The organism is Actinospica durhamensis (assembly GCF_018139695.1).
GTDB lineage: Bacteria > Actinomycetota > Actinomycetes > Streptomycetales > Catenulisporaceae > Actinospica > Actinospica durhamensis.
Map to the genome: position 1 here is coordinate 1 of NZ_JAGSOG010000019.1, position 57,069 is coordinate 57,069.

The following is a 57,069-nucleotide window of genomic DNA, read 5'->3' on the forward strand; positions in this document are numbered from 1 at the left end:
GGCCACGGGGGCGGCGGTGGCGGCGTCGGTGGCATCGGCGGTGTCGTGCACGGGGTCACCGGCGGTCACGGCGGCAGCGGCGGCGGCCTCATCGGCGCGCTGGTGGCCGTGGTGATCATCGCGTTCTTCCTGTACATCGCCTACAAGGTGCGCAAGGCCACGAAGTCGCGGGGCCTGAACACGACGTCGGACCGCACGGCCCACTTCTCGGACGCGCAGGCGCGCGCACGGGCCGCCCAGGTCGAAGCGCAGATCGCCCGGCTCGCCGAGACGGATCCGACCTTCGATCCGGATGCGCTCAAGCAGCGGGCGACCTGGCTGTACGTGACCGCCCAACAGGCCTGGACCAACCGCGATCTCGCCACCTTGCAGCAGATCATGTCCCCGGTGCTCTTGCGCAAATGGGCCGACGAACTGGACGACTACGCGTCGCGCGGTGAGGTCAACGTCGTGGAGATCCTCTCCGGCCCGACCGTCGAGTTCGTCGACGTCGCGAACCGCGAGGGCGAGGTCAACGACACCGTCACGTTCCGCATCACCGCGACGCTGAACGACTACGTACGTCGCGCGATCGGCGCGCGGGCCGTGCGCAAGGACGACTCCACGCGACCGGTCGAGTACTGGACATTGCGTAAGAACGAGGCCGGAGAGTGGATCACGGTCTCGATCGAGCAGGCGGCCGAGGGCGCGCATCACCTCACCTCCGCCATCGAGACCGACGGCTGGGACCAGAAGGCGGTCGGTCGTGACGCCGTGCTCGAGGTGGCCGAGCAGAGCTCGGTCCCGGGCGTGAGCGACATCCTCTCGCTCACCGGCATCTCCTGGAGCACCGACGCCGACGCCGCCGCCGTCGACATCAGCCTCGTCGACGGCCGCTTCGACAAGTCGGTGCTCGAGGTCGCCGTGGAGCAGTTCCTCGAGGAATGGGCCATGAACGACGGCAGCCTCGACTTCACGTCCGTGCGCACGGTCAACCGCACCGTCATGCGCGAGGCCGTCGTCCAGTCGATCGAGGTGAGCTCGCTGATCTCGCGCGAACCGATCGTCTTCCGGGTCGCGGTCGGCGCCGAGGGCGTCTACTACGAGGTCGACCGCCGGACCGAAGAGGTCCTGCGCGGCGACGCGCACAAGCGCCGGCCGGTCCGCTTCGCCTTCGACCTGCGGCTGGAGGAGTCGACGGCGAAGGGGTGGACGGTGATCGCCGGAGGCGCTCAGTACCCTGATTCCGGGGTGAACTTCCATTGATCCGGGCTTGCCGGCCCGGGAACGACGTGGGCATGCTCCAGCCGTGACCGATGCCGCGGACTTCGCGTGGGACCCGTTCGGCACGCTGCACGCCGCGCTGTGGATCGGCGGCGCGCAGTGGGCCGGCAAATCCACCGTCGCGCGGATCCTCGCCGCGCGACACGGCCTGACGGCATATCACTACGACTACCACGACGCCCGAGGCCACCTGGAGCGCCGCGTCGCGCGTAGAGCCCGCAGCGGACTGCCCTATGCCGAGGTTCCGGGCCCTGACTGGATCGGCTCGACGCCGGACGCGCTGGCCGAGGACTGCCTCGTCGGCTTCGCCGAGCGGCTGGAATTCGTCTTCGACGATCTGCGTGCGCTGATGAGCCCGCACCCGGTGCTGGCCGAGGGCTACGGTCTGCGGCCGGAGGCGCTCGCGCCGCTGCTCGACGCACCGGACCGCATGATCGTCATGGTGCCCACCGAGGAGTTCCGGCAGCACCAGATCCGTACCCTGCCACGTGCCGGGGCGGTGAGTGCCGACGTGAGCGACCCCGCGCTGGCCCAGGCCAACCGCATCGCACGCGATCGCCTGCTCGCCGACCACGCGGTACGTACGGCTCTGGCACACGGCGTGCGCGTGCTGGAGGTCGACGGCTCCCGCGACGCCGAAGCCGTGGCCGACGAGGTCGCAAGCCGATTCGCCGCGTATCTCCCACAACCGCTGCCCTGACGGAGCCCGGGGCGGCTTTCGCTCACCGGTCGCCGTAGACGCTTGCCCAGTCGTCCTTCATGCTGACCACGGTCCACCCGTGGGTCTGCGCCCGCGCGAGGGCGTCTTCGGCGCCGGCGGTGTAGGCGAACTCGCGCTCGCCGTCGTCGTGCAGGATCAGCAGGCGAAGGCCGGTGCGTTCGCCGGTGCGCGCGAATCGCAGCATGGGGATGTCGCCGTTGGCGTTGCCGCACGCCACTAGGGGTCTGCGACCGGTGCGGCTCCAGATGCGGACGGGTTTCTGCGGACCGTCGTCGAAGAACTCGGTGTGGGACTTGTAGATGAGGCGGGTGTCCTCGGCTTGATCGTCGAAGTCGAGGCCGAGCGCACTGCCGATGACACGTTCGGGCGGCACGCCGTATATGCGCTCGGCGAACGGGCGCATGAAGTCGCGGTCGCCGCCCGAGGCGATGTAGGTGGTGAAGCCCTTGGCTTCCAGGTAGCGCAGCAAATCGGTCATCGGCGCGTAGCCGCAGGAGAGATAAGGGCGCTTGAGCACCGGGTGGACGGCGTCGCGCAGCCACCCGGAGACCTCGGCGGCGAACTCCTCCACCCCCTGGTTCTTGAAGGCCGTTTCGACCGCGCGCATCAGGACCTTCAGGTCCGACTCGTCGCCGTGGTAGTGCTTGACGAGCGCTTGGCCGAGCCACCGGTAGTCGCGTTCGATCGCCGCGCGGTAGGGCTCGCGCGCGGCCAGCGCCGGATCGTGCTCGGCGAGTCGGGCCAGCCGGGAGAGGGTGAAGTCCAACTGGACCGGGATGGGCTTCTCGCTCCACAGGGTGCCGTCGTTGTCGAACACCGCGACGCGTTCGGCAGGCGGCACGAACGCGGGCCCGTGCTCGTCGGTGGCGGCATGGACGAACCCGATGATCGCCTGCCGGGTCGGCGTGTCGTTCCACGAGGGCAGATCGGGGTGCACGCTCATGTCTGGACGCTACCTGCGGGTGCGCACCGCCGCGCGGCGTGCGGGCCGATCGGATCGCCAGCTGAGGTCAGACGCCTGCGTCGGGATCGGTGCGGACGACGCAGCGGAATCCGAGGTGGCAGGTGGAGGTGTCCTCGCTCTCGCCCTGGCGGGCGGCGGGACGGTAGCGCAGGCAGTACTCCGGGGCGCACAGGTGCGAACCGCCCTTGATCACCCGCTGGGCGAGGGCGTCGGCCGGCGACTCCGCCGTACCGCAGCAGCCTGACACCGGCGCCGGCGGGGCGTCTTGGCCGGTCGGATACGGATCGGCGGTCCACTCCCACACGTTGCCGATCATGTCCAGCAGGCCGTAGCCGTTGGGCGGGTAGCTCCCGGCCGGGGTGGTGCCGGGCCGCCCGGACCTCGTGTCGGCCTGCCAGGGGAATCGGCCCTGGAAGGTGTTGGCCATCCGTCGGCCGCCGACGGTCGGTTCGTCGCCCCACGCGTAGGTCGCCCCGCGCAGCCCGCCGCGCGCGGCGTACTCCCACTCGGCTTCGGTCGGCAGCTGCTTGCCCGCCCAGGCCGCGTACGCGCGGGCATCCGAATAGGCGATGTGGGTGACGGGGTGGCGCTCACGTCCGTGCAGCGTGCTGCCCGGCCCCTCGGTGTGACGCCAGTTCGCGCCGGGCTGGTAGCGCCACCACTGCCGGAAGTCGTCCAGTGCGACCGGGCCCGGGGTCGGCGTGAACACCAGCGACCCGGGCACCAGCAGCGCCGGGTCTGCGTCGGGGTAGGCGGCCGGGTCCGGGGCCCGCTCGGCCATGGTGGTGTGGCCGGTGGCTTTGACGAACCGGCGGAACGCGGCGACGGTGACCGGGGTCGTGTCGATGAAGAACCCCTCGACCCGCGCCTCACGCTCCGGACGCTCCTCCGGGTAGAACGCGTCGCTGCCCATCAGGAAGCGTCCGGCCGGGATCCACACCATGTCCTTCGTATCCCGGGCGCCCTCAGTGCCCTTGGTCCGTTCGCCGCGGCCCGCGGCGGCGGGCGCGGGCGGCGCACAGGGGTCGAGCATCTCCTCATGATCGCCGCAGCGGGCGGCGACAAGCACGGCGCCACGCCGGACGCGAGGGCACTCGGATAGCGCACACCCGTCCATTCGGCCGGTGCCGCTCGCCGGGCGGGCCGACGGACGGCGTGTCAGGATCCGAGAAGATCCCCCGGGAGCCCGTGGCTTGTCGAGAGAGCGAGAGATCCATGGCCGTGCCGTTCAAGGGCGTCATCGACATCGACATCCGCGACTCGAAGCCGGACTGGGCGCCGTTCGAGCCGCCCCGGGCCGCGCCCGGCGCCCCGAACGTGCTCTACATCGTGCTCGACGACGTCGGATTCGCCGCGCTCTCCTGCTACGGCGGCCCCGTCGAGACCCCGAACATCGAGCGCATCGCGGCGGCGGGCGTGCGCTACACCCAGTGGCACACCACCTCGCTGTGCTCCCCCACCCGCTCCTGCCTGCTGACCGGGCGCAACCACACCCGCAACAGCATGGCGTGCATCACCGAGGCCGCGATCGGGTTCCCCAACGCCAGCGGCACCATCCCGCCGGAGAACGGGATGCTCTCCGAGATCCTGGCCGAGCGCGGCTGGAACACGTACATGGTCGGCAAGTGGCACCTGTGCCCGACCGACGAGATGAACCTGGCCGCCACCCGCCGCAACTGGCCCAGCGGCCGCGGCTTCGAGCGCTCCTACGGGTTCCTCGGCGCGGAGACCAACCAGTGGTATCCCGACCTGATCCACGACAACCACCCGGTCGACCAGCCGCGTACGCCGGCGCAGGGCTACCACCTCACCGACGACATCACCGACAAGGCGCTGGAGTTCATCAAGGACGGCAAGGCCATCGCGCCGGACAAGCCCTTCTTCCTCTACTACGCCCCCGGCGCCTGCCACGCCCCGCACCACGCGCCCAAGGAGTGGATCGAGAAGTTCAAGGGCCGCTTCGACCTGGGCTACGAGGCCATCCGGGAGAAGATCCTGGCCCGGCAGAAGCAGATGGGCATCGTGCCGCCGGACACCAAGCTGCCCCCGGTCAACCCGATCGGCACCCCGGCGGACCGCACCGGGCCGGACGGCCTGCCCTTCCCCGAGCTGGACTACACCCGTCCGTGGGCCGAGCTGAGCGCCGAGGAGCGGCGCCTGTTCGCCCGGATGGCCGAGGTCTACGCCGGGTTCCTGGCCCACGCCGACCACCACATCGGGCGGCTGCTGGACTATCTCGAGGAGACCGACCAACTGGAGAACACCGTCGTCGTGCTCGTCTCCGACAACGGCGCCAGCGGCGAGGGCGGGCCCAACGGCTCGGTCAACGAGATGAAGTTCGCCAACGGCGTCGCCGACGACATGAGCGAGAACCTCGCCAGGCTCGACGACCTCGGCGGTCCGAAGACGTACAACCACTACCCCAACGGCTGGGCGATGGCGTTCAACACGCCGTTCAAGATGTGGAAGCGCTACGAGTTCAACGGCGGGACCAGCGACCCGTGCATCATCTCCTGGCCCAAGGGCGCCCCGGCCCGCGGCGAGGTCCGCGAGCACTACCACCACGCGGTCGACCTCGTGCCCACGCTGCTCGACCTGCTCGGCGTGGACGCCCCGGCGACGATCAAGGGGCACGTGCAGAGCCCGTTCGACGGCGTGAGCATGGCCCCCGGCCTCGGCGATCCGGCGGCCGACTCCCCGCGCACGACGCAGTTCTACAGCATGCTGGGTTCGCGCTCGGTCTGGCACAAGGGCTGGAAGGCGGTCACCACCCACCCCGCGGTCTCCGGCTGGGGCCACTTCAACGACGACGAGTGGCAGCTCTACCACACCGACGTTGACCGCAGCGAGGTGAGCGACCTGGCCGCGCGGCACCCCGACAAGCTGCGCGAGCTGGTCAACCTGTGGTTCAGGGAGGCCGGCGCCAACCAGGCGTTCCCGCTCGACGACCGCTCGCCGGTGGAGATCCTCGGCACCCCGCGGCCCCAGCTGTCCGAGGTCCGGAACAAGTACGTGTACTTCCCCGGCGCCGCGCCGGTGTCCGAATGGCAGGCGGTCAACACCCGCAACCGCTCCTTCAGCCTCGGCGCCCTCGTCGACGTCGACGGCCCCGAAGCCGAAGGCGTGCTGTTCGCCATGGGCTCGCGCTTCGGGGGCCACGCCCTCTACGTCAAGGACCGGCGCCTGCACTACGTCAACAACTTCGTCGGGATCGTCGAGCAGAAGATCGTCGGCGACCGGGACATCCCGACGGGCCCGAACACGATCCTGTCCGCGTCCTTCGACAAGCAGGGGATGCAGCCGGACGCCGCCACCGGAACGCTGACGATCTACCACGGCGACCAGGCCGTCGGCACGGCTCAGATCAAGACCCAGCTCGGCGCCTTCGCCATCGCCGGAGCAAGCCTCTACATCGGCCGCCACGGCGGCGAGCCGGTCACCGACGACTTCCCCGGCCCGGCCCCGTACCGGTTCACCGGCGGCACCCTGCACCAGGTCAACGTGAACGTCAGCGGCAAGCCGTACCTCGACCTCGAGCGCGAGGCCGCCCTCATGCTGATGCGCGAGTAGAGCTCGGGCGCCGCCCACAGCCGCGACGTACCGGCGGGTAGGGTGATTGCGCGTACCGCCGCCGTCCGAGGAGAGTGCCGCGTGGAGCCGAACGAGATCGCCGACCTGATCGCCCGGATCGAGGAGCAGGAGCGCCGCCTGGTACTGCCCCGCTTCGACAACGACGACGCGTGGCGGCTCGGCCTCGCCCTGGTCGAGCTGGCCCGGGAGCGGTCCGCCGCGGTGACCGTGGACATCCGCCGCAACGGCCAGCAGCTTTTCCACTACGCCCTGCCCGGCACCAGCGCCGACAACGACGCCTGGATCGCCCGCAAGACCCGCACCGTCGACCGCTTCGGCAACTCCTCCTTCCTGGTCGGCCTGCGCGCCGCAGCCAAGGGCCGCACCTTCGAGGACTCCTCCCGCCTTGACCCGGACACCTACGCCGCACACGGCGGCGCGTTCCCCATCACCGTCCTGGACGTCGGCGTCGTCGGCACCGTCGCCGTCTCCGGCCTGCCCCAGGCCGAAGACCACGCCCTCGTCATCGCAGCACTCGAACGCCACCTGGCCGTCTGAGGCCGGGCGACGCCGGTCAGAGGCGCGGGGCCTTAGAACCGGGGGCCGTCCGGGGGCGGCTCCACGTGCACGTGGGGTTCTTGGGCAGCGAGTTGGTCGGGGCCGATCGCGGTGAAACCGAGTACGGCGGTCAGGGCGAAGGCGAGGACGCCGACTACGTGGCCTGCGTCGTCGTCGGCGAAGACCAGGAGGACGCAGCCGGCGACGAAGCAGGCCAGGGCGCCGCGGGCCGCCCAGGCGGGGCGTAGGGCGTCGCCGCGCTCGGGGCGTTCGAGTACCGGCCCGCGACGGTCGGCGTCGAGGCGGCCGGCGAGGCTGAGGCGGAAGAGCAGGGCTAGGCTGGGGAAGAGGATCACGGCCCCGATGGCGATCGCGACGATGAGGGCGACCAGGGTGGTGTTGTCGGCCGCCGCGGTGCGCACGGACAGGCCCGGCAGCAGGTCCGGGCGTTGCGCCGCGGCCCAGCCGCCGAGGAGGGCGGCCACGGCGATCGCGGCGGCGAGGCGGGCGACGGAGTAGCGGCGGGAGCGGACCAGGGCCATGCTGAGCAGGCCCGCCGCCGCGGAGACGATCACCGCGGCCAGGCCGAGCCCCCTGGTCAGGCCCTGGTAGAGGTGCGGCGCGTCGTGGTGGGAGACGGCGAGCGCCGCCAGGGCGAGGACGCCGGTGGCCGCGCCGGCCCCGAGCGCGCGGCTGCGGAAGGCGTCGCCGAGTCCTGCGGCGGGGAACCTGCGGGCGTCGGCGGCCAGGTAGACGGCGGCCAGGAACGCCCCGGTGCTGACCGCGATCGCCCCGCTCAGCAGCGAGAGGGCGTTGGTCCAGCTGCTGTACGGGGCGCCGAGGGCGTTGCCGACCGGGACCCGGCCGGAGGCGATGGCGCCGATGCAGGTGCCGAGCATGAACGGGGTCAGCACCGAGGAGACGGCGAAGGCGGTGTCGATCACCCGCCGCTCGCGCGGGAGGTCGGTGGCGTTGTGCAGGGCGTAGCACAGGCCGCGCAGGATGATGCCGAGCAGGGCGAGGAACAGCGGCACGGCGAGGCTGGAGAAGACCGAGCCGAAGAAGACCGGATATCCGGTCCACAGCACCGTGATCACCAGGATGAGCCAGACGTGGTTGGCCTCCCACACCGGGGCGATGGCGCGGTGGGCGTGGTCGCGCAGTTCGCGGCCGTACGCGCCGAAGCCGGCCAGCAGCTGCCAGAACCCGGCGCCGAAGTCGGCCCCGCCCAGCACGGTGTAGAGCACCAGGCCGACGAGCGCGATCGCCAGCGGGGTCAGATCGAGGATCATCGGGGCTCCGCCTCAGCTCGTCACGGGCAGCGGGCCCTGCTCGCCGCCGTCCACCGGGTACACCGTCGGGCGCGGGGGTCCGTCGGCCGGCATGGGGATCTTGGCGAGCCGGTGCAAGGCCCACAGGGTGCTGACGATCAGGACCGCGTAGGCGGCGGCGAGCAGGCCGTAGCCGATCGGGATGGAGCCGGCGCCGGTGACCGCGGCGTCGGTGCGCATCACCATGTACACGACCCAGGGCTGGCGGCCCACCTCGGTGGTGACCCAGCCGCCGATCAGCGCCAGGTAGGACAGCGGCCCGGCGACGGCGAGGGCGCGGTAGAACCAGCGGGTGAGCGGCAGCCGGCGGTGGCGCCAGAGGGTGAGGAAGTAGACGACGGCGAGCAGCGCGAGCAGCGTGCCGACGCCGACCATGATCTGGAAGGAGAAGCGCACCAGGTTGACCGGCGGCTGGTCCGCGGCGGGCACGATGTCCAGGCCCTGCACCGTCGCGTTCCAGCTGTGGAACGCGAGCAGCGAGAGCAGGTGCGGAATGGCGATTCCGTACTCGACGTGCCCGTCGGTGTAATAGCCGAGCAGGTGCTCGGAGGCGCCGTTCGTGCTCTGGCCGAGCCCTTCGATCGCGGCGAGTTTGACGGGCTGTTGGGTGGCGACCTGGCGCGCGGCCCAGTCCCCGACGACGACCTGCATCGGGGCGGCCAGCGCGGCCGCGCTCAGCGGCACGGTCAGGGCGGTGCGCTCGTAGCGGCCCCAGCGTCCGCGCAGCCGGCCGACCGCGTAGGCGCCGGCGACCAGGAAGCCGGTGACCATGTTGCCGGCCAGGTACATGTGCACCAGCTCGTGCCAGAAGTACGTGTTGCCGTACAGGGCCAGCAGCGGGCGCACGTCGGTGACGTGGCCCTGGGCGTCGACGGTGAAGCCCTGCGGATGGTTCATCCAGCCGTTGATCGACATGACCATGAAGGAGCCGATGATGCCGGCGACCACGATGGGCAGCGCGCACAGGAAGTGCACCCGCGGGGAGAGCCGGTCCCAGCCGTACACGTAGATGCCGAGGAAGATCGCCTCAAGGAAGAAGGAGAATCCCTCGATGGCGAATCCGAGCCCGAACACGCTGCCGAAGGTCCCGGTGAACGCGGGCCACAGCAGCCCCATCTCGAAGCTGAGCACCGTGCCGGTGACCACGCCCGCGGCGAACAGGGTGACCATGACGCGGGTCCAGCGGCGGGCGAGGGTGCGGTAGAGCACGTCTCCGGTGCGCAGGTAGCGCCACTCGACGAAGGCCACCAGCGCCGGGAAGGCGATGCCGAAGCAGACCAGCGGGATGTGCACCATGAAGGACATGGCCTGCATCTGCCGGGCCTGGAGCAGGTAGGCCTGCATGACCGGCGGCAGCGGCGGGGACGTGGCGAGGCTGAAGGTCAAGGCGTGCGCTCCGGTGCGGCCTGGGACGTGGTGACCGTGACCAGCTGATGCTTCATCAGCGGCTGGTCGCTCTGCCTGCTGTAGTCGTCGAGGCCGCACAGGATGTTGAGTTCGGGCATGTAGCCGGCCACGCTGCCGGGCGGGATGTCGTACTCGATCACCCGGTAGCCGTGGACCGAGCGGGTGCTGCCGTCGCGGGCGTGGCTGGTGATGTCGATCAGGGCGAACTCGGCCAGGCCCCGCGCGTCCATGTCCATGCGGTTCATCAGCAGCAGGGTGCGCAGGTTCTTGACCCCGCGGTAGCGGTCGTTGTCCGAGTAGACGGTGGTGTTCCACTGGTCGTGCGAACGCATCGTGGACAGCACGAGCATGCCCTCGGGCGGGGTCACGTCCGGAAGCTCGCTCGAGCAGAACTCGGCGCGGCCGCTCTCGGTGTGGAACTCGCGCACCCGGGCGGGCTGGGTGATGCGGAAGCCGAGCGGCTCGCGCACCCGGCGGTTGAAGTCCTCGAACCCCGGCAGCACCCGGGCCATCGTGTCGCGGATCCGGTCGTAGTCCTCGACGTACCACTCCCACGGCGTCTTGGACTCCGGCAGCGTCGCCCGCGCCATCCCGGCCACGATCGCGCACTCGGACTTGAGGTCCGGGGACTTCGCGTTGCGCATGCCGACGGAGATGTGCACCTCGCTCATCGCGTCCTCGACGCTCACGCCCTGCTCCCCCGAGGCCTGCACGTCCCGCTCGGTGCGGCCGAGGCACGGCAGGATGAGCGCGGCGCGGCCGTGCACGAGGTGGCTGCGGTTGAGCTTCGTGCTCGTCTGCACGGTCAGTTCGGTGCCGCGCAACGCGGCGGTGGTCACGTCGGTGTCGGGGGCCGCGAGCACGAAGTTGCCGCCCATCGCGACGAACACCTTCACCCGCCCCTCGCGCATCGCCTTGATCACGGCGACGGTGTCGAGCCCGTGCTCACGCGGCGAGCGGATGCCGCAGACCTCGTCGAGCGCGTCGAGGAACCCGGGCGCCGGGCGGTGGTCGATGCCGCAGGTGCGGTTGCCCTGGACGTTGCTGTGGCCGCGCACCGGCGAGGGCCCGGCGCCCTCCCGGCCGAGGTTCCCCCGCAGCATCAGAAGGTTGACGATCTCGCGGACGGTGTCGACCCCGTGGTCCTGCTGGGTGACGCCGAGGCACCAGGACACGACGGTGCGCCCGGCCGCCAGGTAGCGCTCGGCCAGCTCGCGGATCCGCTCCTCGGCGACCCCGGACTGGCGCACCAGTTCGGCCCAGTCGGTCGCCCGGACCAGGTCGCGGTAGGACTCGAACCCCGAGGTGTGCCGCTCGATGAACTCGGCGTCGAGCACGGCCGGATCCCGCTCGGCCCGCTCCAGCACCGCCTTCGCGACCCCGCGCAGCAGGGCCAGGTCGCCGCCGACGCCGACCTGCACGGACATGGTCCCGGTGGAGGTGGCGTGGAACGTGGCCATCGCGGCGAACTCGTGCGGCACGATGGTGCGCCGGGCGGCGGCCTCGATCAGGGGGTTGACGTGGACGATCTGGGCGCCGCGCCGCTGCGCCTTGGCCAGCGTGGTGAGCATGCGCGGGGCGTTGGAGGCCGCGTTCACGCCCATGATGATCAGCAGGTCCGCCGCGTCCCAGTCGCGGATGTCGCAGGTGCCCTTGCCGGTGCCGAGCGAGGCCTGCAGGGCGCGGCCGGTAGCCTCGTGGCACATGTTCGAGCAGTCCGGCAGGTTGTTGGTGCCGAACTCGCGCGCCCACAGCTGGTAGAGGAACGTCGCCTCGTTGTTGAGCCGGCCCGAGGTGTAGAACGCGGCCTGGTCGGGGTGCTCGAGTCCCCGCAGCGTCCGGCCGACCAGCGCGAACGCGTCCGGCCAGGAGATCGGGACGTACTTGTCCGACGTCTCGTCATAGACCATCGGCTCGCTCAGCCGACCTTGCTTCTCGAGCGCGTAGTCGGGCCAGCCCGAGAGCTCGGTGACGGTGTGCGCGGCGAAGAACTCCCGATTCGTCTTCTTCGGGGTCATCTCCCAGGTGACGTGCTTGATGCCGTTCTCGCAGATGTCCAGATGCAGGCCCTTGATGTCGTCCGGCCAGGCGCAGCCGGGACAGTCGAAGCCGCCGTTCTCGTGGTTCATCTTGAGGATCGAGAGCGGGCCGCGCACCGGTTCGTGCGTTTTGGCCACCACCCGCGTCACGCTGCGGGCCGCGCCCCAGCCGGCCGAGGGCGCCTCGTCGTCCTCCTGGGAGATGTCGCCAGGGCGGTTCGGCCCGCGGCCGCGCGCGGCGACCCCCGGCGCCCCGCGGCCCAGGTCGTCGCCGGGACGTCCCTCGGTTTCCGTCGGGTCCATGACTTCGCCCTCCGCCGTGCCAGATCGGGTCCGTTCGGAACGGCCCGTCGCGGCGGCATGGCTCTGTCATCACCGCCGCGACGTGCAGCTGCGTACCTCCCAATGTGGCATTTCGCGGTGACCGGTGCACGCGACGCCGCCGGGCGTACCCGGCGGCGGGGCCGTTCGGATGACCGAGACGGGGCGGGTCCGCCTCAGTCGAAGGTGACCACGACCTTGTCGGCCGCACCGGGCGTGGCCGCGGTCTCGAGCGCCTCGAGCGCGTCGTCGAAGGGGAAGCGGTGGCTGATGATATGGGCGTACTCGTCCCGGTCGGCGATGATCGACTCGGTGACCTGGAAGATCTCGTCCGGGTAGCCCATGGCGGTGACGATGGTGACCTCGGCCGCGAGCACGGCGCCGAAGTCGACCGGGACCGGCTTCTTGTGCACGGCCACGACGCCGATCGTGGCGAGGTGCTTCGCGCAGGCCAGGGCGGTCTCCAGGACGGCCGGGACCCCGGCGGCGTCGAAATAGACGTCGGTGCCGACCCGGGGCTTGCCGACCGCGTCGGCGCCGGGGCCGTGCAGTTCCAGCAGCCGGGCGGCGACGTCCTCCTTCGAGCTGTCGATCACCGCGTCGGCGCCGACGAGCAGGGCCTTGTCCAGGCGGGACGCGATGATGTCGACGACGACCACGTGGCCGACGCCCTTGCTCTTGTAGCCGATCACCGCGCCAAGGCCGATGGGTCCGGCGCCGAACACGACGACCTTGTCGCCGGGCTTGGGCTCGGTGCGGTTGACGCCGTGGTAGGCCACGGCCATCGGCTCGTTGAGCGCGGCCACCTCGAACGGCAGGTCCGCCGGGATGACCGCGACCGAGACGCCGAGCTTTGCGTCGCTGATCCGCAGCAGGTCGGTCAGCGCGCCGGTCGGGCCGCCGTTGCCGATGCGTCCCTGCGGGTCGCCGAGCGGATTGACCACGACGTGGTCGCCGACGCGCAGGCCGGCCACGTCCGCGCCCACCTCGGTGACGATCCCGGCGGCCTCGTGGCCGAGCGGGGTGTGGCCCTGGCGCGGGGGGATGCCGCCCACGTGGGCGTAGAAGGAGTCTGACCCGCAGATGCCGCAGGCCTTGACCTTGACCAGGATGTCGCGGGGCCCGCAGACGGGCTCGGCCTCCTCCACGAAGGAAACCTGGTCGACTCCGGTGACCATCACCATACGCATGATTCTCCTGTCCTGACCGCTGCGGCGGCGCCGCAGCGGGCTGATCGGGTGACGAGTGTGAAAGACCTCTGCCGTATGAGGCCGCCGGCTGGATGAGGCCGCCGGCTGTGTGAGACCGCTGACTGTGTGAGACCGCCGGGTCAGCCGCGGCCGAGCTGGAGGTGCCCGCTGCGCACGGCCGCGATGACGCCGCCGTCCACCAGCAGGTCGGTGCCGGTGACGAAGGAGGCGTCCGGGCCGAGCAGGAAGGCGGCGGCCGCCGCGATGTCCTCGGGCGTGCCCAGCCGGCCGGTGCCGGAGGCGGCGACCATCGCGCGCATCGACGCCCCGCTCTCGCCCTCCAGCTCCTGACGGCCCATCGCGGTGGAGATCACTCCGGGGCTGACGGAGTTGACCCGGGCGCCGCGCCGGCCCCAGGCGACGCTGGCCTCACGCACCCGGATCTGGTTGGCCTGCTTGGCGAAACTGTAGGCGAGCCGACCCAGTGTCGCGGCGTCGACATACGGGAGCTCGAGCAGCTGCTCGGCCGGGGTGTGGGCGAGTTCCCGCGTCTGCTCCGGGGTCAGGGCGCCCGGGTGCAGGTAGGCGGACATACTCGAGATCATCACACCGGAGCCGCCCGGGGCTATCACGCGGGCGAACTCGTCCAGCACCAGCGCGGTGCCCACCAGGTCCACCTTCAGCACGGCTTCGGCGGGCGCCTGGACCGGAGAGAGGCCGGCGGTGTGCACCACGTGGGTGACCCGGCCCAGCTCGGCGGCGTGGTCCGCGAGCTCGGCGACCGAGGCGCGGGAGGAGACGTCCACCTGCCGGGTGGCGACGTCGTGGCCGTTCTCGCGCAGCTCCTCGGCGAACGACTTCAGGATGGTCTCGTTGAAGTCGGCGATCAGCACCTTGCGACCCGACCCCAGCCTTCGGGCGACGGCCTGCCCCATGCCTCCGACGCCGATGACCACCAGGACCTGGGAGTCCATCAGTACCTCCAACTAATTACGTTACGGAACGTTTCTAAATCTACTCCGACGAGGACCGCCGAGGGAAGGCACCGGCCCACCGCCCGGGCGCGTCCGTAGGATGGCGCCATGACCGAGGAGCGACGGCGTGGCCGGCCCCGAACCCGGGAGACGGACCTGGCGATCCTCACCGCGGCCCGGGAGGTGCTGCTGGAGGACGGCTACGGACGTCTGACCATGGAGCACGTCGCGGCGCGTGCGGGGGTGGGCAAGCCGACCGTGTACCGGCGCTGGCCGTCCAAGGCTCAGCTGGTCGGGGAGACGATGCTGCACGCGTACACGCAGGCGGTGGCCGGAGCGCCGGACGGGCCCGTGGACAGCGGCGACATCGGGCGCGATCTGGCCGCCTGGCTCCACACCTGCGCCCAGGTCGCCGCCGACCCGCGCACCGGCCCGTTGGTGCTCGCGCTCGCCGCCGCGTCGGCGGCCAGCCCGGAGGACGCCGACACGCTGCAGGAGGCGTTCACCCGCACCCAGCACCTCGCCGTCGTGCACCGCCTTGAGGTGGCGGTCAAGTCGGGGCAGTTGCGCGAAGACGTGGCCTTGGACGCGATCGCCGACGCGCTGATCGGCACGGTCCTGTACCGGCTGCTCACCGGCAGGTCCGGGGATCCCGGGCAGTGGGTGGAACCTACGGTCGAGCTCGTTCTGCGCGGAAGCGCCCCGCCTGGCCGGTAATGCCCCGCGCGCCCCGGGCGAGCGCCGAAACCAGCGGTCCGCGGGAGAGCAGCGTGCGCGCTCCACCGCCGGAGGCCATCACGTCGGTCGAGGTCGCCAGGACGCTGCTCAGACCGTGGTGCGAGAAGCCGTTGACCGTGGCCATGGCGAGGTCGGCCGGGAGCATGAGGCACAGCACCGGGGTCTTCGTGATCAGCACGGCGATTCGCGGCAGCTTGGAGATCTGCGCGCCCGCCGTCACCGACAATGCCGTCCCGACGCAGGCGACGGCGTCGCCGAGCAGGCCGGTATAGAGGTGGCCGCCGGCCCAGCCCGCCACGATCCCCACGACCAGGGCGAGCCAGAGCACCGCCTTGCCCGACCGTTCCGACCTGAGCCGCTCGGCTCGTTCGGCCTGTTCCGCTCTCATCCTCAGCACTGTTGTCGTCCTCCTCGGCACCACGACGGGCTGGATGGCTGGATGTATCCAGCCTGCCCCGGCACCCGGCACGACCGCAGTGACCCTGGCTCCCCGATCCGGGGTGGAGCGCGCTACACCTTCGAGGCGTCGGGGCCGTCGGTCCGCGGCCACGGCTGGCTGCCGAGCCGCTCGATGCCGGAGTTGAACCGGCGCAGCAGCAGGGCGAACTGGGCGATGTCGGCTTCGGGCCAGTCGGCCATGACGGCGTCGAGGGCGCGGACGTTGAAGTCGCGGTCCTGGTCCAGGTGCTGCTGGCCGAGCTCGGTGATGCGGAACTTGCGGGCCATCCCGCCCGCCGGGTCGGCGATGCGCTCGACCAGGCCGGCCTTCATGGCGGCGCCGGTCTGCCGGTTGACGGTGGAGGTGTCGAGGTCGAAGGCCTCGCTGATCTCCCCGATCGACATCGGCCCCTGCAGGCTGATCCGGCTGAGCAGGATGTAGGCGCTCTTCTCCAGCAGCCGGCCCTGCACGCGCCCGTGCGAGGCCAGGCCGAACCGGCTCAGCACCATCTGCTCGAACTCGACCTCGCCCGTGGCCCTGGCCATGATCCGCCGCCTTCCTTCGCTCGGGACCCATTCCACCATCCCGGCGCGGTGGACGTCCGCCGCGGAGCTTATGCACACGCCATGTTTTATGCATAGTGCAGCAGATGTGTATAGTACATAAGTAGTCGCCACCGCGAGAAGAAGTCAGCGCGCACAGAAGCCATCGCCGAGGAGCCCGCCCATGTCCCTCACCGCCGCCTCACCCCCGGCCCGGTCCACCGCCGTCATCGCCACGCTCGCCTTCGCGGGCACGGTGGCGGCCGTCATGCAGACCCTGGTCACCCCGCTCATCGGCGATCTGCCGAAGATGCTGCACACCACCTCCGCCAACGCCACCTGGGTCATCACCGCGACCCTGCTGGCCTCCGCCGTGTGCACCCCGATCTCCGGGCGCCTCGGCGACATGTTCGGCAAGCGCCGGATGCTGCTCATCTGCGTGGTCCCGCTGCTGGCCGGCTCGGTCGTGTGCGCCCTGTCCTCGTCCGTGCTGCCGATGATCGTCGGCCGCGGCCTGCAGGGCATGGGGATGGGCATGGTCCCGCTCGGCGTCTCGCTGCTGCGCGACGTCGTGCCCGCCGAAAAGCTCTCCAGCTCCATCGCCCTGGTCAGCGCCTCGATGGGAATCGGCGGCGCGCTCGGCCTGCCCATCTCGGCCGCCGTGGCCCAGTACGCCGACTGGCGCGTGCTGTTCTGGGGCTCGGCCGTACTGGCCCTGATCATCGGCGCCCTGGTCGGCATCCTGATCCCGCACGCCCCCGGCGACACCGGCATACGCCAGCGGTTCGACCTGCTCGGCGGCCTGGGCCTGGGCGCGGGCCTGGTCTGCTTCCTGCTGCCGGTGAGCAAGGGCGCCGAGTGGGGCTGGACCTCCGGCACCACGCTCGGCCTGTTCGTCGCCGCCGTGGTGCTGCTGCTCGGCTGGGGCCTGTGGGAGCTGCGCAACTCCGCGCCGCTGGTGGACCTGCGCACCACCGCCCGCCCGCGGGTGCTCACCACCAACGTCGCGTCGATCTTCGTCGGCATCGGCATGTACTCCAGCTCGCTGATCATGCCTCAGCTGCTGCAGTTCCCGGTGGCCAGCGGCTACGGACTGGGTCAGTCCCTGCTGGCCACCGGCCTGTGGATGGCCCCCGGCGGCGTCATGATGATGCTGATCTCGCCGCTCGGCGGCAAGCTCACCAACGCCCGCGGCCCGAAGTTCACCCTGATCTGCGGTGTCCTGGTGCAGGCCTGCGGCTACGCGCTCTCGCTCGGCCTGATGAGCCACGCCTGGGGCATCATGGCCTCGATCATGGTCATCAACGCCGGCACCGGACTCGCCTACGGCGCCATGCCGGCCCTGATCATGGGCTCGGTCCCGCTGTCCGAGACCGCCGCGGCCAACTCCTTCAACACCCTGATGCGCGCCCTGGGCACCTCGATCGGCTCCGCCATCGTCGGCGTGGTGCTCGCCCAGATGACCACCGATCTCGGCGGAGCCGCCGTCACCTCCGAGGGCGGTTTCCGGACCGGCCTGCTCATCGGGGGCGGCGTCGCCGTGCTCGCCGCGGCCCTGGCCGGCCTCATCCCGAACCTGCGCGAGGACCGCTCGGAGCTCTCGATCCCGGAGGGCGAACGGGAAGCCGTCGACGCCTGACGGTCACCGGCCCGGACTCACGCCGAAGCCAGGACACGCACATCCCACGCGCCGAGCCGGATCGGGGCGTCCGCGGCGATCGCGGCGCCGGTGAGCACGTCGGTCAGCGCCTCCGGGGCGAGGACCCGGGCCGGGTCGAAGCTCCAGTTGTGCAGGATGTGCACACGCCGGCCGTCCTGGGCGGTGCCGGTGGTGGCCGTGGCCGAGGCGGGCAGGTCGCGCCAGCCCGCCACCGGCGTGGGCGTGAGCCACTGGACCAGCGTGCGCGCCAGGCCGCGGCCGGGAACCGTCCCGACGTACGTGACCTGGCCTTGCCCGTGCCGCCGGGTGGTCACCGCGGGCCAGAGCCCGAAGTGCCTGTGCTGATACGAGACCAGGATCTCGGCGTCGGTCGCGGTCAGCGCCTCGGCCCACCGGGTGGCGACCGCGTCGCGCGGCAGCTCGAACGGACAGCCCGCCGCCGCACGCAGGGGTAAGGGGGCTGCGAGGTTGCTGAACTCCTCGTAGCTCACGCCCGCGGCCGCGGACAGGCGCGCGGGCGCCGGCTCGTTGCGGGCCCGGCCCTCGTGGTCGGCGTACGCGGTGCGCGGGCCGAGCACGAGGTGTCCGCCGGCCTGCGCGTAGGCCGCGAGCCAGTCGAGAGTGGAGTCCTCGGCGAGGTAGAGGCCGGGGACGACCATGACGCGGTGGCGCTCGGCCGCCTCCTCGGGCGTGAGTCCGGGGCGCCGGCCGCTGGGGTCGTGCAGCTGCCGGACGTGGATGATCCGGGCCTGGCGGCCGGCCTCGAACGCGCCGCGGTAGAAGGAGTCGAAGATCGCGTGGTAGGCGTCCGGGTCCGGGCTGCCGTCCGGCAGGGCGAGCGGCGGGTACTTCTGCATCAGCCATTTGCTGGGGGTCGAGTAGACGAACGCGAGGTCCGCGTCCGGTTCGAGCCCTGCGACGAGCGGGCCGGCGGTCTCGAACTCGGAGCCGAGCCGGGCGAGTTCGGCGTACGCGCGGCCGGGCCTGCCACTGTGCGGCAGGACTCCGCCCCAGTAGGTCTCCGCGCCGAAGTGCAGCGTCTGCCACTGCCAGTACTCGATCATCCGGGCGCCGCGGCCGACCAGCGCCCAGGCCGCCTGGCGCCACTGGCCGTCGTAGGCCGGACGGTTGTCCCAGGGCGTGCCGATGGACTGCGCGTTGGTCTCGGTGATCAGGAACGGGGCCTGGAGCGAGGAGAACATCCAGTCCGCAGTCTCGTACAGCGCCCACACGCCGTTGGTCTTCCAGAACTGGCGTTCCTCGCGCTCGTCGGGCAGCGCCAGCGCGTCCTGCATGTCGTAGTACGGGTTGCCGGAGGCGATGTCCAGGCTGTCGGTCAGTTCGTCGTCCTCGACCGCGGGGCGGGTGTAGGAGATGCAGGTGGTGACGAACTGCTCCGGGCGGGCGTACTCGCGCACGATCTCGGCCTGCCAGGCGATGAACTCGGTGGTCTGCCTGGCCTGGAAGGCGCGCCAGGCCACGTCGTACTGCGGCTGCGCGTTGCCGTCGGGCGTCCACAGGTCGGCCCAGGTCGAGAGCCGGTGCGACCAGTAGACCAGGCCCCACTCCCGGTTGAGCGTCTCCACGTCCCCGTACTCGGCGCGCAGATGGTCGACGAAGCGCTGGAAGACGCCGTGGTTGTGCAGCAGTTCGAGGCCGGGCTCGTTGTCGACCTGGAAGCCGATGACGGCCGGGTGCGCGGCGTAGCGGGTGAGGATCCGACGGATCACCCGCTCGGCGTGGAAGCGGAAGCCCGGATGGGTGAAGTCCACCTCCTGCCGCGCGCCCCAGCCGATGCGCTGCCCGGTGGCGCGCTCGCCGGTGATCTCGGGATACTGGCGGGCGAGCCACGGCGGGACCGCGTAGGTCGGGGTGCCGAGGACGACGGATATGCCGCGCTCGTGCGCGCCGTCGAGTACCGGCTGGAGCCACTCCAGGTCGAACCGGCCGTTCTCCGGCTCCCAGGTGGACCAGACCGACTCGCCGACCCGGATGACCGAGAAGCGGGCGTCGGCCATCAGGTCCAGGTCCGTCTTGAGCCGGTCGGCCGGCTGGTACTCGTGGTAGTAGGCGGCACCGAAAAGGACGCGGGCGGGCAGTACCGCCATGGGGGCCTCCGAAGCGTGATCGTGGTGGTGCGGGTGCGAGTGCCGATCCGGCGCGGCCGGCCGGGTCACTGTTTGACGGCGCCGGTGGCCAGGCCGGCCTGCCAGTAGCGCTGGAGGAACAGGAAGGCCAGCACCAGCGGGATGATCGAGAGCAGGGATCCGGTGACGACGAGCGAGAACATCCCGCTGCTCGCTCCCCCGCCGCCGTCCTGCGCCTGCGCGGCCCAGGAGGACAGGCCCACGGTGACCGGGTAGAGGCGCGGGTTGTTGAGCATGATCAGCGGCAGGAAGTAGTTGTTCCAGGTGGTCACGAGGGTGAACAGCAGCACCGTGACGAGCCCCGGGGTGAGCAGGCGCAGCGCGATCGTGGCGAAGATGCGCAGCTCGCCGGCGCCGTCGATCCTGGCCGCCTCCAACAGGCTGTCGGGCACCGCGTCCTCGGCGTAGATGCGCATCAGGTAGAGGCCGAAGGGGTTGATCAGCGAGGGCAGGATCACCGCCCACGGCGTGTCGACCAGGCCGACCTGCGCGAACAGCAGGTAGGTGGGGATCGCGAGGGCCGTGGTGGGCACCATGATCGTGCCGACCACGAGGTTGAACCAGGCCTTGTGCCCGCGGAAGCGGTACTTCGCGAAGCCGTAGCCCGCGCAGGCCGCGAGGAACGCGGCGCCGACCGAGCTGACCACCGCGTAGAGCACGGTGTTGAGCATCCAGCGCACGAACACGCCGTTGTCGGCGGCGAAGGTGGCGCGGACGTTGCCGAGCAGCTGCGGGGCGTGCGAGAACCAGAGCCCGAAGGTGTTGAACAGGTCCTCGTTGCTCTTGGTGGAGGCCACCACCAGCCACAGCAGCGGGATCAGGAAGTAGGCCAGCGCGGCCAGCATCGCGATGGTCAGCGGCGTGCTGCGGCGCTGCCCCGGCGGCTTGCGGCGGCGGACGCCGGCGATCGCGGGCGGTCGGGACGCGGCCCGGGAGCGGGTGGCGTGCGGGGTGGTCACGGTCATCGGGCGACCCTCCTTCGGCTGGCGAGGAACAGGAAGACGTAGGAGATGACCACGATGAGCAGTCCCAGCAGGAAGGAGACCGCGGCCGCGTAGTTCACCTGCTGGCCGGTGAACGAGAGCGTGTAGGCGTACAGGTTCGCGGTGTACGCGCTGTCGATGACGTTCGGGGCGAGCTGTTGGAGCAGGTAGGGCTCGTTGAACAGCTGGAAGCTGCCGATCACGGAGAACAGCAGAGTGAGCGTCAGGGCCGGCTTGAGGGCCGGGAGTTTGATCGCCCGGGCGATCCGCCAGGCGCCGGCCCCGTCCACGGCCGCCGCCTCGTACAGATCGCGCGGGATCGTCTGCAGCGCCGCGTACAGGATGATCATGTTGTAGCCGGTGAACTCCCAGGTGACGATGTTCGACAGGCTCGCGAGCATCCAGTCGGAGTCCAGGAAGTTCGGCGCGGCGGCGTGGAAGTGCTTGGCGATCTGGGCGATCGGGCCGAAGGAAGGCCCGTAGAGGTAGCCCCACATCAGGGTGGCCACGACGCTCGGCACCGCGTAGGGCAGGAACACCCCGAGCCGCACCACCCGGGCCAGGCGCATCAGGCCGCTGTCGAGCGCGAGCGCGAACAGCAGCGCGAGGATCAGCATGACCGGGACCTGGATGCAGAAGAACAGCGCGACGCGCAGCACACCGTGGCGCAGTTGCGGGTCGCTCAGCGCGGTGAGGTAGTTGTGCAGGCCCACGAAGCTGGTCCCGCCGATCAGCCGGTGTTGGAACAGGCTGAGATAGGCGGCGTATCCGAGCGGAGTGAGGAAGAGCAGCAGGAACAGGATCAGGAACGGGGCGACGAAGACCGGTCCCGCCGCGCCGGGCCGCGAGCCGCCCGGTCGGGGACGGCGTCGTGCTCGGGCGGGGGCCTCGGGCCCGGCCGCGGTGGTGGCGCTCATCGGAGCCTTTCTCGAGGTGCGTGGTGTCAGGACGCGCGTCAGGACGTGTGGACGGTGAAGCCCTGGTTCTGGGCGTAGCTGGTGATCTGCGACTGCCACTGGCCGAGCGCGGCGACCGCGTCGGTCTTGTCCGCCAGGGCCTTGCCGACGGTGTTGGTCCAGTCGGTGGCGACCTGGTCGAGGAACGGAGGCCACTGGAAGGTCGGGTTGACCGTGTCGCTGATCTTCGCGAAGACCTCGTTGACCTGCTGGCCGCCGTAGAACGCGGGGGCCTGCCCGGTGAAGCCCGCGTCGGCGAGCAGCGCCTTGGTGGAGGGGAAGAGGAACTGCTTGGAGGCGAACAGGCTCGCGCAGTCCGGGTCGCTGTTGAGGAACTGGGCGAACTGGGCCGCGGCGATCGCGTTCGGCGTGGACTTGATCACCGCGGTGGTCGAGCCGCCCCAGTTCCCGGAGACCTGCGAGGAGGAGTCCCACTGCGGCAGCGGCGCGGCGCGCCACTTGCCCGAGGTCGCCTGGGCCGAGCCGGACAGGAACAGCGGGCCCCACGCGGCGGTGAGCCAGGTCGCGTACTTGCCCTGGTTGAAGCCGGTGTACCAGGAGTCGGTGAAGTCGGGGTCGGTGCTGATCACCCCGGCCTGCGCGAGTTCGCCCCAGTACGAGGCGACCTTCTGCGAGGCCGCGTCGTCCACGTTCACGGTGATGGTGGAGCTGTCGGTCATGACGTACGGCTTCGCGTTGGCCTGCCACAGCAGTCCGTGCCAGCCGGCCGGCTCGTTGGCCGAGATATTGGTCAGATAGACGCTCGGGTCGGCCGCGTGCAGCTTGTGTGCGGCGGTGGCGAACTCGTCCCAGGTGGTGGGCACCGAGATGCCGTGCGCCTCGAAGATGTCGGCGCGGTAGAGCATGCCCATCGGACCGGTGTCCTGCGGTATCGCGAACACCTCGCCGTTCGGGCCGCTGACCTGGCCCCAGGTCCAGTCCACGAACTTGCCGCGCAGTGCGGACGCGCCGTACGGGCGCAGGTCGAGCAGGCTGTCGGTGATGGTGAACGTCGGTATGTACTGATATTCGATCTGGCACACGTCCGGCGCGCCGCTGCCGGCCTGCAGCGCGGTGCGCAGCTTCGTGTACTGCGCGGAGCCCTGGCCGGCGTTGACCACGTTGACCTTGATCGCCGGGTACTTCTTCTCGAACAGCGCCACCTCCTCGGAGATGTCCGACACCCAGGTCCAGAACGTGAGCGTGGTCGGCTTGCTCATCGCGCCGTCGATGTCGGACTGGCTGAGCGCGGACGCGGAGGACGCGGCCGCCGGCGTGCCGGAGCTGCCGCACGCGGCCAGCGCCGCCGTGCCCAGCACCGCCCCGCCTGCGACGCCGAGGAAGCGACGACGGCTCAAGGGTGAGGATACAAATATTGATCTTGACATGATGAAACTCCCGCCATTGGAAGTGGTGAAGACGTGTCTGAAGGTGACGGCCGAGCGCGGTGCGCGGGGAACGCGCGGGTCGGACGAGCGCTCAGGCCCGGGCCGGGACGATGCCCCGGCCGGTGGCCCGGCGGCGGATCACCGCCGGGCGGTCAGGTGCGTGGTGCTTGGGCCGGCCCGCTCGGGGCCGGAGCTGTGGAGGCGCGGATGACGAGTTCGACCGGGGGGTCGCTCGCCCGGACCGCGTCCGAGTCGGGATTCTCGATGGTGTGCACGAGCAGCCTCAACCCCTCGCCGGCCACGGCGTCGAAAGGCTGGCGCACCGTGGTCAGCGGCGGCGTGACGTAGGCGGCCACCGGGATGTCGTCGTACCCGACGACGCTCACGTCGTCCGGCACCCGGCGCCCGGCTTCGACCACCGCCCGGATCAGGCCGATCGCCATGTCGTCGTTCGCGGCGAAGACCGCGGTGACCGCGGGGTCCTCGGCCAGCGCGCGCCCGACCAGGTAGCCGGAGGCGGCCGACCAGTCGCCCGTGACCACGGGCGGCTCGATCCGTCCGCGCGCCGCGAGCGCCGTACGCCAGCCCTCGCGCCGGTCGCGCGCCGCGTACCAGCGCGGCGGCCCGGCCAGATGGTGCACGGTGCGGTGGCCGAGGTCGAGCAGGTGCTCGGTCGCGGCGCGGGCGAGGATGTCGGCGCCCACGCCCGCGGTGACCACGCGCGGTGCGGCGTAGGGCGCGGGCGCGCCGATCACCAGTACCGGCACGTCGACGTTGAGCGCGAGTTCGCCCTCGTCGATGGGCTCGGAGATGACGATGCCGTCCACGCCCTGGTCGAGCAGCGACTCGACCGCGCCGGCCACTCCGGCCGCGTCGCCCTCGAGCGTGGTGACGACGCGGACCGCGTACCCGGTGTCGCGCGCGGCCCGCTCGATGCCCATCAGCAGCGAGGCCGGACCGTAGAGCGCGGTGCCGAGCGAGACCACTCCGATCGAGCGGGTACGCCCGGAGGCCAGGGCTCGCGCGGCGTTGTTGAGCCGGTAGCCCAGCGCCCCGGCCGCCTCGAGCACCCGCCGGCGCGCGTCCTCGGAGACGTAGGGTTCGTTGTTCATCACCCGCGAGACGGTCTTCTGCGACACCCCGGCGAGCCGGGCGACGTCCACGCTGCGCGCCGCGGAAGTACTCCCGCCGCTGACCGTCGCGCCTGCCATCCACCCCTCCTTGCGTCTCGTCCGGGCGATCCTATCGAGCGTCGCCGCACCGTCCCTGTCTGACTGCGCAGTCAGACTACGCAGTCATGCGAAGACACGTCAAGGGCCCCGTCGCGGTCCGGTCGAGCGGTGCCCGCGGCGGCCTCGGCGGCGCTCCCGGGCAGGGCCGACCCGGCGCGGCGGCGAGGAGGATGATGGACCGGTGCCCTCGAGTCAGCTGCCCGACCGCACGCGACCTGCCGGAACCGACGTCGCGCGGCTCGCCGGCGTGTCGCAGAAGACCGTCTCGCGCGTGATGAACAACGAGCCCTATGTGCGCGAGGAACTGCGCGAACGGGTACTGCGGGCCGCGCAGCAGCTCGGGTACCGCCCGAACGGGGCCGCACGCACGCTGACCTCGGGGCGTACCGGGCGCCTGGGCGTCGCCTGCCTCGGCGCGGGGCTGTACGGCCCGACGAGCATGCTGGTCGCGGTCGAGCGCTCGGCCCGCCTGCTCGGCTACGCCACCTGCGTCGCCCACACCAGCCCCGAGGACGGGCACGGCCTGGTCGGCGCCGTCGAGTCCTTACTCGAACAGGGCGTCGACGGGATCGTCCTCATCGAGGCCACCGACGAGGGCCCGCTGAAGCTCTCGACGAACGTCCCGGTGCTGACCCTCGGCCGGTTTCCCGGGCTCGTCGCCGCACGGCGGATCCGCGCCGACGAGCATTCCAACCGGAGTGGCCACACCGCCACGAGGCATCTGATCGCCTTGGGCCACCGGCAGATCCGGCACGTCGCGGGCCCGCAGCGGTGGTGGGCCGCGCGCGACCGGAGCGAAGGCTGGCGCACCGCCCTCGTCGAGGCCGCACTGCCCGTCACCGAGCCGATCGAGGGCGACTGGTCGTGCGCGAGCGGCTTCGCGGCCGGCTCGCTTCTGGCCCGGGACGAGGCGATGACGGCCGTGTTCGCCGCCAACGACGACATGGCGATCGGCCTGATCCGCGCCCTGACCGACGCCGGCCGGCGGGTGCCGCAGGAGGTGAGCGTGGTGGCGATGGACGACCTGCCGGCCTCGCGCTATCTGCGGCCCGCGCTGACCACCGTCGCCCGGGACTTCGACGCGATCGCCGTGGACGGGGTCGCCGCGCTCATCCGGGAGATCGCCGAACCGGGCACCGCCGCACGGACGGTCGCCGAGCGCGAGCCGCGGCTCATCGTGCGCGAATCGACGGCGCCGGCACCCGGCCGAGACCGCAGGCCACAGGCTGACTAGGCAGTCAGACTAAACCCACAAGCCGGTTAAAACCGCATGGAGATCCGCTCACACCGCTATTGACTGCGCAGTCATACGGGTCCAGACTCCGTCGCGGCGAGACTCCGCCCAATGGTGAGCGAAGGAGCAGGCATGCGGTTACCCAGATACTTCAGAACGATCGGCATGGCGCTCGCGGCCGCGTGTGCGGCCGCGGTGGCGTTGACGGTGGCGGGCCCGGCGCAGGCGTACAGCCCGACGCCCGGGACCATCTATCAGCTGCCGAGCACGCAGGCCTGCCTGAAGGGGCGCGGGAACTGCGCGATCTACCCGAAGGCGGCTCAGCTGCCCGACGGCAAGCTGGTCGCGTCCTTCGAGCTCTCCACCGTGCCCGCCTCCGGCTCCGCCGTCGGCCAGACGCTGCCGGTCTACCAGAGCTCCGACGACGGCACGACCTGGTCGCTGCTCTCGCAGGTCCAGGCGCCCGCGTACCTCTCGTCCAACTCGGCCTACGCGCAGTACACCAGCGCCTGGACGAACCCGTATCTCTACGTCCTGCCACAGGCCGTGGGCAACCTCAAGGCCGGCACGCTGCTGATGGCGGCGGTCGTCTCCGGGGACGACTACTACTACCTCGAGCAGAAGGCCGCCAACTCCAGCTGGACGCCCACCAGCGACGGCGACCGCGCGAACATGGCGATCGCGCTGTACTCCAGCACCAACGACGGATCGAGCTGGAGCTTCCAGAACATCATCACCACCGGCGGCTGGGAGGGCGGCAGCGCCGGGGCGATCGGCGTGGACGTCTCCACCGCGAACACCTCCAAGGAGGTCGACCCGGTCTGGGAGCCGTACCTGATGGTCTACAACGGCCAGCTCGTCGCCTACTACTCCGACGAGGACGACTACACCGGCTACAACGCCTCCACCGGCGCGCTCACGATCGACCCGAACAACGCCACCGCCACCGACTCCGACGGCCAGATCATCGCCCACCGCACCTGGGACGGGTCGAGCGCGGCGTGGAGCAGCGCGGTGGCCGACGTCACCGGCACGACCGTGAGCATGGGCGGCGGCAAGACCGAGATCGGCGGCGGACGCCCCGGTATGGCGAATGTGGTGCAGACCTCCGACGGCCAGTGGATGCTCACGTTCGAGTACTGGGGCGGCGGTGACAACGTCCGCTACAAGCTCGCGAGCAACCCGCTGGACTTCTACGCGGTCGGCGGCACGGCCGGCACCGGAATCAGCAGCCTGCCGGTGGCCTCCGGCTCGGCCGCGCTCGCCCAGGGCGGCAGTCCGGTGCTGGTGCGGCTGCCCGGCGGCAGGCTGCTCTACAACGCGGCCGGCAGCGGCGCGGTCTGGATGGACACGAGCGGCAGCAGCACGGGCACCTGGACCGAATATCAGACCACGGTGCCGGCCGCGTACAGCCGCAGCCTGACCTACGACGCGACCACCGGCCGCATGGTGATCGTCGCCAATCAGGGCACCTCGACGATCATCAACGCCGACATCGACTTCGGCCACTCCCCCGGCACCTACTACGAGATCGTCAACAAGCTCACCGGCCAGGTCATCGGCACGCACGGCAACACCACGGACGCGAACCTCGGCTACGGCAACGCGGCCGACGTGGACCTCGAGAACGCCGGATCGGCGTCGAACCCGGACACGCAGTACTGGCACGTCGTCACCAAGTCCGGCGGGGTGACGCTGCTCAACGAGTCCGGCGGCCGGGCCGCGGAGATCTGGGGCGGAACGGCGAGCGCGGGCGCCGGGATCGGCCAGTGGGTCGACAACGCGAGCACGGGCCTGTGGACCATGGTCGCGCTCTCCGACGGGGACTACGAGTTCCAGTCCACCGGCAACACCAGCCTGTACCTGACCGGCGCATCGACCGGCGCGGCGCTCACCCTGCAGACCGCCACCAGCAGCGGCGCGCAGGAATGGCAGCTCGTGGCCGCCAACAGCGCGGGCATCGCCGGAAGCGGACGCGCCCTGACCAACGTCAACACGGCCACCTGCCTGGACGACTACAACGGGGCCACGGCCAACGGCTCGAGCGCGGACCTGTGGCCGTGCACCGGGACGGCGCTGCAGCAGTTCACCGTCACCAGCGTCGGCGCCGGGCAGTACACGCTGAAGAACGCCAACTCAGGCACCTGCCTGGACGACTACGACTTCGGCACGGCGAACGGATCCAAGGCGGACCTGTGGGCCTGCGACGGCGGCACCAACCAGAACTGGTCCTTCGTCCCGATCAACGCGACGAACTACGAGGTGGTGAACCAGGCCTCGGGCCTGTGCCTGGACGACCCGAGCTTCAGCAAGACCAGCGGCGTGCTGACCGACCTGTGGACCTGCGACGGCGGGACCAACCAGCAGTGGCACTTCTGATCTGACGCCGTACCCGGTACGCACCCCCTCGCGCCGCCCGGCTGAGCCGAGCCGGGCGGCGCGGCCGCGACGGGCTAACTCAGACAGACGCCTCGGCGCGGTCGCCCGGGCCCGCCCGGGGTCGAATGGACCAGGGAGAGACCTGGACGAGCCAGCCCCGGGACGGAAGAGGGTCGACGGTGGTGCTCAGGCTCGTGCTGGTGTCGCTGGGCGTCATCCTGGCCGCCGCGTGGATCGTGCGCAGGCTCCTCGGGATCAGCCGCGGCCGCTGGGCCGCGACGCTCACGGCCGTGGTGTTGGGCGAGGCCGCCTCGGTCGGCGTGCTCAACTTCGTGACCGACGATCAGATCGACCACATCTCCTGGCGCTGGTTCCCGGTCGGCCTGGTCATGGTCGCCGCGTTCTCCATGGTCGCCTTCGCGCTGCTGGAGATGCTCGCGGGCATGCGCACGCGCCGGCGTGGCCAGGCGCTGCTGCATCCGGTCGCGACGGTGCGCCGGCTGGTCGCCAGGGCGCGGCGGTACGCCCAGGTCAGCATCATCGCCGTGCGCAACGGACTGTGGCGGCCGGGCAACGACGATCCGCAGATCGCCGGGTCGCGCCTCGGCCGCTCGCTCGCCGCCACCTTCGAGGACGCGGGGGGCCTGTTCGTCAAGCTCGGGCAGGCCATGGCCTCCCAGCCGCAGCTGGTCACCCCGGCCATCGCCGCGGCGATGAGCAGGCTGGCCGACAACGTGGCCCCCGCGGACGCGGCCGAGGTACGCGCCGTCATCGAGGACGAACTCGGGCCGCTCGAGGACGTGTTCGCCGACTTCAGCACGCAGCCGGCCGGCGCCGCGTCGATCGCGCAGACCCACTTCGCCACCCTGCGCGACGGACGGCGCGTGGTGGTGAAGGTGCAGCGCCCCGGCATCCGCGAGTCGGTCGAGCGGGACCTGGACATTCTCAGCCGTCTGGTGGACCGGCTGGACCGGTCCACCGGCTGGGCCAGGTCGCTCGGCCTCAAGGAACTCTCCGCGGGCTTCGCCGAGTCGACCCGTGAGGAGCTCGACTTCCGCTTCGAGGCGGCGAACGTGCTGGCCGCGCGGCAGGCCGTGGAGCCCGCCGCACCGATCCACATCCCGGACGTGATGGAGGAGTTCAGCACCTCGCGCGTGCTGGTCGAGGAGCGGGTCACCGGCGCGAGCATCGCCGCACCCGGGCTGCTTGACGGGCTCGGGGCCGAGCGCCGGCGCGAGCTCGCCGACGCCCTGCTGGCCCTGATGGTCCGCCAGATGGCCGCGGGCGAGCGCTTCCACGCCGACCCGCACCCGGGCAACATCTTCCTGGACGAGGACGGACGGCTGGCGCTGATCGACTTCGGCGCCGTCGGCCGGCTCGGCCGGTTCGAGCGCTCCGGCCTGATCGACCTGCTGCGCGGCCTGCAGAGCGACGATCCGACGCTGCTACGGCAGGCCGCGCTGGCGATCGGCCTGCCGACCACCCGCGTCGACGCCGACGCCCTCGACCGCGACCTGGCCCGCCTGCTCTCGCGCGCGAGCAGGCCCGACGGGACCCTCAACCCCGACGTCTTCATGGACTTCGTCACCGTCTTCCGGGACTACGGCATCGTGCTGCCGCGCACGACGATGACGCTCTTTCGCACCCTCGTCACGCTGGTCCAGACGATCGAGCTGATCGCGCCCGGATACGAGCTCGTCGCCGGTGTGCGCAGGCTCGGCGGCGAGGTCGTCGCCCAGCACGTGATGCCGGGGAACCTGCGCGAGTTCGTCCAGCAGGAGGCCCTGACCTTCGGCCCCCTGCTCAAACGGCTCCCCCGGGACATCGACGACGTCGCCCGCTCGCTCGTGCGCGGCGAACTGCGCACCCGGGTGAGCCTGTTCTCCGAGCCCGAAGACGTCCGGGCCGCCTCGCGTATGGTCAACCGGATGGTCATGGGCCTGATCGGGACCGGCCTCGCCGTGGCCTCAGCCATCCTGCTGACCGTCACTTCGCGCCCCGGCCAACGCGTCGGCCTCGAGACGGTGGTCGGCGCGATCGGCCTGTCGTTCGCCACGCTGCTGCTGCTCCGGCTGATCGTGCAGATCCTGCGCGAGCCGGACTGAGCCGTCCGACCGCCCTGCGGCGAGCTTCTCCCCCTCGATGTCCACCCGGGGCAGGGCCCGGTCGAGCCAGCGCGGCAGGCGCCAGGCCCGCTCCCCGAGCAGGGAGAGCACGGCCGGCACGATCGTCATCCGGACCACGAACGCGTCGAAGAGCACGGCGATCGCCAGGCCGAAGCCGATCATCTTGATCATGGCGTTGTCCCCGCCGATGAATCCGGCGAACACCGAGGCCATGATGAGCGCGGCCGCGGTCACGACCCGGGCGCTGGCCCGGAACCCGGTGACGATCGAGGAGTGCGCGTCCTGGCCGTGCGCGTGCGCCTCGCGCATCCGCGAGACGAGGAAGACCTCGTAGTCCATGGCCAGGCCGAACACGATGCCCACCATGAAGATCGGCATCAGGGTCATGATCGGACCGGTCTGGTGCACGCCGAGCAGGTTCGCCAGCCAGCCCCACTGGAAGACCGCGACCACGGCGCCGATGGCGGCGAGCACGGACAGCAGGAAGCCGAAGGCCGCCTTGACCGGGATGAGCGCCGAGCGGAAGACGACGAGCAGCAGCAGGATCGCGAGGCCCATGACGACCGCGAGGTACGGGATGAGCGCGTGCTTGACCTTCGCGGCGCTGTCGATGTCGCTGGCGGTGCTGCCGGTCACCATGTACGTGGCACCGGTCTGCGACTCCAGGCCCCCGCGTTCCGCGCGGATCGAGTTGACCAGGTCGGAGGTGGCCTGGGAGCTCGGGGAGGTGGTCGGCACGGCGGTGAACACGGCGATGTCGCCGGCCTGGTCGTAGCGGGCCGCGGAGAGGGACGCGACGCCCGGGGTCGCGGCGATCTGGTGTTCGACCTCGGCGACGGCGTCGTGCGCGGACGAGGCCTTCTGTGCGTCCACGACGATGGTCAGCGGGCCGTTGACTCCGGCGCCGAACCCCTTGGCGAGGTCGTCGTACGCGCGGCGTTCGGTGGTGGAGGTGGAGAGGTAGCCGTTGTCCTGGGTGCCCAGATGCAGGGAGGCGATCGGGGTGGCGACCACGCCGAGCCCGACGACGCCGAGCAGCAGGACCGCGACCCGGCGGCGGCAGACGAACCTGGCCCAGCCGGCGCCCCACCTGCCGGCGCGCGACGGCTTGTACTTCTTGCGTCCGGGCCGCGCGGACCGGGCGAGCACGGCGTTCGGGAAGAGACCGACCAGGGCGGGCACGAGGGTGATGGCGACGAGGACGCCGATCAGGACGGCGCCGGCCGCGGCCAGGCCCATCTTGGTCAGCATCGGCACGCCCACCACCCACAGGCCGGCGAGTCCGATCACCACGGTCAGTCCGGCGAACACCACCGCGCTGCCCGCGGTGCCCACGGCCAGACCGGCCGCCTCCTGGGCGGCGCGTCCGCGCCCGCGTTCCTCGCGGTAGCGGGAGATGATGAACACGGCGTAGTCGATGCCCACGGCCAGGCCGAGCATCGTGGCGAGCGTGCCGGTCGTCTCGGACAGGCCGAGCGCGTGGCCGAGCGCGGTGATGGCGCTCATGCTGATCCCGACCCCCAGCACGGCGGTCAGCAGCGGGACGCCCGCGGCGGCCAGCGAGCCGAAGGTGAGCAGCAGCACGATCGCGGCGGCCAGGATCCCGATGCCCTCGGTCGCGCCGCCCGCGGAGGGCTGCGTGACCAGCGCGCTGCCGCCGATCTCGACGGTCAGCCCGGCGGACCGGCCGTCCTGCGCGGCGTGCTCGACGGACGACTTCGCCGCGTCGGTGAGGTTGTTCGCCGGAACGGTGAAGGTGACGTCGGCGTACGCGGTGGAGCCGTCCTTGCTCACCGCGCCGGCGCCCAAGGGATCGGACACACTCGCGATCTGCGGACCGGCGGCCGTCTCGGCGACCACCTTCTCGATGGCGGCCTTGTCCTGGGCGGCGGTGACCTTCTGGCCGTCGGGCGCGACGAACACGAGCTGGGCGCTCGCCCCGTCGGCCGTCCCGGCGGAGAAGTGCTGCGAGATCAGGGTGGACGCCGCCTGGGACTCGGTGCCCGGCATCGTGTAGGAGTCGCTCGGCGCGGCCGGCGCCTTGGCCGCGGCGAACAGGACCGCGAACAGAACGCCGATCCACAGGGCCACGACGTACCACCGGCGCCGGAACGCCGTACGTCCTATTCGGGCAAGGAGGGCAGCCATAGGTGTCTGTCTCTGCTTTCTGTCTCGGGAGCGTGCGGGCAACGGAGTGGCAACGCCGCCGCTTCTTCCACGATCCCGGCCGGGTGCGGCCGCGACGAGAGAGCGCACTCCCCGATCGATGGTGGAGCGCGGTACACCACAGGAGTGCAGCCTGCTCCCTCCCACCCAGGTCAGAGCCTGCGTAGCGTGGACGGCGGGGCCGAGGCGCGGTGCGCGCGGCCCGGTGTCGGAAAGCGGTTCACGCAAGGACGGAGAGTTACGCTGGTGCTCATGAAGGCTGCGATCAGGCAGGCGGCGCACGCCACCGTCCAGCTCGCCCGTACCGTGGGGCTGGCCTTCTTCTCCCTGATCTTCGTCACCGTGCTGATCATCGCGGCCGTCGGCACGATCGCCCTGGTCGGCGCCGCGCTGCTGCCCGAGACCGTGCTGCTGATCAGGCGCCTGGCCGGGGCCAAGCGGCGGATGGTCTCCGGGTGGACCGGGCGCGAGATCCCCGAGGCGTACCTCCCGATCACCGGTCCGCTGCGCGAGCGCCTGCGTACCTCGGTCCGGGACACCTGCACCTATGCCGACCTGCGGTGGATGGGCCTGCACTACGGCTACGGACTGTTCGGCCTGGCCGCGGTACCGCTGTGGCTGCTCGGGCTGCCCCTCGACGGCCTGTGGTGCGGGCTGCTTCGTCAGCGGGCGTTGGTGCTGCCGCTGATCACGCGGCTGGCCGACCTCGACGCCCGCTGGTCCACGGCGCTGCTCGACCCGCCGCCGAAGGCACGGCTCGCCGAACGTGTCACGGTACTGACCGAGACGCGGGCCAACGCGGTCGCCGCCCACGGGGTCGAGCTGCGGCGCATCGAGCGCGACCTGCACGACGGCGCCCAGGCCCAACTCGTCTCCCTGTCCATGCGGATCGGCCTGGCCAGGCGCGCCTACGAGCGCGACCCGGAGGCCGGCCGCAAGCTGCTCGACGAGGCGCAGGACCAGGCACAGCAGGCGCTCGCGCAGCTGCGGCACGTGGTGCGCGGCATCCATCCCCCGATCCTGACGGACCGTGGACTGCTCGGCGCGGTCCGCGCGCTCGCGGCGAGCAGCGGTCTCGACGTCGCGTTCGAGGTCGAGGGCTTCTCGCCGGATTCGCCCCGGGCGCCCGCCGCGGTCGAGGCCGCCGCGTACTTCGTCGTCGCCGAGTCGCTCACGAACGCCGCGAAGTACAGCGGATCCGACCACGCGGAGCTGACCCTGGCCCGAACGGCGAAGGGCCTGCGCGTGGTGGTCCGCGACGAGGGCAGGGGCGGCGCGGTCGATCCGGCCGGGCGGATCGCCGAGGCGGCGGCTTCGGGCGCGCCTGCCGCGGGCGCCGCGCAACAGGCCGGTGCCGAGCGGATCGGCGGCTCGGGGCTGGTCGGGATGCGGCGGCGGGTCGCGGCCCTGGACGGGTCGTTCAAGGTGTCCAGCCCCCTCGGGGGTCCGACGGTGATCGAAGTGGAGCTGCCGTGCGTGTGGTGATCGCCGAGGACAACGCGTTGCTGCGCGAGGGACTCGTGCTGCTGCTGACCTCCGCGGGACACGAAGTCGTGGCGACCGCGAGCGCGGAGCCGGAGATCCTCCCGGCCCTGCTCGAGCACCGGCCCGACGTGGCGGTCCTGGACGTGCGGATGCCGCCCGGCTTCCGCGACGAGGGCCTGCGCGCCGCGTTGGCCGCGCGCGAGCAGATGCCCGAGTTGCCGGTGCTGGTGCTGTCCCAGTACGTCGAGCAGTCCTACGCCGCCGAGCTGCTCGGCGGCGGCGCGACCGGCGTCGGCTACCTGCTCAAGGACCGGATCGGGCGCGTCGACGAGTTCCTGGACGCGCTCGAGCGCGTCGCCTCCGGCGGCACCGCGCTCGACCCCGAGGTCGTCACCGAACTGATGACCCGCCGCCGCGGAACACCCGTCGACACCCTCACCGCGCGCGAGCGCGAAGTCCTGCAGCTGATGGCCGAGGGGCACGACAACACCACCATCGCCAAGACGCTGGTCATCACCGAGCGCTCCGTCAGCAAGCACATCGGGAACGTCTTCCTCAAGCTCTCGCTGCCGCCCACCGACACCGGTCATCGCAGGGTCCTCGCGGTGCTCGCGTACTTGAACCGCACCTGAGCGCGACCGGCGTATTGACGTGCCGGGTCGAAGCCTGACACAGTGGCTCCCATGTCCGCCCGGGAGCCCCTGACCAGGTGCCTGCACGTCGATCTGCGACGTCAGGCGAGTGCCCTGTGTGCGCGGACGGACGTCGTCCGGGTCGCAGCCCGCTGACGTCCACCCCTTCCCGGCGGAGTGTCCGAGTGGCTTAGGTCAAGGCCTGCAAAGCCTTGTACACGGGTTCGATCCCCGTCTCCGCCTCGCAGTCGATTCCCGCACCACCGACCGTACGGCTACGGCCGCGCCCGCACGACCTCCGGATCCCCCTCGGCCCAGGTGCTCAGCAGCACCCGCGACGAGAAGAGCCACCCGGCCTCGGTGCGGCGCAGTTCGTCCGCGTACCGGCCGGCCGCGAGGAACCGGCCGTTCCCGCGCACGTGCTGCGCCACGAAGGAGCAGGTGTGCGTCGCGGCGTCCCCGGCGACGGCGACCACGTGGTTGGTGAGGAGATGCTGGGTGACTTCGAGCCTTTCGATGCTCGGCCGCACGCGCGCGAGGATCTCGTCCGGGCCGACCCGGCGCTCGTGCCCGGCGTGATACTCCCAGACCGCGTCCGGGGTGAACAGCCGCGCGAACAGCTCCCAGTCACGGGTGTCGACGGCGGTCGCGTAGGCGACCACGGTGTCGACGATGTCCACGCGGTCGGCATACCCGCCGTCGATGCGTACGTCCATACCCGCTCCTCGCCTTCTCCGGTCTCGGGCCGGCCGGATCCGATCCGGCCCGTGAGCCATGGTGAGGTCCCACCCGGTGCGAAGGAAGAGGGCACTTTCATGTCCCAGCGTCACATCGATGTGTCCGTGCTGGCCGTGCGCGCCTGCCCGGTCGCCGAGGTGATCGACCACGTCTCCGGCCGCTGGACGGTCGGGATCCTGACCACCGCCGCGCAGGGCCCGGTGCGCTTCGTCGAGCTCGAGCGCACGGTGCGCGGTATCAGCAGGCGCATGCTGACCCTGAAGCTGCGCCAGCTCGAACGCGACGGCCTGCTCACCCGCACCGTCTTCCCGACCGTGCCGCCGCGCGTCGAGTACACCCTCACCGAGATCGCCGAGGAGCTCCTCGAGACCCTCCAGGGCCTCACCGCCTGGGCGACCCGCCACCGCGGCACGGTCGCCGCCGCCCGCGCCGCCTACGACCGCGCGCGCAACGCGGGCGGCAACGGGGACGACGCACTCGTTCCGCAGGCCACGTAGTTCGTCACGCCGCGGCAGCGCGGCGGCGGTGGGCTCGCTGGCGGCAGGTCGGGCCGCAGTAGCGCGGCGGCCGGCCGGTGACCCCGACGCTCAGCTTCGTGCCGCACTCCAGGCAGTACGCCGCGACGGCGGTTTCGTGACGCGTGGAGCCGGACGGGTCACGGAAGGGCTCCGGTTTCGTGACGGCCGCGGGACTCAGCCCATTGAGGAGGAGTCGCACCAGCATGGCGCTGCGGGCCGGGTCGCTGTGCGCCGAACGCAGTGCGATGCCGCCGACGGCCAGCGCGGACAGGTCCTCGACGCGCACGTCGCCGCGTATCGCGCCCACCCGTTTCGCATCGTCGAGCAGGCGTTCCATCGCGGCGCGGAACCGCTGAGACGCGCCGGCCAGGAGGGCGCGCGGCCAACTCCGGTCGCCGCTGAGGGCGTCGCAGACGAGTTGGCGCCCGGCCGATTTCTCGATCACCTCGAGGAGGAACTCGCGCAGCGCGTCGCCGGGTGCGGCGTGCGCGGCCCACCAGTCGGCGCGGACCACGAAGCCCTCGACCTGCTCGGCGAGCACCGCCTCGAGCAGGTTCTCCTTGCTCGGGAAGTGCCGGTAGACGGTCCCGGCGCCCACCCCGGCGCGTTGCGCGATCCGGCCGAGCGAGACCTCGAGACCCTCTTCGGCGAACATGCCCATCGCCGTGTGCAACACGAGTTCGCGGTTGCGGCGGGCGTCGGCGCGCCCGGCCGGAGCGTCGCCCTGCGCTGCTTGCATGTCACGAAATCCTTGCCTGCCGCGAGGGACCGGGTGGAGCATTCCGGATCGTGTCAGCATTCTTCACCACCTCCGGAAAGGGCGCCATGACCGCCGCGAGACCGATCCGTTCCGACTCCCCGATCCTCGTCACCGGCGCCACCGGCCGGCAGGGCGGCGCCACCGCGCGGCGGCTGCTGGCCGACGGGTGGCCGGTGCGGGCCCTGGTCCGCGACACGAGCGCTCCCGCCGCGGTCGCACTGGCCGACGCCGGCGCCCGGCTCGTGCGCGGCGACCTCGACGATCGGGCGTGCCTGCCGCCCGCGCTCGACGGCGTCACCGCCGTGTTCGGCGTGCCGCCCGTGGTCTTCGGATCAACGGGCCCTGATACCGACCTCGAGGCGGCGCGCGGGCGCACGCTGATCGACGCGGCGGCCGACGCGGGGATCGAGCAGGTCGTGTTCAGCACCGTGGCATCGATGTCGGGCGCGTCGTTCGGCGCGCAGGGCAAGCGGCTGATCGAGCAGCACCTGCGCGAGCGCATCGCCCGGCCCACCGTCCTGCGCCCGGTCCGGTTCATGACCAACTATCTCGGCGCCGGAATGCTCGGCATCGACGGCATCGTGCACGGCCTGCACCGGCACCTGTTCCCCCCGCACGACCCGGTGCAGATCATCGCGGTGCAGGACATCGCCGAGTTCGCCGCGCTCGCCTTCGCCGATCCGGACCGCTTCGCCGGCCGGACCCTGGAACTCGCCGGCGACGCCCCGACCCCGCTCCAGGCCGCCGCCGCGATCAGCGAGGCCGCCGGAGTTCCGATCCGCTACGAGCAGCTCACCGACGACGAGGCCGCGGCGCTCAGCCCCGCCATCGCCGAGACGAAGAAGCACTGGCAGTCCGGAAACCGCTGGCACGCCGACATCGAGGCGCTGCGCGTCATCCACCCCGGACTGCGCACTCTGGCCGACTGGCTCGCCGAGTCGGGCGCCGCCGCGATCCGCGCCGCGTACGAGCGCGGCCGCGGCGCCGGCGCGTGACGCGAGAATCCCCCGCCACGCGCCGGTAGCCGCCATCGCGCCGCGTCCGAGCTACTTCACTTCGATAAGCCGGCCCGTGGCCACGTCGAAGACGAACCCGCGGACCGCGTCGGTGTGCGGGATGAACGGGCTGGTCTGGATCCGCTTGATCGACTGGCGTACGTCCTCGTCGAGGTCCGCGAACGCCTCGGCGGCCCAGGCCGGCTTGATCCCGACCTCGTCCTGGATGGACTGCTTGAACGCGTCGTCGGTGAAGGTGAGCATTCCGCAGTCGGTGTGGTGGATCAGGATGATCTCCCGGGTGCCGAGCAGCCGCTGGCTGATCGCCAGCGAGCGGATCTCGTCCTGGGTCACCACTCCCCCGGCGTTGCGGATCACGTGCGCCTCGCCGTCGCGCAAGCCCAGGATCGCGTACACGTTCAGCCGCGCGTCCATGCAGGCCACCACGGCGACCTGGCGGGAGGGCGGCAGCGGCAGCGGGCCGGTGAAGCCGGCGGCGTAGGCGTCGTTGTTGGCCAGGTACTCGTCTGTCACGCTCATCGGAGATGTTCCTTCTGGGTCGGAGGGTGGAGTCGGATCACGTACGCGGCGCGTCAGCGCCCGCACGGACACCACTGGTCGAAGCAGCACATGCGGCGGCCCGGCCAGAAGTCCTCCAACACCTTCCGTTCCATGCATCTCCTTCAGGCGGAAGCGTCTCCATCCTCAGGCCGCGACCGGCGCCACCGCAAGGGGTGGGTGACGTGGCGTGAGGTAGCGTGGTGATCCGTGGGGACCGACATCTACGGCGCGATCGAATGCCGCCATCCGCTCGCCGGCGAGGACTGGTTCGAGTGGGAGTCCCCTTACTCCTGACCGAGCTCGACGCTGACGCCCGGCCACTTCCGCGAGCAGCTGCACGACGTCGCAGTACTCGCATTACGCATGCTATTTCGGTCTCGCTGCCGAGGCGTCACCGGGGATTGATGCCAGCGGCCGAGAACTCCGGAACGCGAGGCGCGACCGGCGCGTCCAACTCGCATCAGTCGGCAGAGCATCGTCATCCCCGGAGGCCCGAGCGTGTCCTCGTTCCGAACCCTGTCATGGTGCGTACTGTGCGTGGCGTGCCTGCTGGCCGTCGTGGCGCTCGCGGAGGGCGGTTCCCGTGGGGGCCCGACGCGGATGTCGTCGCCCACCCAGACGACCAGGGCCGTCGACGTCGCCGCGGCGTTGAAGGCGGTAGACACCGGCACCTGCCCGGCTAAGCCCCCTGCCCGCGAGGCCTCCGACGTCACCGCGACGGCGGACAGCCTGGAGCCGCTCGCCGCGACCCGGTTGCTGCTGTGCGGATACGTCGAGACGGTCAAGGCGGGCAAGGCGGGCAAAAACGTGGTCTCGACCTCGGTATGGTCAAGCCTGGTCACCGACCCGGCCACACTCGCGAATCTGCGCGGCGAGCTCAACGGACTCGGCGGATGGGGCAGCGGGACCTCGTCGTGCCCGCCGCAGAGCTTGGGAGGAGCCCTCGGGATCTTCACCGACGACGGCAAGGACGTGGTCGAACTCTGGGACAACGTGACGGGCTGCGCGGGCGTGGACAACGGCCTGCTCGACGCGCGGGTCGGCACGTCTGACGTCAACAACGAGATCATCATGAAGCTGCTGCCCGCCGCGTTCGTCTGCGGCGAGGTCTGGGGCGCGGTCGACTGCCCGCTCAACACCCCCAAGCCGGTCGGCAGCCTCGGTAAAACCGGCTGAACCGGCAGATCGGCGGGCCGGTGACGGTCACGGCGCGGAGTCCTGCGCGCCCGGCGGTTCCATCGGAGCCGCGGGCGCCTCGGCGCTCGAGATCGCCGCGGTCACCTGCTCGCGCAGGCGGTCGAGATCGGCCCCCAGGGCCAGCAGCACCTGCACGGCCACCCCGTTGCGCGCCCGGAGCAGGCCGAGCAGCAGGTGTTCGGCGCCGATGTGCTCGTGGCCGAACTGCCGTGCCTGGCTGCGGGAGAGTTCCAGCACCGCCTTGGCGCGCGGCGTGAACGGCCGCTGCGCCGAATCCTCCTCGCTGCCGCGCCCGACGAGTTCCTCCACCCGGACGCGCGCGGCCTGCACCTCGATGCCCTGCGCCGCGAACACCGCACCGATCGTGCCGTCCGTCTCCTCGAGCAGGCCCAGCAGCATGTGCTCCGTACCGATGTAGTGGTGGCCGAACACCCGCGCCTCGCGCCGCGCCGCCACGATGGCCCGGCGATACTGCTCGTTGAACAGCTTGAGCATGGCCACGTCCGCCTTCGCCGGCCGAGGGACCGACGCGCCCCGCGGCCTCGCGGCGTTCTGCTGCCGAGCCTCACGCAGCGCCCCGACCAGCACTCTGTTCTCCTCGGTGGCCGCGGCCAGCGCGTCCTGCATCCGGCGCAGACGCTCCTCGAGCAGCCGGACCTGCTCCGGCAGGTCGTCGGCGAGCCGGCGCACCACGGCGAGTTCGCTCTCGATACGATCCAGATGCAGGGCGAGCCCGCTCACCTCAGCCCGCTCGCTCGCGGGGTCCGAGTCGGGGTCCGAGTCAGTCAAGGCACCTCCCTGTGCCAGGTGCGTGCACTGCGATGCAAGGTCGCACGTCACGTCGGCTTACGGTCAAGGATGCACCGGCGGAGTCGCGATGTGCAATGGCGTCCTGGCCGACCCGGTGACCGCATTTGACACGCAGTCAGGTCGGGAGGTTGGCTTGTCGGCGAGCTGGGCTACCAGTGGCGCCGCGAGAGTCTGGGGTGGGTCGTGTCCGACGGGACTCCTGTATGACTCCTGCATCCGGTGGTGAGAAGAAGGCCGATCGGGGGTGGCAGTTCTGGATGACCTTCGCGACGGTGAACCAGTGCTTCGCCGTCTCCGGGCCGTCGAACGACCTCACATTCAACTACACCTCGGCATGCACCGCGGGCGATGCCGTCGCCACAGCCCATTACGGGGTCGATGACGCGGCCTACTGCGAGAACAGCGGCTATGCGACGGGAGACCTGCCCGGATTCCCCGGCCTCGCGTAGACCGTCTGCTTCACCACCGTCAACTGATCCTCGAATCCGCGGCCTGCGTGTCGGCACCCGGCGCCGGTATCGTCGGCGCCATGCGTACAGCTGCGACTTCCCACGCCGCGCGGTTCCCGTCCCTGTTCGCTCCTCGCCGCGTCGCGTGGGCCGGGGTGGACGGGGCGTTCTCGCTGGACGGGTTCGATCCCGCCCTGGTGACCAAGATCCACCTGGTTCCCTTCGTCGGAGAACGCGTCGTGATCTGCCGCAACAGCGACGACGAGTGGTTCCTGCCGGGCGGCACACTGGAGGCGGGCGAGACCATCGAGCACTGCGCCGCCCGGGAGCTGCTCGAGGAGGCCGGCGCGCGGCTCGACGGCCGGATCCACCAGGTGGGCGCGTTTCTGTGCGTCAGCTACCAGCCGGCGCCGTACCGCCCCTGGCAGTCGCACCCGCACCAGGCCTGGGTATGGGCGACCGCGGACGTGGTGGTCGACGCGGCGCCGTCGAACCCGGCGGACGGTGAAGTCGTGGTCGAGGTCCGCACCACCACGGTCGCCGAGGCGAAGCAGCTGCTCACCCCGCAGGGCGAGAGCCTGCGGGAGCTGGTGGACCTCGCGGTCGAGGTCCACGCTTCCTTCCGCGGCGCGACGGCCCCGGCGGACCGGCCCTGACCGTCCCAGACTGACGCTCTCTCAGTCAGCCTCGGTCAGCCTATCTCCGGGAAGACCTTGGCGAGGTCGCGCAGGTGGACGTGGGCGGCCTGCTCCCGGACGAAGGTGCGCAGGGGGATCTCCTGGGTGCCGAAGCGCTCGGTGTAGCGCTCGCGGAGGCGGCGGGGGGCGCGGGAGAGGAGTTCCTCGACCGTGCTGCGGCTGGTGCGCAGAAAGTGCAGCGGGGCTTCGCCGGCGACCCACAGCTCGGGGCGGCGGCCGGAGTCGTCGAGGGAGAGGTGGACGAGGTCCGCGACCACGCCGCGCTTGCGCATCATGTCGCCGCCGGACCACAGTGCCACCTTGAACTCGGCGACGCGGCGATCGGTCTCGAGGTCGAAGGGCCTCGTCTTGTCGTTGCCCGGGCCGAGGGACGGCCGGTTGGCGATGGTCTCGCCCGGCTCGAGGATCGCGGGGAGGGCGAGGACGATGACGGCGGCGTGGATGACGTCGCTGACGCGGCCGACGTCGCGGCGGACGGTGAGCGCGGCGTGCAGCAGCTGCTCGGTGAGGCCTTCGCCGCGGCCCAGCTTGGACGCCTGCTCCGGCTCGGCGCCGACCAGTCGGTGCTCGAGGTCGGCGACGCGGGTCGTGAGGGACTTCTCGCGCAGGAAGGTCACCAGCGCCGCGAACGCCTCGGCGGCCTGGGCCGGGGTGGCCGGGGACGTCCGGTCCGGGCGCGCCTGGCGTATCGCGGCGTCCGAGGAGCCGTTGCCGCTCGTGGCGAAACCCAGCCGGCGGAACTGGCGGCGCGCGGCGTGTGAGGTGAAGCCGGCCCGATCGACTCCGAGTACTGCTTCCAGGGCCTGTTTGACGGGGTAGCGCACGCCCTCGACCTCCACCCAGTGGGTGTGGATCGCCTCGGGCCGCACCGTGCTCAGCGCCGCGACGACCGTCTCGGCCTCGAGGGTGTGCTCCATCGCGTTCACCGTCAGCAGCATGCACGCATCATGCCGCACTTCGCGGCCGACAGGGTGCTGATCATGCAAGCCGATGGCGCGCGCGGATCACCGGGGTCGGGTTCCGGCCAGAGGAGCCGCGGTAGCCGACCGCCGAGGCTCCTGGCACGCTGTGCAGGAGTGCGCCACAGGGACGCGGGACCGGGGGATGAACGCGCATGCTTCACATCAGTGCCGTCACAGCGCAAGCGGTGGGAGTCGTCGGCGTCGTGCTCCTGCTCTCCAGCCGCTGGCTGCCGACGAGGGTCAGAAGGGTCGTCCAGCGTCGGCGCTACGCCGCGGTCATGCTCGTCGTGCTGATGTACGGGTACCTCGGGAGCTACTTCGCGAAGTGACCTGCTTCGGCTCCTGCGGCCAGTTCGCCAGGGCCACGTCCAGGGCGTCGAGCATCCGTCGCCAGGACACGCCGGTGTCGCCCGAGTGCGCGAAGGCTCCGGAGGCTTCCAGGCCGACGAACCCGTGCAGCGCGCTGCCGATCATGCGCACCGCGTGGGTTTGTTCGGCTGCTGAGATGTCCGCGTATCCGCGCAGGATCGCGCGCGCCAGGTCGGCGTTGCGCACGGCCGGGGGCGCTGCCGGGGAGTCGAGCCCGATCCGGGCTCCGGCCGCGGCGTATCGGCCGGGGTGTTCGAGCGCGTAGGAGCGGTAGGCGTCGGCCAGGGCGACCAATGCGTCCTTGCCCGCGCGGCCGCCGATCGCCTCGGCGCCGCGGTCGGCCATCTCGGTCAGCGCCAGCGCGGTGACCCGCACCCGCAGCTCGTCGAGGTTCTTGACGTGCGCGTACAGGCTGGCCACCGAAACCCCGAAGCGGCGGGCGAGGGCCGAGGCGGTGACGGTGTCGAATCCGGTCTCGTCGGCGAGTTCCGCGGCCGCCTCGGCCAGCCGCTGCGTCGTCAAACCGACCCGTCCCGCCATCGCCGAGCACCGCCTCATCCGTTGAAGAATTTGCCTAAAGCCTTTAGGCAAGTTTAGCCTGCCGGTATGGAACCGCTCAACGAAGCCGAGATCCGCGCGTCCTTCGTCAACTGCACCAAGGGCGAGGCTTCCCGGATGAACCTGCCCAGGGACTTCGCCGAGCTGCCCTGGGCCGAGCTCGATTTCCTCGGCTGGCGCGATCCCGGCGCGCCCGAGCGCGGCTACCTCGTGGCCGAGCACCAGGGCCGGATCGTCGGGGTGGCGCTGCGCTCCGGCTCGGGCGGCGGAGGCGGTTTCACGGCCCGCAGTATCTGCACGCTGTGCAAGACCACCCGCACCGGCGGCGGGGTCACGCTCATGAGTGCCCGCAGAGCCGGGGAGTCCGGCCGCAACGGCAACACGGTCGGCCAGTACATCTGCGCGGATCTCGCCTGCTCGCTCTACATCCGCGGTAAGAAGGTCTCCGCGGGCACGCTGCTGGACGAGACGCTCGACCTCGAGTCGAAGATCGCGCGCACGCGCTCGGGCGTCGACGCGTTCCTCAAGCGGGTCTCGCGCTGACGTCGAAGCACGGACGGTGAACCGCGGGCGCCCTCCACTCGTGAAGTCCTTGCGGAGCCGACGGCTGCCAGGGGTCCGGTCCCGGATTTCAGGCGGAGACGGTAGAAGAGTCGCATAGCGCGCAGTGGCAGCACTGTGGACGGAACGAGACCCGGAGGACCGCGGTGCCGGCATTGGTGTTGATCGGCTTTCTCGGCGGCGTGATCACGGGTATCTCCCCGTGCGTGCTGCCGGTACTGCCGGTGGTGTTCCTCTCCGGCGGGGCGGCGGGCGGTGCGGAGAAATCCGCACAGGCCCCGACCGCGCCGGCGACCCAGGAAGCCCGCGCCCGGGCCAGGATCGAGCGGCTGAAGGCGGCCCGGCGGGCCCGGCTGCGTCCGTACTCGATCGTCGCGGGCCTGGCGTTGAGCTTCAGTCTCATCACGCTGCTCGGCACCCTCGTGCTCAGCGCGCTCCCGCTGCCGCAGGACATCATCCGCTGGGCGGGCCTGGTCGTGCTGGTCCTGCTCGGGATCGCGATGCTCTTGCCGCGCGTGGAGGAGCTGCTCGAGCGGCCCTTCGCCCGGATCCCGCAGCTGCGGGTGACCGGCGAGCACGGCGGGTTCATCCTGGGCCTGGCCCTGGGCGCCGTGTACGTGCCGTGCGCCGGGCCGGTGCTCGCGGCGATCACGGTCGCGGGGGCGACCGGGAAGATCGGGGCGCACACCGTCGCGCTCACCCTCGCCTTCGGCGTGGGCACGGCGATCCCGCTGCTGTTCTTCGCGCTCGCCGGGCGGCGGATCGCCGAGCGGGTACGCGCCTTCCGGGACCGGCAGCGCAAGGTGCGGGCGATCGCCGGGGTCATGGTGATCGCGCTCGCCGTCGCGTTGACCTTCAACGTGACCGACGCCTTGCAGCGCGCGATCCCCGACTACACCAGTGCTCTGAACACCACGCTCGACAAGGCCGGGGCGAGCCTGCTCGACTCCGGGCAGTCCGAGTCCCTGCAGGCCTGCGCGCAGGAGCCCTCGACGACGCTGCAGAACTGCGGCAAGGAGCCCGCCATCGGCGGCATCCAGCAGTGGTTCGACACGCCCGGCGACGCGGCACCGACCGCCGCGTCGCTCAAGGGCAAGGTCGTGCTCGTCGACTTCTGGGCCTACTCCTGCATCAACTGCCAGCGGGCGATCACCCACGTCGAGGCCTGGTACAAGAACTACGCCGCGGACGGCCTGGTGGTGATCGGCGTGCACACCCCCGAGTACGCCTTCGAACACGTCGCGTCCAACGTCGAGGCCGGAGCGTCGCGGCTGCACATCACCTACCCTGTCGCGCTCGACAACGACTACACGACCTGGAACGCGTTCGGCAACGACTCCTGGCCGGCCGAATACCTGGTCGACTCGACCGGCGTGATCCGGCACGTCTCGATCGGCGAGGGCGACTACGCGGACACCGAATCGATGATCCGGCAGCTGCTCACCGCCGCGCACCCGTCCGTGCAGCTCCCGGCCGCGACCGACGTGCCCGACACGACCCCCGAGAACGCGGGTCAGACCCCGGAGACGTATCTGGGATCGGAGCGGGCGGACACCTACGCCGGGAGCTCGAACGGCGGGTACGCCTCGGGTACCGACACCTTCACGTATCCGGTCTCGCTGCCCACCAGCGAGTTCGGCCTCACCGGCACCTGGACCGTCGCGGACCAGTCGATCACCTCGGGCGCGAACGCGGGCATCGAGCTGAACTTCGACGCCGACGACGTCTACCTCGACGTCGGCGGCACCGGGACCGTGACGGCCACCGTGGACGGCAAGACCAGCGTGTATCAGGTCTCGGGCGCCCCCGACATCTACACCGTCGTCAGCGCCGCCTCGCCCCGATCCGGCACCGTCACCCTGTCGCTCTCTCCGGGGCTGAGCGCCTACTCCTTCACCTTCGGCTGAGCCGGCTCAGCCGACCGAGTCGGCTGAGCCGCTGTCAGACCGGCTGCTCGCGGCGGCGGGAGAGCGCGGGGTGCGCGCCGATGGAGACCAGGCCGGAGACGGTCGCGACCGGATCGTCGCCGGTGAGCAGCGTGCTCTCCAGCAGGACCGCGTCCACGCCCAGCCGGGCGCAGGCGACCAGGTCCGCCCGGCCCCCCGGTCCGCACTCGGCGATCCGCACGAGGTGGTCCGGGACCATCGGCAGCAGCTCGTGCAGCGCGGCGCGCGCGGCCTCGGGCGTGGCGTTCTCGGGCGGGCGCAGCAGCACGACGCTCGCGTCGGCCCGCAGGGCCCGCAACAGATCCCGGCTGCACCGCACCTCGACCACGGCCGCCAGGCCGATCGACTCCGCGCGCTCGACCAGCGAGACCAGGGCCACGTCGGGCACCAGGGCCGCCGGGACGCGCACCATGCCCGCGCCGTACGCACGGCCGTGCCACAGCCGGTAGGCGGTGGTGACCGGCTCCATCCAGAGCAGGGGCGCCTGGGCGTGCAGGCTGATCTCGGCCAGAGCGGCGGCGGTGGTGTCGGCCGGGACCGCGATGACACCGGCGCCGCAGTGTTCGTACTGTTCGGCCAGCCGGCCCCGGGCCGGATGGGCCAGGTCGACCTCGGCGATGACGGTGATGTGCTCCCCCCGGAGCAGGCCCAACCCGTTGAGCGGTGCCGGGCGGTTCAACGCCCGTCGTTTGAGCTCGCCCAGCGGCAGGACCACCGGTCCGGTGTCACCGGGTGGCTGGGGCGCCTCTGAGTGCAACGCTCGCCCTCCTCAGGTCTCGTCCGCGAACTACCCGTGAGCGGCCCGGCCGCCCTCAGCCGTGGCTTCCCCGGCCTCCGGCAACGGTAACCGTTCCGGCCCGAGATTGGACAATCGATCGTGACCTGGCCGATGCACACCGGGTCCGCGCGCCGCGGCCGGGCCGTACCTCGTGCACTGCCATCAGGGCGTTGCCGGCGGCCGCGACGGGGGCCGGCGGTCAGCGAAGGTCGAGCAGTTCCTCGTGGAAACCGCCGATCCGGCGCTCGCGGTCGACGAGGTGGATCTCCAGGATCCAGTGACAGCGCCGGCCGGCGCGGTCGGAGCGGCGCAGCGGCTTGGCGCTGCCGGGGGTGAAGTACCACTCCTGCTGGTCGCCGTTGATCTTCTCGTGCGGGAACTCGCCGACGAGATGGCCGCAGTGCGCGCCGCCGAACTCCCAGCCCGCGTCCCGGGCGAGCCGGACGACGTGCGCGTACAGGCGCTCGCCGGTCATCTCCGGGTCGGCCTCGAACGCGGCGCGTCCGGCTTCGAAGATCGTCGGAAGATCGGCGCACAGGCGGTGTTTGACCGGGTCCCCGCCCAGGACGAAGGTGCGGCCGAAGTCGGCCTCCCACTCCTTGAACAGCGGCCCGAAGTCGGCGAAGACGATGTCGTCGGCCTCGATGACGCGGTCCGGCGGGTTCTCGGCGTAGGGGTGCAGGGTGTGCGGGCCCGAGCGGATGATCCGCTTGTGCCAGAAGCGGTTCACCCCGAACAGCTCCCCGGCCAGGTCGCGCACCTCGTCGCTGACCGCGCGCTCGCTCTTGCCCGGCACGATCAGCGCGCGGGACTCCACCTCGGCGAACAGTTGCGCCGCCTTGGCCTGAGCGTCGAGCAGCCGCTCGACCCGCACCGACTCCTCGTGCACGGTCTGATCCGCATCCTTCGTCATGGGGATCAACATAAACGGCCGGAGTCCGGACGGAAAATCCGCGCGGCCCGGCTCGGGACCGGTCCCCTCCGTCCGGTGCCAGGATCCGACTGGGCGGTTCACTCACACCACCACCACAAATCAGAAGACCGGACTTTGAGACGAAGCGGAGGTTCCGGACTTGAGCATCCAGCTGCCGAGCCAGCTCACCTCGTGCCTGAACTTGGTCGGGATCCCGTGGCCTGACATCGACGAGGACCAGCTGCACAACTGGGCGACCCAGGTGCGTACGTACGCCGACAACACCTCGGACACGCACGACGCGGCCCACGCCAAGGTCAAGTCGCTGGCCTCGACCACCAGCGGCGACGCGTACGACGCGCTCAGCGCGGGCTGGGAGAGCGCGACCAACACGCACATGAAGGACATGGTGAGCGGGTGCCACCTGTTCGCGGACGCCCTCGACGCGGCCGCGGACGTCGTGGTGGTGGTCAAGGGCGCGATCATCGCGGCGCTGACGGCGCTGGCCGTGCAGATCGCCGCCGCCCAGGCCGCCGCGCCGCTCACCGGCGGCACCTCCGAGGCCAGCATCCCGGTCTTCGTGCAGACCGCCCAGACCACGGTGCAGGGGCAGCTGGCCAATCTGGCCCAGCAGGTGATCGGCGGGCTGCTGCAGGCGGTGGCCACCCCGCTGGAGAACACGATCGCCAGCGCGGTGGAGGGCATGATCTTCCCCGGCATCAGGCTCGGGTCCACGACGTCGGCCACGACGAGCACCGCGACGCCGACCACGTCCTGAATCAGGACATGTAGGCACAGGGTCATCCGAACAGCAACGCGCGCGCACGCGCGGAAGGGAAAGCGCCATGGGCACGGGCTTCAGCCTCGATCCGAACGAGTACCGCGCCGCCGCCGACGTGATCCAGGGCTACGGCTCGGCCCAGGCGGACAACGGCGCGACGCTGGCGGCGGCCACCAGCACGCCGCTGAGCGGTTCGGGCACGGGGATCGCCGGGGCCATCTCGATGATCGCGCAGGGCACGGTGCAGAAGATCGTGACCGACGTGACCTCGACGACCCAGGGCTTCGCCGACGACACCGCGGCCGGGCTGCGTACGCAGGCGGCGAGTGCGGAGCAGTTGGAGGCGGACATCGCCGGCCACGCCACATCCGTACTCGGCGACACCGGATCCTCGCTCTCGAGCGGCTACGGCGCGGTGAGCGGTTTGTTCGGCACGAGCAGCCCGCAGACGACGTACGGCAGCGGCGGTGCCTTCTCGACCAGCGTGGGTTCTCCGCTGGGGACGAACACCTCGCTCGGTGAGGACCCGCTCGCCGCGGCCGACTCGACCGTGCTCGGGGTCGGCGAGCCCGGCTCGGACGGCGCGGGGGTCGCGACCACGGGAGCCCCCGGAGCCGCCGGGGCGTTCGGGGCCGAGGAGGAGTCGCAGCAGCCTTCGGCGCAGTCGCTCGGGGGGATGCGCAGCAGCATGGGAGGCGCAAGCGCCGGTGCGGCGGAGGAACGCGGCCAGCGCCCGGACTACCTGAAGTCCAAGACCGAGCTCACCGAGGGCGATAAGGACCCGATGAAGGCGGCCGTCGACAAGCACCGGCAGGAGTGCGGGATGGCGCCGATCCCCTTCGGCACGAGCCGCCTGGTCTGCGCGAAGTGCGGCAGCATCCTGGAGGTCGGCCAGGCGCAGACCCTCTCCGCCTGACGCCGGGCGAGACAACTTTCGTATCCGTGCATTCCCGCGATTCCCATGCGTTCACCCGCGTCGCAGGCGAAATATTTCAATTCGGCGCCGGGCACCGTCCACTTCGAACGATCATGTCAGGATGAAGTGACAGAACTCTTCGAATTGGAGAGTCGACGTGAGATGGGGAGTCCGTCGATGAACGAGTTGTCGAAGTTGCTGCGCTCGTCCGGTGACACCAAGGCGGAGAATCGGCAAGCCGTGTTGCGCTCGGTGATGGCGAAGCCCGGCAGCCAGCGGGATCTGGTGCGGCGCACCGGTCGGTCCAAGGCCATGATCTCCTCGGCCGTGCAGGAGCTGCGGGCGTCGAACGTGTTCCTGCCGCGCCGGGGCGGGCGCGAGGACGTGGTGCGGATGGGGCCCACGCACGGGGTGGTGGTCGGGGTCGAGCTCGGATTCCAGCACACGTACATCGTCGCCCGGCGGGTGGACCAGGACTACGACCAGGCCATGTCGGCCGTGCTGGAGACGGGCGCGGAGGCGGCGGTCTGGCCGGCCACCGTGGCCGCCCGGATCAGGGACCTGGTCGGCCTAGTCGGCGACGGGGCGGAGGAGCTGACCACGGTGGGCCTGGCCATTCCGCGGATGGTCGATCCGCGCACCCAGGAGCTGACCCCGCCGCTGCTGCCGCCGTGGGAGAACCAGCCGGCGCCGGGCGACCTGCTGGCGCAGAAGCTCGGCGAGCTGACCGGGCAGGAGGTCCAGGTCGCGGTGGACAACGACGCCAACCTCGGCGCGCTGGGCGAGAGCGTCTACGGGGGCTACGACCGGGAGACGCTGCTCTACATCAAGGTCTCCACCGGTGTCGGGGCCGGCATCATGATCGGCGGCATCGTCGTGCGCGGCCGGCTGGGCATCGCCGGGGAGTTCGGGCACATGGTGGTCGATCCGCAGGGCCGGTTCTGCGCGTGCGGCGGCCGCGGCTGCCTGGAGACGATCGTGGGCGCGGACCGGCTGGTCGAGCAGGCGGGCGTGGTCACCGGCACCGGTGTGAGCGGCCACTCGCAGAACCTGGAGGACCTGATCAGGCGGGCGGACCGGGGGGACCTGGTGTGCCGGCGGGTGCTGACCGAGGCGGCCGGGCACCTGGGCCGGGCGCTCGGCAGCGTGTGCAACCTGCTCAGCCCCGACGTGATCGTGATCGGCGGGACCTGGGGGACGGCGCCGGCCGCCGCGATCGTGCTGCCCGCCTGCTCGGCCGGCCTGAACCAGACGGCGATGCCCGCGACGCACGGCGACGACTTCCAGCTGTGCCCGACCCGGGTGAACTACGCCGGTGCGCACGGGGCGCTGATCATGGGCATCCAGGGGGCGCGCAGCGAGTGACGCGGGGGCCGCCCGGCCCCCGCCCCGGCGCGACGAATCGAACGGCTCCGCGGGTTTTTTGGAACGCCCGGCCGTGCCGGATGGACGGGTTTCCGGGGGCGGAGCGGCGGGATTCCGGCGTAATTCGGAACTGTTTTCCGGGTGATTTAAAAATCGGGGGAAAGGGCCGCAAACGCCTTTCGCAATAGGCTGCCCGCGCTATAGTCCCAGTGATCCGACGCCGACAAAACCCTGTGATCTGCTCAAACACCGGGTTTTCGGCCGGTACCGCGGTCCCGCGGCTGTCTCGGGACCTGAATGCGTGGAGGGCGGAAAAGATGACGGGACACCCTGAGGTCGCGGGCGAGGCACGGCCGGTGGATTCGCGCGGCGGCCGGGCGGAACGCGGCGGGAACGAGGGCGGCGCGGCGGCCGCACCGGCGTACTGCCGGCCGCGGCTGTTCCATGTCGGCAGCGTGGTGGAGGCGACGCGAGGCAGCTCCTCGAGTGGCACCAGCGACGCCAACTCGCAGTATTACTGGTGATGGCGCCCGGGTTCCTGGCGGCCCCGCTCGGCGAGCCGGGCCCGCTGCCGGGCCTGGAGGCGGCCGGACTGCCCTGGCTCAGGCTCACCGGCGACCGGCTCTGGCCGGCCGCGCAGGTGCGGATCCTGCGGACGGCGGGGACGGTCTGCGTCGTCTTCGGGCACTGTCTCGCCGAGCCGTCGCTGATGGAGGCGCAGTACCGCGCATGCGTGGACGGCGACGTCGACGGCGTCATGCGCTGGCCCGGAGCCTATGCCGCCCTGGTGATGTGCCCGCGCGGCTTCCTGCGCGCCTACACCGACGTCACCGGGCAGTTCCCGGTCTACCTCTCCCACGGCCGCGGCGGCGTGCTGGTCGCCTCGGACCCGCGGCTGCTCGCGTCCCTGCACCGCCGGGCGCCGGACCCGGTCACCGCCGCCGCGCGGATCGCGTGTCCCGACGCGCTGCCGCTGTGGACGGACCGGTCCTTCTTCACGGATGTCAGCAGGCTGCCGGGCGGGACGGTCTGCACGACCGACGGCCGGACCTCGCAGGTGCGCTCCTACGCCCGGCTGCGGCCGGAGACCTCGGCCGACTTCGCGGAGTGCGCCGAGCAGGTGGGCGCCGCGCTGATCGAGGCCGTCCGCCTGCGCTCCGGTGTCCGCGCACTGACCTCTGACCTCAGCGGCGGCTACGACTCGACGAGCCTGGCCCTGCTCGCCGCGGCCCGCCACGACGGCGACGCGCTCCCGGCCGTGGTCTACCGGCAGCCGCTCGCGCCGACGGTGGACGCGGACCAGGCGTGGCGTTGCGCCGCGGCCGCCGACGGCCGGATCCGGCTCACCGAGCTCGCCGGCTCCGAGGCCACGCTGCCCTACGGCGCGCCGCCCTGGTTCGCCGGCTCGGAACCCTGGCCGAGCATGGTCTCCTGGCGCCGGATGGCCGTGCGGCTGGAGTTCGCGGTGGCCCGCCGGGCGCGCGTCCACCTCACCGGCGAGGGCGGCGACGCGCTGCTGGTACCGCCCCCCGCGCACGTGAGCGACCTGTGGCGGACCCGGGACATCAGCGGCCTGCGTCGGCAGTGCACGGCGATGGCCCGAAGCCGGGACGTCTCGGCCTGGGCCGCGGCCAAGGCCGCGGTCCGGCTGTCGCACTCGAACGTCCGCCGTGCGCTCTCGCGGCTGGCGGCCGACTTCGCGGACGACGCCGCGGGGGCGGGCGAGGGCGCCGGACGCTCGCCTGGTTTCCGGGCGCGCCCGTCCGACATCGTGGACGCCATCTCCCGCTGGCCGACGTCGCCGGAGGCCCGCCGCTGGTTGACCCCGGACATGAGCCGGGCGTTGGCCGACCTCGCGGGCGATCCCGGCACGGCCGCCCGGGTCGCCGCCGACACCACCGCCGCCGAATCGGCGGTCGACACCGCACTGCGCAACTCGGCCGAGACGCAGCGGTACTACCGCGAACTCGGCCACGCCCTCGGCATCGCCGTGCACGCGCCGTTTCTCGACTCGGCCGTGGTGGCCGCCGCGCTGCGCCTGCCGCCTCATCGGCTGGCGCCGGTCGGGGACTACAAGCCGCTGCTGCGCCTCGCCCTGGCCGGAGCCGTCGCGCCGGAGGTGTTCGAACGCACCGACAAGGGCGACTACACCGCCGAGGACTACCGCGGAGCGCGCCGGGCCGGGCCGGTCTTGAGCGAACTGCTCGAGGACTCACGGCTGGCTCAGCTCGGCGTGATCGAACCCGGTCGGGTGAGCGAGTCGCTCGCGCGGATGCAGGCCGGCGTCGCCGTTCCGATGGGGTCGTTGAATCACCTGTTGTCCATTGAAGCGTGGCTCCGCGCACAGGAGCACGAGGAGGGGAAGGCCCCGATTGGATAAGCCGACCGTGAGCGCTCCGGCCGTTTCCCGACGCGTGTACGACATCTGCGACAGTGACGGAACCGTGCTCATTCTGGATTCCGGTGAAGGCCAGTGGTATGCGTTGAACTCGACCGCCGGCGACCTGTGGCGGGCCTGGGCCCGCGGCGCCGATCTGGACGCGGCGGTGGCCGAGGCCTGCGCGCAGCACGCCTGGGCGGATGAGGGCGAGGTCCGCCGGGACGGCGAGGCACTGTTCGCCGAGTTGCTCGAGCGCGGGCTGCTGGTGGACGGGCGGGCGCGCCGGGCCAGACGTACGGATATTGATACGCAGTGCCCCGGCGGGCCGGCCTTCGCGGGCACCGCGCTCCCCTGCTGCGCCCGGCCGCCGCGCTCACCGCTGCTGGACCTCGCGGCCTATCCGGTCCTGCTGCTGTCGGTCGTGCTGACGCGGATCTCGTTCCACCGCACCGGCACCGTCATCCGCGCCGTCCGCCGCCTGCGACCCGCCGCGACGGCCGATCCCGGACGCGCGCTGCGCGTGGTCGCCTCGGTCGGACGCGCGGCCCGCCGCTACCCCGGACGCGCGGCCTGCCTGGAACGATCGGCCGCCGCGTCGATCCTCGGCGCCCTGGCCGGGCAGGAGCTGGCCTGGTGCCTGGGCGCCGCCACGGACCCGTACCGCTTCCACGCCTGGGTCGAGGCGGACCGGTGCGCGGTCCTCGATCCGCACGAACCCGCCGACGCGCAGCGCTATCTCAGAGTCCTTTCCGTGTGAACTCCGGTCATCGCGCGAGATGATCTGGTAGAACACTGGGTGAGCGGGAATATTCCGCTTCACCAGGGAGGGTGTGGCGTGAGCGACTATGTGACGTATGAGATCGTGGAGGACGCGGGGGACGTCTTTAACGTCAAATTCGAATACGAACCCGCGCCCGGGGACCACGGGGCGACCCAGAAGGGCTCGCACGACCGGGTGCGCAAGATGTTCCGCGCCGCGCTGCGTCCGCTGGTGGCCGCGGCCGGGGAGGTCGTGCAGGAGTGCCGCGAGCTCGAAGCCGACAGCGTGGAGCTGCGCTTCGGGGTGAAGGCGGCCGGCGAGGCGGGCTGGATGGTGGCCAAGGCCGCGTCCGAGGCCAACTTCGAGGTCTGCATCACCTGGCGGGCGGACGGCGACGCGAGCGGCAAGGGCGCCGGCGGCGGCGCGGGTGGCGGCGCGAGGGCGAACCGGTCCGGTGACTGAACCGTCCGGCCACGCCTCGGCCCGCGAAGCGCGCCCGGCGTCGTACGAGTGGGTGGCCGCGATCTATCCGACCGAGCACGGCGCGCGGCCGCTCGGCTCCGGCTTCCTCATCCACCCCGGCGACCGGGTGGTCACCTGTGCGCACGTGGTCTGGGAGAAGGACACCGACCTCGCGCTCGAGCACGTGTGGGTCCACCTGCCCAACTGCGCGGAGCTGGTGACCAAGCGGTTCGCGGTCGCGCGGACGCAGCTGCCGCGGCGGTGGCTCGAGTGCGAGCCGGGCGACCGCGAGGTCTCGCCGGACGACGTCGCCGTCCTGCACCTGGCCGAGACGGCCGGGGCCCGGTATGCGACCCGGATCCGGCGGCCGGAGCCGAAGCACCTGCCGGAACGGCCGTGGTCGGCGTTCGGATTCCACGACGTCACCGGCGACCTGAGCCACGGCGTGGTGCGCAACGCCGTGGCGCACGGCCAGATCAGGCTGTGTACCACCTCGGAGGACCGGGTGGACTCCGGCTACAGCGGGGCCGGGATCTGGTGCGCGCCCTACGACGCGGTGGTGGGGCTGATCGCCCGCGCGGACGGCACCGGCGCCAACGTACGGGCGATCACGCTCTGGTACGCGGCCCGGATCCTGCCCGAGGCCGGCCTCGCGGAGGCGGCGGACCGGCTGGCTCCGGACGCCTCCGGCGAGGCGGCCCTGACGGAGTGGGGCTGGACCCTCGCCCGCGACGCGGAGGCCTCCGCGCACTGGATCCCGCGGGCCCGCGGCGGCGGCGGTGCCTTCCCGCAGCACACGCGGCCGGCGGACCTGTTCCGGGGACGGCGCACCGCGCTCGAGGAGATCAGGGATTGGCTGTCCGCGGCGGCCGAACCGACCGGCACCCTCGTGGTGACCGGGTCGCCGGGCTCGGGCAAGTCCGCGGTCCTCGGCCGGATCGTGACGACGGCCGATCCGGCGGCCGCGGCCGGGCTGGCGCCGCAGGACACCGAGGTGCGGGCCGAACCGGGCTCGGTGCACTGCGCCGTGCACGCGAAGGGGAAGACCGCGCTGGAGGTGGCGCAGGAGATCGCCCGCGCCGCCTCGGCCGGGCTGCCCGAGCGGGCCGCGGGCCTCACGGCGCTGCTGGGCCCGGCCCTGTCCGGCCCGGACTCCGTGCCGCGCCGGTTCGCCGTGGTGATCGACGCGCTGGACGAGGCGGCCTCCGCGGACGGGGCCCGCGCGATCATCCGGGACGTGATCAACCCCCTGACACGCGATCCGCGCACCCGCTCGGTGCGGCTCGTGGTGGGCAGCCGGCGCAGCGACGGGACCGGCGGCCCGCTGCTCGAACTCATCGATCAGGCGCGGGTGATCGACCTCGACGCCCGGCAGTACGCCGACGACGCGGGACTGGTCAGCTACCTCGACGCGAGCCTGCCGCCCGGACGTCCGCGCGACGTGCTCTGGCGGTCCGCGGTGGCGGACATAGCCGACCGGGCCAGGGGCAACTATCTCAAGGCACAGCTGGACCTGCTGCGCCGGCTGACGGCGGATCAGGCGCGGCCCGACGCGGAGCCCGACGCGAATCCGGCAGCGGACGCCGCTCCCGCCGAGCCCGCTACGCTCCCCACCGCGCCGGAACCGGTCGCCTCCACCGACCGCGCCGACACAGCCGAGCCCGGGACCGCGCCCGCGGCGGAACTCGAGCCCGAGATCGCACCCGTCGATCAGACGATCGAAGAGGTCGGGGAATCTCTCTCCCGCTACGCCGAGCAGATCGAGGGCGTCGGCGGCCACAGCACCACCGCGCTGCTCACCGCGCTCGCCTTCGCCGAGGCCCCGGGCTTCACCGCCGAACTCTGGAGCACGGCCGTCAGCGCCCTGAATCCCGACCGGCGCCCGCCCGACCCGGCCGACCTCGGCCGCTTCGCCGCGGGTCCCGCGGCGAACCTGGTCACCGGCAGCGCGGCCGAGTCCGACGGGCGGAACACGGCCGTGTGCTATCGGCTCTTCCACCAGGCTCTGGGCGACGCGCTGCTGCGTACCCGGGCCGGAGCCGGGGCCGGGTCGGGCGCGTCCGGCGCCACGGCGCAATCCGAGGGACGGGCCGAACCCGACCCCGACCACCGCGCGCTCTCGCAGGCGCTGTTGAAGGCGGGCCGTGCTCTGGGCTGGGCGTCGGCCCCCGGCTATCTGCTCCGGTCCCTGCCCGGGCACGCCGTGCTCGGCGGCACCGTCGACGACCTGCTCGGCGAGGCGGACTATCCGCTCTACGCCGACCTGCCCCGGCTGAGCGTCGCCGCCGACCGGGCGACCTCCGAGCACGCGCGCAAGAGGGCTGAGTTGCTGCGCAAGACGCGCGGCGCGCACCTGGCCGATCCCTTCACCCGCGCGGCCATGTTCAGCGTCACCGAGGCGCAGGACCGGCTCGGCGAGAGCTTCCGCAGACTGCGGCCGCCGGTGCCGTATCGCGCCGCCTGGGCCTCGGTCGTGCCGCAGGAGGTCGAGCTGGTGCTGAACGCGCACGAGGGCGGGGTCACCACCCTGTGCGCGCTGACCGACGGGTACGGCGGGACGGTGCTCGTCACCGGCGGCGACGACGGCGCGGTGAAGCTCTGGGACGAGACCTCGACCCGCCCGCTGGGCACGCTGCCGGGGCACGAGGGCGCGGTCAGCGCCGTGTGCACGGTGCGCACGCGGGACGGCGGGGTCCTGCTGATCAGCGGGGGCGAGGACCGCAGCGTGCGGGTCTGGGACCCGCGCACGCAGCAGGAGATCGCGGTCATGACAGGCCACGATGACGCGGTGACCGCGCTGTGCGAGATACCCGGCCGCCCCGGTTCCACCGGTCTCGTCGCCTCCGGAAGCCTGGACGGCACCGTGCGGATCTGGGACCCGGCCACCGGCCGGCGTCGTCGGATCCTGTCGGGCCAGCTGGGCGAGGTGGCCTCGCTGTGCCTGGTGCCGGCCAGCCCGGGGACGAGCACGATCCTGGCCTGCGGCGGCTTCGACGGCACGGTCCGGCTCTGGCGCGGGCCGGAGTGGACGCCGGCGCCCGCGCTGCCCGGCAGCGGCCACGGAACCCCGCGGGCGATGTGCGCCGTGCCGAGGGCCGGATCGCCCGGGCACCTGCTCGCCGTCGGCGGTTCCGACACCTACTGCCG

The 57,069-nt window shown here is 71.7% G+C and carries 49 protein-coding genes, 1 tRNA gene and 1 pseudogene (1 of these 51 only partly in view); 28 read left to right on the forward strand and 23 right to left on the reverse strand.

The window, feature by feature from the left end:
• Both KDL01_RS06540 and KDL01_RS06545 read left to right on the forward strand, forming a co-directional pair.
• On the forward strand, positions 1-1,245 hold a 1,245-nt coding region (locus tag KDL01_RS06540), incomplete at its 5' end, for a Tim44 domain-containing protein (protein WP_212527436.1).
• 43 nt (positions 1,246-1,288) lie between these two features.
• Positions 1,289-1,963 carry a hypothetical protein gene (locus tag KDL01_RS06545; RefSeq protein WP_212527437.1) on the forward strand — a complete coding sequence of 225 codons (675 nt, stop codon included), beginning with the start codon at positions 1,289-1,291 and terminating at the stop codon, positions 1,961-1,963.
• A gap of 22 nt (positions 1,964-1,985) precedes the next feature.
• Here the strand turns inward: KDL01_RS06545 and KDL01_RS06550 are convergent, their stop codons facing one another.
• The gene (locus KDL01_RS06550; RefSeq protein WP_212527438.1) at positions 1,986-2,927 is read right to left on the reverse strand and encodes an HAD family hydrolase; all 942 of its coding nucleotides are present in this window, start codon (positions 2,925-2,927) and stop codon (positions 1,986-1,988) included.
• A 67-nt stretch (positions 2,928-2,994) separates the two neighbouring features.
• Entirely contained in the window at positions 2,995-3,891 is an 897-nt protein-coding gene (locus tag KDL01_RS06555; protein ID WP_368861521.1) for a formylglycine-generating enzyme family protein, read from the reverse strand.
• 272 nt (positions 3,892-4,163) lie between these two features.
• Between KDL01_RS06555 and KDL01_RS06560 the strand changes: the two genes are divergently transcribed.
• Positions 4,164-6,518: an arylsulfatase gene (locus KDL01_RS06560; RefSeq protein WP_212527440.1), complete on the forward strand. Its 2,355-nt coding sequence runs from the start codon at positions 4,164-4,166 to the stop codon at positions 6,516-6,518.
• Between the two features lie 81 nt (positions 6,519-6,599).
• Positions 6,600-7,076, forward strand: a complete 477-nt coding sequence (locus tag KDL01_RS06565) for a heme-degrading domain-containing protein (protein ID WP_307846141.1) — start codon at positions 6,600-6,602, stop codon at positions 7,074-7,076.
• A 32-nt stretch (positions 7,077-7,108) separates the two neighbouring features.
• On the opposite strand, the gene KDL01_RS06570 is transcribed toward KDL01_RS06565, so the two are convergent.
• The 5 genes from KDL01_RS06570 to KDL01_RS06590 all read right to left on the reverse strand — a co-directional run bounded on the left by KDL01_RS06570 (position 7,109) and on the right by KDL01_RS06590 (position 14,338).
• Positions 7,109-8,368: a cytochrome d ubiquinol oxidase subunit II gene (locus KDL01_RS06570; RefSeq protein WP_212527441.1), complete on the reverse strand. Its 1,260-nt coding sequence runs from the start codon at positions 8,366-8,368 to the stop codon at positions 7,109-7,111.
• A 12-nt stretch (positions 8,369-8,380) separates the two neighbouring features.
• Positions 8,381-9,793, reverse strand: a complete 1,413-nt coding sequence (locus KDL01_RS06575; RefSeq protein ID WP_212527442.1) for a cytochrome ubiquinol oxidase subunit I — start codon at positions 9,791-9,793, stop codon at positions 8,381-8,383.
• Positions 9,790-12,156, reverse strand: coding sequence for an FdhF/YdeP family oxidoreductase (locus tag KDL01_RS06580; protein WP_212527443.1), 2,367 nt, complete (start codon positions 12,154-12,156; stop codon positions 9,790-9,792). The genes KDL01_RS06575 and KDL01_RS06580 overlap by 4 nt, the downstream gene beginning before the upstream one ends.
• Before the next feature lie 194 nt (positions 12,157-12,350).
• Positions 12,351-13,364, reverse strand: coding sequence for a zinc-dependent alcohol dehydrogenase (locus tag KDL01_RS06585; RefSeq protein WP_212527444.1), 1,014 nt, complete (start codon positions 13,362-13,364; stop codon positions 12,351-12,353).
• A 140-nt stretch (positions 13,365-13,504) separates the two neighbouring features.
• On the reverse strand, positions 13,505-14,338 hold the full coding sequence (locus KDL01_RS06590) for an SDR family oxidoreductase (protein WP_212527445.1): 834 nt from the start codon (positions 14,336-14,338) through the stop codon (positions 13,505-13,507).
• 108 nt (positions 14,339-14,446) lie between these two features.
• Here KDL01_RS06590 and KDL01_RS06595 point away from each other — a divergent pair, with 108 nt between their 5' ends.
• The gene (locus tag KDL01_RS06595) at positions 14,447-15,055 is read left to right on the forward strand and encodes a TetR/AcrR family transcriptional regulator (protein ID WP_212527446.1); all 609 of its coding nucleotides are present in this window, start codon (positions 14,447-14,449) and stop codon (positions 15,053-15,055) included.
• Here KDL01_RS06595 and KDL01_RS06600 read toward each other — a convergent pair.
• Positions 15,009-15,464: a hypothetical protein gene (locus KDL01_RS06600; protein WP_212527447.1), complete on the reverse strand. Its 456-nt coding sequence runs from the start codon at positions 15,462-15,464 to the stop codon at positions 15,009-15,011. The genes KDL01_RS06595 and KDL01_RS06600 overlap by 47 nt on opposite strands.
• 122 nt (positions 15,465-15,586) lie before the next feature.
• Positions 15,587-16,060 carry a MarR family winged helix-turn-helix transcriptional regulator gene (locus tag KDL01_RS06605; RefSeq protein WP_212527448.1) on the reverse strand — a complete coding sequence of 158 codons (474 nt, stop codon included), beginning with the start codon at positions 16,058-16,060 and terminating at the stop codon, positions 15,587-15,589.
• A 181-nt stretch (positions 16,061-16,241) separates the two neighbouring features.
• Here KDL01_RS06605 and KDL01_RS06610 point away from each other — a divergent pair, with 181 nt between their 5' ends.
• A complete protein-coding gene (locus KDL01_RS06610; RefSeq protein ID WP_212527449.1) occupies positions 16,242-17,696 on the forward strand; it encodes an MFS transporter in 1,455 nt (484 codons plus the stop codon).
• Between the two features lie 17 nt (positions 17,697-17,713).
• On the opposite strand, the gene KDL01_RS06615 is transcribed toward KDL01_RS06610, so the two are convergent.
• The 5 genes from KDL01_RS06615 to KDL01_RS06635 form a co-directional block, all read right to left on the reverse strand.
• Positions 17,714-19,825, reverse strand: coding sequence for a beta-galactosidase (locus KDL01_RS06615; RefSeq protein ID WP_212527450.1), 2,112 nt, complete (start codon positions 19,823-19,825; stop codon positions 17,714-17,716).
• Positions 19,826-19,890: 65 nt separating this feature from the next.
• Positions 19,891-20,829 (reverse strand): carbohydrate ABC transporter permease, encoded by a 939-nt coding sequence (locus tag KDL01_RS06620; RefSeq protein WP_212527451.1) that lies wholly within the window; start codon positions 20,827-20,829, stop codon positions 19,891-19,893.
• Positions 20,826-21,764, reverse strand: coding sequence for a carbohydrate ABC transporter permease (locus KDL01_RS06625; RefSeq protein ID WP_212527452.1), 939 nt, complete (start codon positions 21,762-21,764; stop codon positions 20,826-20,828). Before KDL01_RS06625 ends, KDL01_RS06620 begins: the two co-directional genes overlap by 4 nt.
• Before the next feature lie 38 nt (positions 21,765-21,802).
• The gene (locus tag KDL01_RS06630) at positions 21,803-23,191 is read right to left on the reverse strand and encodes an ABC transporter substrate-binding protein (RefSeq protein ID WP_368861520.1); all 1,389 of its coding nucleotides are present in this window, start codon (positions 23,189-23,191) and stop codon (positions 21,803-21,805) included.
• A gap of 152 nt (positions 23,192-23,343) precedes the next feature.
• A complete protein-coding gene (locus KDL01_RS06635) occupies positions 23,344-24,402 on the reverse strand; it encodes a LacI family DNA-binding transcriptional regulator (protein ID WP_212527454.1) in 1,059 nt (352 codons plus the stop codon).
• 202 nt (positions 24,403-24,604) lie between these two features.
• Between KDL01_RS06635 and KDL01_RS06640 the strand changes: the two genes are divergently transcribed.
• The 3 genes and pseudogenes from KDL01_RS06640 to KDL01_RS47075 form a co-directional block, all read left to right on the forward strand.
• Positions 24,605-25,657 carry a LacI family DNA-binding transcriptional regulator gene (locus KDL01_RS06640; RefSeq protein WP_212527455.1) on the forward strand — a complete coding sequence of 351 codons (1,053 nt, stop codon included), beginning with the start codon at positions 24,605-24,607 and terminating at the stop codon, positions 25,655-25,657.
• Positions 25,658-25,789: 132 nt separating this feature from the next.
• The gene (locus tag KDL01_RS06645) at positions 25,790-28,036 is read left to right on the forward strand and encodes an RICIN domain-containing protein (protein WP_212527456.1); all 2,247 of its coding nucleotides are present in this window, start codon (positions 25,790-25,792) and stop codon (positions 28,034-28,036) included.
• 713 nt (positions 28,037-28,749) lie between these two features.
• Positions 28,750-30,069: pseudogene (locus tag KDL01_RS47075) on the forward strand (ABC1 kinase family protein); the annotation flags it as partial.
• Here KDL01_RS47075 and KDL01_RS06655 read toward each other — a convergent pair.
• On the reverse strand, positions 30,004-32,310 hold the full coding sequence (locus tag KDL01_RS06655; RefSeq protein ID WP_212527457.1) for an MMPL family transporter: 2,307 nt from the start codon (positions 32,308-32,310) through the stop codon (positions 30,004-30,006). The pseudogene KDL01_RS47075 and the gene KDL01_RS06655 overlap by 66 nt on opposite strands.
• Before the next feature lie 270 nt (positions 32,311-32,580).
• Between KDL01_RS06655 and KDL01_RS06660 the strand changes: the two genes are divergently transcribed.
• The 3 genes from KDL01_RS06660 (at position 32,581) to KDL01_RS06670 (ending at position 34,688) form a co-directional block, all read left to right on the forward strand.
• Positions 32,581-33,813, forward strand: coding sequence for a sensor histidine kinase (locus KDL01_RS06660; protein ID WP_212527458.1), 1,233 nt, complete (start codon positions 32,581-32,583; stop codon positions 33,811-33,813).
• Positions 33,801-34,445, forward strand: coding sequence for a response regulator (locus tag KDL01_RS06665; protein ID WP_212527459.1), 645 nt, complete (start codon positions 33,801-33,803; stop codon positions 34,443-34,445). Before KDL01_RS06660 ends, KDL01_RS06665 begins: the two co-directional genes overlap by 13 nt.
• 171 nt (positions 34,446-34,616) lie before the next feature.
• Positions 34,617-34,688, forward strand: a tRNA-Cys gene (locus tag KDL01_RS06670).
• Between the two features lie 32 nt (positions 34,689-34,720).
• On the opposite strand, the gene KDL01_RS06675 is transcribed toward KDL01_RS06670, so the two are convergent.
• On the reverse strand, positions 34,721-35,161 hold the full coding sequence (locus KDL01_RS06675; RefSeq protein WP_212527460.1) for a nuclear transport factor 2 family protein: 441 nt from the start codon (positions 35,159-35,161) through the stop codon (positions 34,721-34,723).
• Positions 35,162-35,260: 99 nt separating this feature from the next.
• On the opposite strand from KDL01_RS06675, the gene KDL01_RS06680 reads away from it, so the two are divergent.
• Positions 35,261-35,680, forward strand: coding sequence for a winged helix-turn-helix transcriptional regulator (locus KDL01_RS06680; RefSeq protein WP_212527461.1), 420 nt, complete (start codon positions 35,261-35,263; stop codon positions 35,678-35,680).
• Between the two features lie 4 nt (positions 35,681-35,684).
• Here the strand turns inward: KDL01_RS06680 and KDL01_RS06685 are convergent, their stop codons facing one another.
• A complete protein-coding gene (locus KDL01_RS06685; protein ID WP_212527462.1) occupies positions 35,685-36,440 on the reverse strand; it encodes a TetR/AcrR family transcriptional regulator in 756 nt (251 codons plus the stop codon).
• 86 nt (positions 36,441-36,526) lie between these two features.
• Between KDL01_RS06685 and KDL01_RS06690 the strand changes: the two genes are divergently transcribed.
• Positions 36,527-37,456, forward strand: a complete 930-nt coding sequence (locus KDL01_RS06690; RefSeq protein WP_246576052.1) for an NmrA family NAD(P)-binding protein — start codon at positions 36,527-36,529, stop codon at positions 37,454-37,456.
• 51 nt (positions 37,457-37,507) lie between these two features.
• Here KDL01_RS06690 and KDL01_RS06695 read toward each other — a convergent pair whose 3' ends face one another.
• Complete coding sequence (locus KDL01_RS06695; protein WP_212527464.1) at positions 37,508-37,996, reverse strand: beta-class carbonic anhydrase; 489 nt, start codon at positions 37,994-37,996, stop codon at positions 37,508-37,510.
• A 519-nt stretch (positions 37,997-38,515) separates the two neighbouring features.
• Between KDL01_RS06695 and KDL01_RS06700 the strand changes: the two genes are divergently transcribed.
• Positions 38,516-39,193: a hypothetical protein gene (locus KDL01_RS06700; protein WP_212527465.1), complete on the forward strand. Its 678-nt coding sequence runs from the start codon at positions 38,516-38,518 to the stop codon at positions 39,191-39,193.
• Between the two features lie 27 nt (positions 39,194-39,220).
• On the opposite strand, the gene KDL01_RS06705 is transcribed toward KDL01_RS06700, so the two are convergent.
• Positions 39,221-40,003, reverse strand: coding sequence for a Clp protease N-terminal domain-containing protein (locus KDL01_RS06705; protein ID WP_212527466.1), 783 nt, complete (start codon positions 40,001-40,003; stop codon positions 39,221-39,223).
• Between the two features lie 224 nt (positions 40,004-40,227).
• Here KDL01_RS06705 and KDL01_RS06710 point away from each other — a divergent pair, with 224 nt between their 5' ends.
• Both KDL01_RS06710 and KDL01_RS06715 read left to right on the forward strand, forming a co-directional pair.
• Entirely contained in the window at positions 40,228-40,473 is a 246-nt protein-coding gene (locus tag KDL01_RS06710) for a hypothetical protein (RefSeq protein ID WP_212527467.1), read from the forward strand.
• Positions 40,474-40,553: 80 nt separating this feature from the next.
• A complete protein-coding gene (locus KDL01_RS06715; RefSeq protein ID WP_212527468.1) occupies positions 40,554-41,129 on the forward strand; it encodes an NUDIX domain-containing protein in 576 nt (191 codons plus the stop codon).
• A 35-nt stretch (positions 41,130-41,164) separates the two neighbouring features.
• Here KDL01_RS06715 and KDL01_RS06720 read toward each other — a convergent pair whose 3' ends face one another.
• Positions 41,165-42,109, reverse strand: coding sequence for a hypothetical protein (locus KDL01_RS06720; RefSeq protein ID WP_212527469.1), 945 nt, complete (start codon positions 42,107-42,109; stop codon positions 41,165-41,167).
• Positions 42,110-42,285: 176 nt separating this feature from the next.
• Between KDL01_RS06720 and KDL01_RS06725 the strand changes: the two genes are divergently transcribed.
• On the forward strand, positions 42,286-42,462 hold the full coding sequence (locus KDL01_RS06725; protein ID WP_212527470.1) for a hypothetical protein: 177 nt from the start codon (positions 42,286-42,288) through the stop codon (positions 42,460-42,462).
• Here the strand turns inward: KDL01_RS06725 and KDL01_RS06730 are convergent.
• Positions 42,410-43,042: a WHG domain-containing protein gene (locus KDL01_RS06730; protein WP_212527471.1), complete on the reverse strand. Its 633-nt coding sequence runs from the start codon at positions 43,040-43,042 to the stop codon at positions 42,410-42,412. The two genes, KDL01_RS06725 and KDL01_RS06730, sit on opposite strands and share 53 nt — an antisense overlap.
• 66 nt (positions 43,043-43,108) lie before the next feature.
• On the opposite strand from KDL01_RS06730, the gene KDL01_RS06735 reads away from it, so the two are divergent.
• Together KDL01_RS06735 and KDL01_RS06740 are read left to right on the forward strand one after the other, a co-directional pair.
• Complete coding sequence (locus KDL01_RS06735) at positions 43,109-43,603, forward strand: FBP domain-containing protein (RefSeq protein ID WP_212527472.1); 495 nt, start codon at positions 43,109-43,111, stop codon at positions 43,601-43,603.
• A 164-nt stretch (positions 43,604-43,767) separates the two neighbouring features.
• Positions 43,768-45,528 (forward strand): cytochrome c biogenesis protein CcdA, encoded by a 1,761-nt coding sequence (locus KDL01_RS06740; RefSeq protein ID WP_212527473.1) that lies wholly within the window; start codon positions 43,768-43,770, stop codon positions 45,526-45,528.
• Between the two features lie 34 nt (positions 45,529-45,562).
• On the opposite strand, the gene KDL01_RS06745 is transcribed toward KDL01_RS06740, so the two are convergent.
• Positions 45,563-46,324 (reverse strand): hypothetical protein, encoded by a 762-nt coding sequence (locus KDL01_RS06745; protein WP_212527474.1) that lies wholly within the window; start codon positions 46,322-46,324, stop codon positions 45,563-45,565.
• 220 nt (positions 46,325-46,544) lie between these two features.
• Complete coding sequence (locus tag KDL01_RS06750) at positions 46,545-47,258, reverse strand: M24 family metallopeptidase (protein WP_212527475.1); 714 nt, start codon at positions 47,256-47,258, stop codon at positions 46,545-46,547.
• Between the two features lie 160 nt (positions 47,259-47,418).
• On the opposite strand from KDL01_RS06750, the gene KDL01_RS06755 reads away from it, so the two are divergent.
• The 8 genes from KDL01_RS06755 to KDL01_RS45135 all read left to right on the forward strand — a co-directional run.
• Positions 47,419-48,036 (forward strand): WXG100-like domain-containing protein, encoded by a 618-nt coding sequence (locus KDL01_RS06755; RefSeq protein ID WP_212527476.1) that lies wholly within the window; start codon positions 47,419-47,421, stop codon positions 48,034-48,036.
• 67 nt (positions 48,037-48,103) lie between these two features.
• Positions 48,104-48,955, forward strand: a complete 852-nt coding sequence (locus tag KDL01_RS06760) for a hypothetical protein (RefSeq protein ID WP_212527477.1) — start codon at positions 48,104-48,106, stop codon at positions 48,953-48,955.
• Positions 48,956-49,132: 177 nt separating this feature from the next.
• Positions 49,133-50,320, forward strand: coding sequence for an ROK family transcriptional regulator (locus KDL01_RS06765; protein ID WP_212527478.1), 1,188 nt, complete (start codon positions 49,133-49,135; stop codon positions 50,318-50,320).
• Between the two features lie 317 nt (positions 50,321-50,637).
• Entirely contained in the window at positions 50,638-50,844 is a 207-nt protein-coding gene (locus KDL01_RS06770; protein WP_212527479.1) for a hypothetical protein, read from the forward strand.
• Positions 50,844-52,700, forward strand: a complete 1,857-nt coding sequence (locus KDL01_RS06775) for an albusnodin/ikarugamycin family macrolactam cyclase (RefSeq protein WP_212527480.1) — start codon at positions 50,844-50,846, stop codon at positions 52,698-52,700. Before KDL01_RS06770 ends, KDL01_RS06775 begins: the two co-directional genes overlap by 1 nt.
• Before the next feature lie 64 nt (positions 52,701-52,764).
• On the forward strand, positions 52,765-53,457 hold the full coding sequence (locus KDL01_RS06780) for a lasso peptide biosynthesis B2 protein (protein WP_212527481.1): 693 nt from the start codon (positions 52,765-52,767) through the stop codon (positions 53,455-53,457).
• 78 nt (positions 53,458-53,535) lie between these two features.
• On the forward strand, positions 53,536-53,922 hold the full coding sequence (locus KDL01_RS44415; protein WP_212527482.1) for a CU044_2847 family protein: 387 nt from the start codon (positions 53,536-53,538) through the stop codon (positions 53,920-53,922).
• Positions 53,915-57,069, forward strand: the 5' portion of a protein-coding gene (locus tag KDL01_RS45135; protein ID WP_212527483.1) for an AAA family ATPase. The gene runs 1,300 nt beyond the window's last position; only the first 3,155 of its 4,455 coding nucleotides appear in the window; the start codon lies at positions 53,915-53,917; the stop codon falls past the right edge of the window. Before KDL01_RS44415 ends, KDL01_RS45135 begins: the two co-directional genes overlap by 8 nt.

Coding starts and splice junctions, on each gene's coding strand:
- KDL01_RS06550 (WP_212527438.1), bottom strand. CDS start 2,927: ATGAGCGTGCACCCCGATCTGCCCTCGTGGAACGACACGCCGACCCGG.
- KDL01_RS06555 (WP_368861521.1), bottom strand. CDS start 3,891: ATGGTGTGGATCCCGGCCGGACGCTTCCTGATGGGCAGCGACGCGTTC.
- KDL01_RS06560 (WP_212527440.1), top strand. CDS start 4,164: ATGGCCGTGCCGTTCAAGGGCGTCATCGACATCGACATCCGCGACTCG.
- KDL01_RS06570 (WP_212527441.1), bottom strand. CDS start 8,368: ATGATCCTCGATCTGACCCCGCTGGCGATCGCGCTCGTCGGCCTGGTG.
- KDL01_RS06580 (WP_212527443.1), bottom strand. CDS start 12,156: ATGGACCCGACGGAAACCGAGGGACGTCCCGGCGACGACCTGGGCCGC.
- KDL01_RS06585 (WP_212527444.1), bottom strand. CDS start 13,364: ATGCGTATGGTGATGGTCACCGGAGTCGACCAGGTTTCCTTCGTGGAG.
- KDL01_RS06590 (WP_212527445.1), bottom strand. CDS start 14,338: ATGGACTCCCAGGTCCTGGTGGTCATCGGCGTCGGAGGCATGGGGCAG.
- KDL01_RS06595 (WP_212527446.1), top strand. CDS start 14,447: ATGACCGAGGAGCGACGGCGTGGCCGGCCCCGAACCCGGGAGACGGAC.
- KDL01_RS06600 (WP_212527447.1), bottom strand. CDS start 15,464: ATGAGAGCGGAACAGGCCGAACGAGCCGAGCGGCTCAGGTCGGAACGG.
- KDL01_RS06605 (WP_212527448.1), bottom strand. CDS start 16,060: ATGGCCAGGGCCACGGGCGAGGTCGAGTTCGAGCAGATGGTGCTGAGC.
- KDL01_RS06610 (WP_212527449.1), top strand. CDS start 16,242: ATGTCCCTCACCGCCGCCTCACCCCCGGCCCGGTCCACCGCCGTCATC.
- KDL01_RS06615 (WP_212527450.1), bottom strand. CDS start 19,825: ATGGCGGTACTGCCCGCCCGCGTCCTTTTCGGTGCCGCCTACTACCAC.
- KDL01_RS06620 (WP_212527451.1), bottom strand. CDS start 20,829: ATGACCGTGACCACCCCGCACGCCACCCGCTCCCGGGCCGCGTCCCGA.
- KDL01_RS06625 (WP_212527452.1), bottom strand. CDS start 21,764: ATGAGCGCCACCACCGCGGCCGGGCCCGAGGCCCCCGCCCGAGCACGA.
- KDL01_RS06630 (WP_368861520.1), bottom strand. CDS start 23,191: ATGTCAAGATCAATATTTGTATCCTCACCCTTGAGCCGTCGTCGCTTC.
- KDL01_RS06635 (WP_212527454.1), bottom strand. CDS start 24,402: ATGGCAGGCGCGACGGTCAGCGGCGGGAGTACTTCCGCGGCGCGCAGC.
- KDL01_RS06645 (WP_212527456.1), top strand. CDS start 25,790: ATGCGGTTACCCAGATACTTCAGAACGATCGGCATGGCGCTCGCGGCC.
- KDL01_RS06655 (WP_212527457.1), bottom strand. CDS start 32,310: ATGGCTGCCCTCCTTGCCCGAATAGGACGTACGGCGTTCCGGCGCCGG.
- KDL01_RS06660 (WP_212527458.1), top strand. CDS start 32,581: ATGAAGGCTGCGATCAGGCAGGCGGCGCACGCCACCGTCCAGCTCGCC.
- KDL01_RS06675 (WP_212527460.1), bottom strand. CDS start 35,161: ATGGACGTACGCATCGACGGCGGGTATGCCGACCGCGTGGACATCGTC.
- KDL01_RS06680 (WP_212527461.1), top strand. CDS start 35,261: ATGTCCCAGCGTCACATCGATGTGTCCGTGCTGGCCGTGCGCGCCTGC.
- KDL01_RS06685 (WP_212527462.1), bottom strand. CDS start 36,440: ATGCAAGCAGCGCAGGGCGACGCTCCGGCCGGGCGCGCCGACGCCCGC.
- KDL01_RS06690 (WP_246576052.1), top strand. CDS start 36,527: ATGACCGCCGCGAGACCGATCCGTTCCGACTCCCCGATCCTCGTCACC.
- KDL01_RS06695 (WP_212527464.1), bottom strand. CDS start 37,996: ATGAGCGTGACAGACGAGTACCTGGCCAACAACGACGCCTACGCCGCC.
- KDL01_RS06710 (WP_212527467.1), top strand. CDS start 40,228: ATGACTCCTGCATCCGGTGGTGAGAAGAAGGCCGATCGGGGGTGGCAG.
- KDL01_RS06715 (WP_212527468.1), top strand. CDS start 40,554: ATGCGTACAGCTGCGACTTCCCACGCCGCGCGGTTCCCGTCCCTGTTC.
- KDL01_RS06720 (WP_212527469.1), bottom strand. CDS start 42,109: ATGCTGCTGACGGTGAACGCGATGGAGCACACCCTCGAGGCCGAGACG.
- KDL01_RS06725 (WP_212527470.1), top strand. CDS start 42,286: ATGCTTCACATCAGTGCCGTCACAGCGCAAGCGGTGGGAGTCGTCGGC.
- KDL01_RS06730 (WP_212527471.1), bottom strand. CDS start 43,042: ATGGCGGGACGGGTCGGTTTGACGACGCAGCGGCTGGCCGAGGCGGCC.
- KDL01_RS06735 (WP_212527472.1), top strand. CDS start 43,109: ATGGAACCGCTCAACGAAGCCGAGATCCGCGCGTCCTTCGTCAACTGC.
- KDL01_RS06750 (WP_212527475.1), bottom strand. CDS start 47,258: ATGACGAAGGATGCGGATCAGACCGTGCACGAGGAGTCGGTGCGGGTC.
- KDL01_RS06760 (WP_212527477.1), top strand. CDS start 48,104: ATGGGCACGGGCTTCAGCCTCGATCCGAACGAGTACCGCGCCGCCGCC.
- KDL01_RS06765 (WP_212527478.1), top strand. CDS start 49,133: ATGAACGAGTTGTCGAAGTTGCTGCGCTCGTCCGGTGACACCAAGGCG.
- KDL01_RS06770 (WP_212527479.1), top strand. CDS start 50,638: ATGACGGGACACCCTGAGGTCGCGGGCGAGGCACGGCCGGTGGATTCG.
- KDL01_RS06775 (WP_212527480.1), top strand. CDS start 50,844: ATGGCGCCCGGGTTCCTGGCGGCCCCGCTCGGCGAGCCGGGCCCGCTG.